Origin of the sequence: Pampinifervens navoyensis (assembly GCF_046159715.1) — a bacterium.
Taxonomy (GTDB): domain Bacteria; phylum Aquificota; class Aquificia; order Aquificales; family Aquificaceae; genus Pampinifervens.
In genome coordinates, this window is record NZ_JBJXCT010000010.1 from 1 (window position 1) to 51591 (window position 51591).

The window sequence follows — 51591 nt, forward strand, 5'->3', positions numbered from 1 at the left end:
CATCTTAATCCTCCCTATGGGTTTTCCATGGGGAGCTTTTTTTTACCATAATTTCTTATAACTTGCAACTCGGGTTATTATAATGCTATTTATGATATAATTTCCTATCTTAATATACTTGGAGGTCCTGACCATGAGTATCCTTCAGAAGGTTGAGGAAATATACCTTCCGAGGAAAGAATACCCGGTTTTTAAGGTGGGTGACACAGTAAAGGTTCACTACAAAATAGTGGAAGGTGAAAAGGAAAGAACTCAGCCCTTTGAGGGTGTGGTGATAAGGATAAGGGGTAGTGGTATTGGCAAGACTTTTACCGTGAGAAAAGAGTCTTACGGTGTTGGCATTGAGAGGACTTTCCCATACTACAGCCCCAACATTGAAAAGATTGAGCTGGTCAAATACGGAAAGGTTAGAAGGTCAAGGCTCTACTTCCTGCGTAAATACAGGGGTAAAGAGGCGGTTGGTAAGATAAGGGAGATAAAGCCCTGGGAGCTCAAAAAGAAGGCATGACATATCACGAAAGGCCCTACTGGGAAAGGGGCCTGCTGGTGGCCGGCGTAGATGAAGCTGGGAGAGGACCCCTTGCCGGACCTCTCGTAGCCTGTGCAGTGATACTTCCACCCTTTAGCGAGCCCCTTGTAGACAGGGACTCAAAGGCTATGAATCCTGGGGAAAGGGAGGAAGCTTATGAACTCATTAAATCAAAGGCCCTCGCCATAGGCACTGCGGTGGTGGATTCCACTCTCATAGACAGGATGGGAATTCTCAGGGCAAATCAGCTTGCCTTTAAAAGAGCTCTGGCAGACCTGAAACACAAATTTCATGTAGTCATAAGCGACTACCTGCCAGTGGAGGGCTATGAGTGTATAGCCCTGGTAAAGGGTGATGAGAAAAGCCTGAGCTGTGCCTGTGCCAGCGTTGTGGCAAAGGTTCTCAGAGACAGGATAATGGAGCACTATCATAAGCTTTTCCCCCAGTATAACTTTGCAAAACACAAGGGGTATGCCACAAAGGAGCATATAAAGGCTATAAGTGTATACAGGGAAAGTCCTATACACAGAAGGAGCTTCTCTCCCATAAGGCAGATGAGTCTCTTTGAAGATTGATGCATGTTCCCGTTCTTCTTGAGGAGTCTACAGACTTTCTTCTTGGCAACGGTGGAAGGCTATATGTGGACTGCACCCTGGGTCTCGGGGGGCATGCGAGGAGGATACTGGAGAAAAATCCACAGGCTTTTCTCATAGGTATAGACAGAGACCCTCATGCCCTTGAGCTTGCAGAGGAGAACCTGAGGGGTTTTGAAGGCAGGTTCAGCCTTTATCACGCCAACTTTTCAGACCTTGATGAGGTCTTGAGGATGGAGGGGCTCTCACAGGTGGACGGTTTCCTCTTTGACCTTGGTGTTTCCATGTTCCAGCTTAAAAGCCCCAGGGGATTTTCCTTTCAGAGAGATGAGCCTCTGGATATGAGGATGAACCCAGAGGACAGGCTTACTGCTCACTATGTGGTGAACCTTTATCCAGAGAAAGAGCTGGAGAGAATTTTTAGAGAATACGGAGAAGAGCCATACGCAAGAAGAGTTGCAAGGGCAATAGTTCTCGCAAGGTCAAAAAAGCCTATAGAAACCACTGGCGAGCTTGTAAAGGTGGTGACCTCGGTCCTGCCCTATAGAGGCGGGAGGATACATCCAGCCACAAGGGTCTTTCAGGCTATAAGGATGGAGGTAAATCAGGAGCTTAAAAGTCTTGAGACTGCCCTTTATAAAACTCTTGAATTTCTGAGGTCTGGTGGAAGGCTCGTGGTCATATCCTTCCATTCCCTTGAAGACAGGCTTGTAAAGAACTTTATAAAAGACCACCTTAAACCCTTGACAAAAAAACCGATAAGGCCTACTATGGAAGAGGTAAGGATAAACCCGGCGAGCAGAAGTGCAAAACTGAGAGCGGGGGAAAAGCCATGAAATATTTTCTCGCAGCCTCACTTCTCCTTTTGCTAAACTTTCTCTATTCCGCTTACAGCATAGATGTGGCAAGGGATTATGCCAGAAAGGTTTCTGAGTTGAAAAGAGAAAAGGAAAAGAGCCTTACGATTAAGGCAGAGATAGAAAAGTATGTGAATTACAGAACTGTAAAGAGCTATGCAGAATCTGCAGGCTTCAGCCCCGTTGACTGGAACAGGGTAAAGGTTGTCAGGTCTTCTGTTCAGGAATAATTCTGTAAAACCTTTTCTTGCCAGCCTGAAGCTTTAGCTCTCTGGATACCTCAATCTCCTGGTTTGGGTCTTCTATCTTCTGTCCGTCAAGCTTTAACCCACCACCTTCTATAAGCCTTCTTGCAGAGTTCTTTGAAGGCTCAATACCCAGCTCAAAGAGAAGTTCATAAGCCTTCTGGCGGTAGCCCGCAGGAACCTTTATAAGGGGTGCATCTTCTGGAAACTCCCTATGGGAGAAGGTCTTCTCAAAGAACTCAAGAGCCCTGTCTGCGGACTCCTCTGAGTGATAGCGGGAAACTATGTAGTAGGCAAGCTTTTTCTTGGCTTCCATGGGATGCAGGCTCTTTTTAAGCTCCTCTACCTGTTCCTGTGTGTAATCTGTAAGGAGAAGGTAGTAATCCCACATGAGCTGGTCGGAGATGGACATGAGCTTTCCAAATATCTGCTCAGGCTCTTCTGTTATGCCCACATAGTTGCGGTAAGACTTGGACATCTTTCTCACACCATCCAGTCCCACAAGGAGGGGAAGCGTGATACACACCTGAGGCTCCTGACCGTAGGCTCTCTGAAGGTCTCTGCCCACAAGCAGGTTGAACTTCTGGTCTGTCCCACCCAGCTCCACATCCGCTTTTAAAAAGACAGAATCGTAGCCCTGCAGCAGGGGATAGAGGAATTCATGAATGTATATGGGATTTCCCTCCCTGAACCTTTTTGAAAAGTCATCCCTTTCTAACATCCTTGCCACAGTATACTGACCTGCAAGCCTTATTATGCCCTCTGTTCCGAGGTTTGAGAGCCACGAGCTGTTGAAGACTATGCTGGTTTTTTCTGGTATGAGCACCTTAAAGACCTGATGCTCGTAGGTTTTTGCGTTTTCAAGCACCTCTTCCCTGCTCAGGGGTGGCCTTGTCTCGCTTCTGCCCGTGGGGTCTCCTATCATGGCGGTGAAATCCCCAATGACAAAATAGACCTCGTGCCCGAGCTGCTGAAACTGACGCATCTTCTGAAGAAGAACCGTGTGCCCAAGATGCAGGTCAGGTGCTGTGGGGTCAAAGCCTGCCTTCACGCGGAGTGGTCTGCCCTCTCTGAGTTTCTTAAGGAGTTCTTCTTCCTCAATTATCTCAACGGTTCCCTGCTTTATGAGCCTGAGCTGTTCTTCTGGGCTGAGCATGATGGGATTAAAATTATAACCTATGAGAACAGAGCTTTTACTTGGTGGAGAATGGGTTTCAAAAGAGGAGAAGATGCCGGTAGTCTATCCCTACACAGGTGAGACTGTGGCAGAGGTCTCAAGGGCTATGGAGGAAGATGTGCACAGGGCTGTAGAACTGGCAAAGGAGGGACACAGAAGACTCTCCTCCCTGACACCTTACGAGAGGTATGAAATACTTATGAGGGCAAGCCAGCTTCTGAGGGAAAGGTCTGAGGAGTTTGCAAGAACTCTGGTGCTTGAGGTGGGAAAAACCATAAGGGAGGCAAGGACGGAGGTCCAGCGTGCCATCCAGACCCTTATCTTCTCTGCAGAGGAGGCAAAAAGGGTAGGTGGTGAAGTAATTCCCATGGACGCACATCCCAACGGGAGGGGCAAAGTGGGTTTCTACATACGCCAGCCTGTGGGCGTAATCTGTGCCATAACGCCCTTCAACTTTCCCCTGAACCTTTCCATGCACAAGGTGGCACCAGCCCTTGCCTGTGGCAATGCGGTAATTCTCAAGCCCTCAGAAAGAACACCCCTCACGCCCCTCATGCTGGGAGAAGTTCTTCTTGAGGCAGGACTGCCACCACAGGCTCTTTCCATACTGCCCGGTTATGGCGATGTGGGAAGGGCTATGACTACCCATCCTGATGTGAGGGTTGTTTCCTTTACTGGAAGCAGAAAGGTAGGGGAGATAATAACAAGACAGGCAGGTATAAAGAAGGTGGTTCTTGAGCTGGGTTCTAACTCAGCCATAGTGCTTCATAAAGACGGAGACTTGAAAAAGGCTGTGCATAAAACAGTCCTTGGCGGCTACGCCATAGCGGGTCAGGTATGTATCTCTGTGCAGAGGGTTTTTGTTCATGAGGAGCTCTTTGACCATTTTCTTGAGGAGCTTCAGCATGCGGTAGAAAAGCTTAAAGTGGGAGACCCCATGCAGGAAGACACGGATGTGGGTCCCATGATAGGCCTCTCTGAAGTTCAGAGGGTGCAGGAGTGGATAGATGAGGCCCTTCAGGAGGGTGCAAGGCTTGTGACGGGTGGTGTATCCTGTGGAGACAGGGCTTTGACAGTTCTCTCCCCTACAATAGTCTCCCTTGTGCCGGCTCATGTGAAGCTTTTCAGGGAGGAAGCCTTTGCCCCAGTGGTGGTGGTAAATCCCTACAGGGAGGTGGAAGAAGCCATACGGATGGTCAACGACTCAGAATACGGTCTTCAGGTGGGTGTTTTTACGAGAGATATAGGAGTAGCATGGGAGTTCATAAGAAAAATCAATGCAGGAGGCGTGCTCATAAACGAAGGTCCCAACTTCAGGGCAGACCACATGCCCTATGGGGGAGTGAAGTATTCAGGCATAGGAAGAGAAGGACCGCGCTTTGCGGTGGAGGATTATACGGAGATAAAGATGGTGGTCTTTGATTTGAGCTAAAATATTCCCCATGAGTGTAAGGCATCAGGTAAGGGCATACGTGGAAAGGCTCTTTGAAGGTCTGAAAGATAGGGCTGTGGGTGAGCATACCGTATACTGCATATACTCACCCGTGTATGTGCAGAGAGAGGACCTGCCGGTCAATCAGATAGATGTGGAAGAATTTGAGTTTGTGGATATAAGAGTTAACATGAAAGACCCTGAAAGCGTAAAAAAGCTCCTTGACAGAGTCACCAGGGAAGCCCTTGAGAATGAGGTCAAAGGCTTCTATCTTCTCGCCATGGTGCTTGACATAGACGGGGAATACTTCTTTTCCTCTGAGAACCCCATAGTGGAGGAGCTGAGAGAGGAGTTAAAGGAAAGGATTGAAAGGCTCAAGGAAGAATGATAAGCCTTGTTCTTCTCTCTGCAGGGGAAGGAAGGCGTTTTGGCAGAAAAAAGCAGTTTGAAAGACTTCTCGGGAAGCCCCTTTTCATGCATTCCCTTGAGAGGCTTCTTGGCAGGTTTGATGAAACACTTCTTGTTCTGCCTTCTGAGGATATGGGCATAAGCGTCCCTGAGGGTGTAAGGAAGGTTCCCGGTGGAAGGGAGAGGCAGGATTCGGTCTTTAATGCGGTTCTTGAGGCTCAGGGGGAGGTGGTGGTCATACATGACTGTGCAAGACCCTTTGCAAGCCTTGAGCTTTTTTTGAAGGTTTCCCAACTGGGGGAATTTGAAGGTAAGGTGCCGGCAGTGCCCATAAGAGATACTGTAAAAAGAGTGGTTCATGGTATGGTGGTGGAGACTGTAGACAGGTCAAACCTGTGGCTTTCTCAGACTCCTCAGGCTTTTAGAAGAAGGGTTCTTCTTGACTGCCATTTCAGGGCAAGGGGAGAGGGCTTTTCTGTAACTGATGATGCCCAGCTTTTGGAAAGGTATGGCTACAGGGTGGGAGTTGTTCAGGGAGAAGTAACCAACGTAAAGGTCACCTATCCTGAGGATATGCTTCTTGCGGAGGCTATTGGGAGGCTTTTAGGATACGGTTGATTTCCTCAAGGGCATCTCTATCAACCCTCAGCCTTTCTCCATCCATCTCTTCAACCGCTGCGCACAGGACAAGAGAGTTCAACACAAAGAGGCTATCGCAACTTTTTAGGGCTGAAAGCTCCAGATACTCCTCTCTTACCTCCAGTCGCCTGCTCAGAAATTCAAGTGTAGTTCCCCAGAGAAGTCCACACTCCCTCGCAGGCGTGTATAACCTTGAGCCTTTTAAAAAAAGAAGGTTTGCGGTTGACGTTTCACATGTATGACCTCTCTCGTTCAATACAACACCATCCCAGTAACCTCTCCTTTTAGCCTCTCTTTTAACAAGAAGGTTAAAAAGGTAAGAGGTTGTCTTGTGTCTGCACACTGGGTCGGAAGAGTGTCTTCTGTAGGAAGAAAGACACAGTCTTACTTTGAGGGGTGCAGGCTTCAGACTTTTTGCAATTATAAGCGTGCCATGAGAGGATGGTCTGTCTGTCAGGAAGTCTCCGCCTTTTGAAATTAGCAAATACTTCAGATAAAGCCCATCCCTGCTCCCTGCCACCTGCAGAAGGTCTCTGATGAATTCCTCATAGGTGGGGCAGGGTATGCCAAGGTAGCCTGCAGAGGAGGAGAGCCTCTCATAGTGCAGCCTAAGTTTTTCTTCTGAAGGCCTCCATCTTATGGTTTCAAAAAGACCTTCGCCAAAGAGTAGGGTGCGGTTGGTCATTCTCTTATATTCAGGATAAGTTCCCAGTTCATAAACTCCGCCACATGGCGGAGCTCTCCAGAGCACTTGCCCACTGTGAGAGGTGTGCTTTTTGTGTGGCTTATGGAATAAGCCACCCGGTCTCTGAAGTCTGCAACTTGTTTTTCGTCCGCCATACAGAAGGTCTTTGCAGCATAGGACAGGAAATCAAGAGTCCGCCTGTTATCTCTGTAATCCCTTCTTGGCACTATCCACGCACTCATAAAGTGCACCCTGTGGTTATACTGCACTCTAAGGGTGACGTTTCTGTGGGCGTAGACCGCCTCCTCTACTGACTTTTTCTTCTTGAAGCGAAGTCCGTGCCTCTGAAGCAGATTTTCAAATTCAAGAAGCTGTCTATCCAGGTTTTCACCAAGGGCAAAGGCAAATATCAGAAGTATAGAAAACCAGAAGAACATGCTTGTATCAATTATAAAGGGTCCCGCTAGGGACCCAGTGTTTTTTTATTTTGCAGAAGGTTTTGGAGTTCTGTCTGTGGATGTTGGCAGAACTGGCAACTCAAGGGCATGCTTGGGTATCTGACCAGTAAGGGACTTTAAAAAGGCTACTATCTGGCGAGTCTCTTCATCGGTCAGTTTTCTTCCCAGCTGGGTTTCGGACATGATTTTCACTGCATCCTCAAGCCTCCATACACTTCCATCGTGGAAGTAAGGGTAAGTTTTTTCTATGTTCCTGAGGGAAGGCGACTTGAACACGAACATATCCTCTTCCTTATGGGTTACAGCAAACCTTCCGAGGTCAACGGGTATGGTAGGCTTATCAAGGGTCACGTATGGTGTGGTTGCTTTCCAGTAATCCACAAACTGGCCAAACTTAAAAAAGGCGTTTCCGCCCAGTGCCGGTCCCGAATGACAGGCAACGCATCCCACCTCCATGAAAAGTTTTAATCCCTTCTTTTCCTCTGCAGTGAGAGCTTTTGTGTTGCCCTTCAAAAACTCATCAAATCTTGAGGGTGTTACCAGCGTTCTTTCAAAGGCACCTATTGCCTTACCTATGTTTTCATACCTGAGGGGCTCCTTTTCGTTGGGGAAGGCCTTTTTGAACATCTCCACATATTCAGGTATGGACCTGAGTCTTTCCATTACTTCCTTTTCCGAAGGCATTGCCATCTCTATAGGGTTGAGTATGGGACCGAGAGCCTGCTCTTCCACATCCTTTGCCCTTCCGTCCCAGAACTGTGCAATGTGAAGGGCAGCGTTGTACACCGTGGGCGCATTCCTCGGACCTATTGCCCAACCATGTCCCACGGATGTGGGGAGATTATCTACACCATAGGTTGCCAGATTATGGCAGGTATTGCAGCTTATGAGACCGCTTTTTGAAAGTCTCGGGTCATGGTAGAGCATCTTACCAAGTTCCACCTTTTCTTTGGTTATAGGGTTTTGAGGATTGTCTACAACTGCGGGCAATGGCTGGAAGAACTGTCTTGCCTGCTCCAGAAGTTTGGAATCCTCGTCCTGCGGCTGTGGAACCTGAGCCTTCCCTTTGCTCTGGGCATAGACACCTGCGCCTGCAACAATACCCGCCATTACAGCGCTCAGAAGCAGCTTCTTCATTGCACCACCTCCTTATAAAATTCTTTTATCATGTAAAAAATGACTAAGGTCATTATTATAGATTATATCTCTAATGAGAAAACTTTGCAAGGGGTATTCGGGTTCAGTGGGATATGAACATCATAAAAGCAGACTTCTCAGCCTTACCGCATCTTCAAGAGTTAACTGCCCCGGTGCCACTGCAGCACCCACAAAGGCATAACTTATGACAGAGCCGAACACAAAACCTGCAGCCCTTGAAACTTTACCGTATTCACCCATGGCTATAAGGATTTTGTCTCCTTCCTCTTCCTTGCCAAGACAGAGAAGTCTTGCTGTATCGTCATAGGAGTTGGCTCTGACGGAGACTTTCACAATATCTGCACCCCACCTTCTTGCCTCTCTGAAAATTTCTTTCAGTATCCAGTTGGCAGGTGTGAGCTCAAAGTTGTGGTAGGAGATTATGAGTTTTTTACCTGCGGACTTTACCGTGTCTCTGACCTGAGATATCACTTCCTGAGAGGAAAGCTCTATGTCTGTGTAGTCGCTGTAAGGTGAGCATGCTTTGAATATATCAAGCCTGTTTTCAACTCTTGAGCCTCCTTCTCTTTCACTTCTGACTGTAAGTATGCTTTTAAGACCACCCCTATGAACCTTATTTATACAATCCAGCACAAACTGAGGGTCTTTCTTTTCAAAAAGGTCTACCCTCAGCTCCACTATGTCCGCACCTTTTTCTCTGCAAAGTTTCAGATTTTCTTCAAAGCCCCTGTCGGAGAGAGGGACAGCTATGAGCATCATTTCTTTCTTACTCTTCTTCCCAGCACCTTCAGAGGCAGACCAAAGACCTTTGTGAAGTTTGCACCGGCTCTGTGGTCAAAGGCGTCCTTTTCTGAGTAGGTGGCGAGGTCTTCCACATAGAGGCTGTTGGGTGAGCTTCTGCCCACAACGCGAAGGCTACCCTTGTAAAGCTTCAGCCTTACTCTGCCCGTTGCATACCTTGCGATTCTTTCTGTAAAGGCATCCAGTGCTTCCCTGAGGGGTGAAAACCAGAGCCCTTCGTATACTACCTTTGCATATTCGTGAGGCACGTGATTTAAAAAGTAATGGAAGGTAAAACGGTCAAGCACAAGGGAAAGAAGGTCTCTGTAAGCTTCGTAGAGAACTAACGCACCGGGAGCTTCGTAAACCTCTCTGCTTTTTATACCAACAAGCCTGTTTTCCACCATGTCTATGCGACCAACTCCGTGCCCCCCGGCGATTGCGTTAAGCCTGATTATCAGCTCACTTAGCCTTTCAAATCTCTCTCCATTTAGCCCGATGGGCACACCATTTTCAAAATCTATCTCCACATACTTCGGGTCCTGGGGAGCCTTTTCTGGAGATATGGTCCATTCAAAGGCATCCTCTGGAGGTTCTGTCCACGGGTCTTCCAGGGGTCCGCATTCTATGGAAATACCCCAGAGATTCTTGTCTATGGAGTAGGGTTTTTCCTTTGTAGCCTTTACCGGTATGTTGTGTTTGAGGGCATATTCTACCTCCTCTTCCCTTGAACGGAACTCCCATTCTCTAACCGGTGCAAGCACCTCAAGGTCCGGGTTCAGAGCCCAACTGGAGGCTTCAAACCTTACCTGGTCGTTCCCCTTACCAGTGGAGCCATGTGCCACATAGTCTGCCCCAAACTTTTCTGCATATTCCACCAGCTTTTTTGCTATTAGTGGTCTTGAAAGGCTTGCGGTAAGAGGATACTTTCCTTCGTAGAGGGCAAGTGCTCTGAGTGTTGGAAGACAGTATTCTCTTGCAAACTCTTCCTTGAGGTCTTCTACTATAGCTTCAACCGCCCCAGAGGCTTTTGCCTTGTGAGGTATTTCGGAAAGTTCCTCTCCCTGACCCACATCTGCAGTGTAAGTTATTACCTCGTAGCCTCTGTCCGTGAGCCAGCGAACTATTACAGAAGTGTCAAGTCCACCAGAGTAGGCGAGAATTACTCTTTTAGCCATATGCTTATTATAACATCTGGAAGACCTTATCAAAGTTGATATCTATCTCACACTTGCCAAATCTGAACCCTCTGTCAGACTTTTCTCCATACCTGCCTTCCATAAGCTCAAAAACCTTCACAGTTTTTTCATCGGGATAGACAAGCACAAAATACTTCACACCTCCCCTTTCATAGAGTTCAAACTTTAGCCCTTCGTCCATCTGCCTACTGGAAGGTGAAACTATTTCAACAACCATTTCTGGAGCTCTTTCCACTCTCTCAGGAATTTTCCCGCACAACAACATAAGGTCTGGTCTTATTGCTGTGTCATAAGATACATACCAGTCAAGCTCCACAGCAACAAAGCACTCTGAGCATTCCTTATCAAGCAGATTACCGAGCAGTTGCACAAGCCTTGAGAGTAGAACCTGATTAATCGGTCTTGGCGAAGCCATGGCGTAGGGGATGCCCTCAACAAGCTCCCAGTCTCCCTGCCAGCTTTTCCAGTCTTCTACTGTATATCTCACTGGATACTTTTCAGCCAGACCCATGCTTTAAATATAGGCATGGGGCTCCATATATGATACAGAGCATAAAGAAAAATTACCCACAAGGTATAAATTTTTAAAAAACCAAAGGAGGGCTCATCATGGGAACAAAGGAACTTCACTATAGAGCCTACAGACCAAGACCCTTCACAAAGGAAGAAAGGCCAAGAACCACCATACTCTTTGGTGGGCTTACATGGAAGCATGAAAGGCTCATTCAGGGTTCTCTTGAAAGGATGGGCTACAGGAGCATGCCCCTTCCCCAGATAGAGAGACAGGACCTGGACATAGGTAAGGAGTTTATAGATGTGGGTGCCTGCTGCCCAACAACCTTTACCGCGGGTAATCTGGCAAGGACGCTCATGACACTGAAGGAGAAGGAGGGCGAGGAGGCTTTAAAGAACAACTACCTTTTTGTGACCATTGGAGCCTGCGGACCCTGCAGATTTGGCCAGTATCATGAATCCTACGAGAGAGTTCTTGAAGGCATGAATCTTAAAGATTTCAGGCTTTTCCTCCTTGACCTCCTCCAGATGGAGCAGTCAGCACCCGGTGGTGGTCTTGAGATAAGCATGCCACTTACTTTCGGGCTTGTCTATTCCATGTTCTACGGAGACCTTATAACTGACATGGAGCACGCAACGAGGCCCTATGAGGTGGTTGAGGGGTCTACTGATGCCGTTGTGAAAGACAGTGTGGAACTGCTGTATGAGAAACTCAGGAACAGACCAATAAAGGGGAAGAAAATCGACTCTCTCCTGTGGCATGTCTTTACAGGGTATTTCGTGGATGCCCTGAAAGAAGTGAGAAGGCTATGGGATGAGGTTGAAGTGGACAGGCTGAGAGTAAAGCCAAGGGTGAAGATAACAGGTGAATTCTGGCTGCAGACCCACGAAGGGGATGGCAACTATAACATGAAAAGATGGCTTGAAAAGGAAGGGGCGGAGGTCATACCTCCACCTGTGGCAGTATGGATGGACTATCTGATAAACATGGAACTTTTCAAACTGGAAGACGCAAAGGGCTTTGTGAAAAAGTATTATCTTAAAAAGTTTGCAGTAGAAAGCATAGCAAGGCTTTACAGAATGGTCTACAACAAGCTCAGAAAAGCCCTGAACAACATACCGAACCCCATGCCAGACCAGAGAAAGCTCAAAGACCTTGCAAGGCCTTACTTCCACTACAGACTCACAGGTGGTGAGGGTCACATGCTTATCGGCAAAGCCCTTTATGCTTACAAAAATAAACAGGCGCACATGATATGTGAGCTTTCCCCTTACGGATGTCTTCCCAACACCATGTCTGTTGGCGCAATGGCAAAGGTGCTCGGAGATTATCCGGACCTTCTTTATGCACCCATTGAAGTAAAGGGTGATGCAGAGGTGCATGCCTACTCAAGGTGTCAGATGATACTCACCGAGGCAAAGAGAAGGGCAAAGGAGGAATTTGAACAGGTGCTGGAAAAGACTGGTCTGACAGTAGAGGAAATAAGGAATTTTGAGGAAGACCATCCGGAGCTAAGGAAAGCAACCTACAGAGTGCCCCACTACGGCTATGCAGGCACTGCCAGCAACTACGCGATGCATGTGGCAAAGCTGATGGGAAAGATATAGTTCTAAGGAGGTAAGGCATGCTTTTGCTTGGAATAGATGTGGGTAGCACCACTTGCAAGTATGTGCTGACTGACAAAGAAGGCAACATACTTGACAGAGCCTATGAGAGGCACAACACAAAGCAGGCTGAAAAGGTTCTTGAGTTCCTGCTCAGACTTGAGGGGAGTTTTGGTTTAAAACCCGGGAGGGACAGGGTCTATATTACCGGTTCAGGTGGTGGCTTTTTAGGAGAGCTCATGGGTGCCCGCTTTGTGCAGGAGGTGGTTGCGGTTGCCACCGCGGTGGAAAGGCTCCATCCTGATGTGAGGTTTGTAAGCGAGATAGGTGGGGAGGATATGAAGACCATATTCATAAAGGAACAGGAGGGAAAGAAGAACAGACAGGTTTACATGCAGAATGTGTGTGCGGGTGGAACGGGAACTTTTGTAGAAAAGTCTGCCAGAAAGCTGGGCATTCAGCCTGAAGTCCTATCACAGATGGGCTACGAGGGTTATACCCTTCACAGGATAAGCTCCAAGTGCGGCATATTTGCGGAGGCGGATGTGAACTCTCTCGTCAAGGCAGGCGTTCCCACAGAAGAGATAATAGCCTCCCTTTTTGAAGCAGTTGTTTACCAGAATCTTTCCCAGCTTACCAAGGGGAACACACCTCTTCCAAAGGTTCTTCTGCTGGGAGGTCCAAACCTATTTTTCAGAGGTCTTCAGGAGGCATGGAGGGTGCATCTTCAAAAGCTGTGGAAGGAAAGAGGTGTGGGAGACTTCAGCAGGGAGGAGATGGAAGAGCTTGTTTTTGTGCCCGAAAATTCCCTCTATTATGCTGCTCTGGGATGTATTTTTACAGCTCTTGAGGAGGAAGGAGAAGTTTATAGAGGCAAGGAAAAACTTCTCTGGTGGGTAGAAGAGGGCCAGTATGAACAAAAGCTCAAGGAGGGCAAAGGAGGGCTTGCCTCCTCTGCAGAGGAGCTTCTCGAGTTCAAGAAAAAATATTCCTATGTGGTGGAGAACAAGATTGTGCCAAAGCGGGTGGAGGAAGTCATAATAGGCTGTGACTTTGGCTCTACCACTGCAAAGGCGGTCTGTATCACACCTGAGAAGGAGATAGTCTTTTCCTGCTATAGCCTGAGTAAAGGAAACCCCATAGAGGATGCAAAGGAGATATTCAGACAGATAAAGGAATATCTTGGTAGTGGCAGGGTGCTTGCCCTTGGACTTACGGGATACGGTAAAGACCTTTTAAAGGATGTGCTGGGTGCGGATGTGGCAGTGGTGGAGACGGTTGCACATGCCACTGCAGGGCTTCACTTCTTCCCAGATGCAGACTGCATATGCGATGTGGGTGGGGTTGATGTGAAAATCATGCTCCTGCGTAATGGTTCTGTTGTGGATTTCAGGCTCAACTCCCAGTGCTCTTCTGGAAACGGTGCCTTCCTGCAGGGCGTGGCGGAGAGGTTCAGCATTCCCCTTTCAGAGATAGCGGACAGGGCCTTTTCTGCAAAGGCCATGCCTGGCTTTACCATGGGATGCGGTGTATTCCTTCAGAGCGATATAGTAAATCAGCAGAGGAAGGGTTGGAAGGCGGAGGAAATTCTGGCAGGACTCTGTTATGTGCTTCCCCTGAACGTGTGGGTCTACGCGGGCAACATAAACAATCTGGCGCATGTTGGTAGAAAGTTTATCCTTCAGGGCGGCACACACAGAAACCTTGCAGTGGTAAAATCCCAGATAGACTTTATAAAGTCAAAGGTGCCAGAAGCGGAAGTCTATGTGCATCCCTACTCCGGTGAGGCGGGAGCCATAGGCGCAGCCCTTGTTGCCCTTGAATATTACCAGAAACATGGAAATACCTCCTTCAGAGGCTTTGACAAGGTAGAAAAACTCACATACAGGGCAAGCACATCAAAGGAGACAGTTTGCAACTGGTGTCCTGTTAACTGCCAGAGGAGCTTTATAGATGTCTACATCGGTGAGGGTGAGGGAAGACCATGGAGCAAAGTGCCACTTCAGCCCGGCTGGGTAAGGCTCATAGTCAACAACGCTTGCCCCAAAGGGCTAGTGGAGGACGAAAGAGAGCTCAAAGTAGTAAAGGAAAAAATGGAGAGGGTAAAAAATGAGTTTCCTAACATCGCTGACCTTGTTAAGAAGGAGGCCTTCAGGGTTCCGAGAGGACAGAAAGTCCATTAAGGTGGGTATTCCCAGATTTCTCAATGTCTGGGGAACCCATCAGTTCTGGGTGGGCTTTTTCAACGCCTTAGGTGTGGGTAAGATAGTTTTCAGCTCTGAAACCTCAGAGGAACAATACAGGGAATACGGCAAGGGCAGGATAACCATGGACTCCTGCTACCCGGTGAAAGCTCTGGCTGGACATATGGGCGAGCTTCTTCACAGGGACATAAACCTTCTCTTTGTCCCCATGATTTACTCTCTGCCTTCCTTTCTAAAGGGCCATGTGGTTGATACTCTATCCTGCACGCGCGTTATGATGAGCGTGGAGAACCTCAAGGCTGGTTTTCTGAGGGAAAAGGATGAGTTTTCCCAGAGAGGTATAAAGTTTGTCTCACCCTTTGTTCCCTTTGCGGAGCCTGAAATTCTTCCCAAGTATCTCTGGGAATCCCTCAAAGAATATATACCAGGGCTGTCCCTCGAAGAGACGGCAAAGGCTGTGAAAGAGGGTTTTAAAGCTCTCGATACCTTTGAGGGAAAAATGAGGGAGAAGAGCCTTGAGATAATGAAATGGTGCGTGAAAAACAAAAGGCCTGCTCTTCTTGTGCTTGCCAGACCATATCACATGGACCCTGGAATAGGGCATGAAATAGACGGAGAGTTCCAGCCCTACGGATATCCAGTGCTTTGGTACAACTACCTCCCCCTCCATGACTGGCTTCTTGACTGGCTTTTTGGAGACGAGATAAGGGCAGGCATTATAAAAAGCCCCTTTGACATCTCTGACGTATGGACATCCTCATACAGCTCCAACACCAACGAGATAATATGGGGTGCCAAGTTTGCCGCCAGGTTTCCCTGGATTACCGGGGTTATAAGACTCTCAAGCTACGAGTGCGGTATGGACCAGCCCACTTTCACACCCGTTCAGAAAATAGTGGAAAGTTCTGGAACCCTCTTTTTCAAGTTTGGTGAGCTGGACGAGACCAAACCAGCAGGTAGCGTAAAGATAAGGGTGGAGACAATAGTTTACTATCTGGAGAAGTATTCTCAGGAGATAGTAAGGAAAAAGCTTATCAGGCTTAAGCCTGTCCCCTCAGAACTTCTGACCTAAAATAAATATAGGATGCCCTCTCTTTTAACCAGCACCTACTTTGAATTTGCCTTCATCCTTCTTCTGGCTGTCGTCCTGGGTATTCATGGTCTGATACTTCGCCAGCCACTTATCATTACCTACATTGTCCTCGGTATTCTTCTCGGTCCTTCTGGTCTTGGACTTGTCAGGGCGCAGGATACGGTGGACATACTGGCTCAGGTGGGCGTGGCTGTGCTTCTTTTTCTCGTGGGGCTTGAGCTGAACCCACAGTATGTAAAAAGGCTCGGAGGTGTGGCAGTAGCTACGGGCTTAGGGCAGATAGTATTTACAAGCGTTTTAGGGTTTTTTATTATACTCCTTCTTGGTAAAGACTGGGTAACATCACTTTACCTTGCCATAGCCCTTACCTTTTCTTCTACCGTCATAATCGTCAAGCTACTTTCTGACAAAAAAGAAGTAGATACTCTTCACGGCAGAATAGCCATAGGCTTCCTTATAGTTCAGGACATAGCAGTCATAATAGCTCTTGTTGTTATGAGTGCCTTTGGCACTGGCTCGGGAGATGAGAGTATAACAGGCATATTGCTTATGGTAATTCTAAAGCTTTCTGGTCTTGCCCTTTTTGTGTATGTTTTCATGAAATACATAGCAGATAGACTTCTCAGACTCATGGCGGGCTCGCTGGAGCTACTGCTTCTTTTTGCCATCGCATGGTCTGTGAGCCTTGCAGCAGTTGGAGAGTATTTAGAACTTTCCAAGGAACTGGGAGCTTTTCTTGCGGGTTTTTCCCTGTCTGCAACCCACTTCAGGGATGCAATAAGTGCAAGACTTACCCCCATAAGGGATTTTCTACTCCTCTTCTTCTTCATAGACCTTGGCACCAAGTTTGACCTTTCTGTTATACGCGCAGACTGGCACATAGCTCTTATCCTTTCCCTCTTTGTCCTCCTAGGAAACCCCCTTATAGTTATGGTCATCATGGGGCTTATGGGATACAGAAAAAAGACGGGCTTTCTGGCAGGGCTCACGGTTGCACAGTTAAGCGTGTTTTCTATAATCTTTGTAGCCATGGGTATGTCTCTCGGGCACGTGGGCATGGATGCCCTCAGTATAACCACCATGGTGGGACTAATCACCATTGCCCTCTCCACATACATGATACTCTATTCTCAAAGGCTCTATAGGTGGCTTGAGCCCTTTCTTCATGTTTTTGAGAAGAGAACACCTCATGGGGAGCTCAGGTTTGAAAAGCTATTTTCTGAGGAGAGACCTGTGGATGTTATCATATTTGGTCTTGGAAGACTGGGGGCGGAGCTTCTGGAACACTGCAGAAACATGGGCATAAAGCGCTATTGGTCTGGACTATAATCCATCAAGGGTAGCAGAGCTCAGAGAAAAGGGGCTTCCTGCCTACTTTGGGTCTGCAGAGGATAGAGAGGCGGTGGCAGAACTTCCTATCCACAGAGCGGCTCTGGTAGTCATAACTGTGCCTTCCTTGGAAGACATAAAAGCTCTTGTCAGTATTCTCCGGGAGATAGGATACGATGCCAAGATAATGGCAGTGGCTCGTTCACAGAAGGATGCTGTGGAGCTAGAAAGGCTTGGCATATACCGTGTTATAAATCCTTATTATTTTGCCTTTGAGGAAATAGTAAAAGAGTTTGTAAGCCATGCTGGTGCTAAAGGGTAAACTGCCCTCTGCAAAGGATGCACGCATTTACATGTCTATAGAAAGAACATATCTGGGATACATGAGGCTTGCCCTTTATACACTCTCCTTTGGCGTTGTGCTCAGAAAACTGGAAACGATTGCGCTTTTCACGCAGAAAATACACGTTTCCGTGCTACTTGATTGGGTAGCTATAGTATCAGCAGTTGCGGGTGTGCTCCTTATAGTTGCAGGTATGCTGAGCTTCTACTTCGACATAGAATACATAGAAGGAGGTATTTCTGTGCATCCAAAAGAGGTTACGGACCCGAGAATCTACATGGCGGCTGAGAGGACCTTTCTTGCATGGGTAAGAACAGCCATAGCTCTTATCGTCTTTGGCTTCGTTATAGAAAAGTTTGAGTTCTTTCTGCTTCAGCTTGAAAAGGTATTCAATATCCACCTTGCACAGGAGCATCACAGTCTGGTGGGCATAGGTGTTTTCGTTATTGTTGTAGGTCTGCTAACCCTTATACTGGGAACTCTAAACTTCTACAGAACCATAAGGCAGGTTGACAGGGGCTTTTACAGAACTCACACATGGCTTTACAAAGCCTATGGACTGGTTATATTTATAGCCTGTCTTGTGCTCACCTTCTATGTGCTGAGGATAATATAGGTTAAAATTTAAAGCCATGAGAAGCTACCATGTTGTTGTTGTTGGTGCAGGCGGAGCCGGGCTTCGCACTGCCATAGAGTGTGCAAGAGACCCCTCCATAAGGGTTGCTGTAGTCTCCAAGGTCTACCCCACGCGCTCCCATACGGGCGCAGCACAGGGAGGGCTGAACGCAGCTCTTGGCAATGCAATCCCTCAGGACAGTCCGGAAGCCCACGCCTTTGACACTATAAAGGGCTCAGACTTCCTCGCAGACCAGGATGCTGTCTACTTTATGTGCAGAAATGCCCCGGATGTGGTCTACGAGCTTGACCGCTGGGGTGTTCCCTTTTCAAGGATGGAGGATGGCAGGATTGCCCAGAGACCCTTCGGTGGAGCTTCCTTTCCCAGAACTGTATACTCTGCAGACAGAACTGGGCATGTGCTTCTGCATACCCTCTTTGAACAGGCTCTTGCAAGGGAGAACATAGACTTCTTTAATGAGTTTTTCCTTCTTGACCTTATCCACAACGGGCAGAGGGTAAAGGGTGTTTCCCTTTATGATATAAAGAACGGAGAGGTGGTGAACTTAAGAGCCAAGGCTGTGGTCCTTGCCACAGGAGGCTTTGCACGCATATACTGGCAGAGGAGCACCAACGCCATAGGCAACACGGGAGATGGTGTGGCGGTTGCCCTGCTCAACGGTATGCCGCTAAAGGACATAGAGTTTATCCAGTTCCACCCCACAGGTCTTGCAAAAACTGGCATACTTCTTTCAGAGGCCTGTAGAGGAGAGGGTGGATATCTCATAAACAAACTGGGTGAACGCTTTATGGCAAGGTATGCTCCGGAAAAGATGGAGCTTGCTCCAAGGGATATGGTCTCGAGGGCGATTGAGTATGAGATAAAGGAGGGAAGAGGTTTTGGAGAAGGCACCTCTGCCTATGTGCTCCTTGACCTGAGGCACCTCGGAGAGGAAAAGATTAAGGAGAGGCTTCCTCAGGTGCGTCAGCTTGCCATAGACTTTGAGGGTGTGGACCCAGTTTACGACCCTGTGCCCATAAGACCTACCGCCCACTACTGCATGGGTGGAATTCACGTGGAGAACTACATGACCTCTTCTACACCCCTTGAGGGGCTATATGCAGTGGGTGAATGCGCCTGTGTGTCAGTGCACGGTGCCAACAGGCTGGGCGGCAATTCCCTTATAGAGCTTCTTGTCTTTGGCAAGTTCTGCGGAATATCCGCAAGAGAGTACGCAAGGCAGGTAGATTTCCCTGAACTATCGCCCGGTGAAGAGTCAAAGGGCAGGGAGTTCATAGAAAACCTTATGAAAAGGGAGGGCTATGAGAGGCTTGCGGATGTGAGAAAAAGGATGGGTGAGGTTACCTGGGGGAAGATGGGTATATTCAGGGATGAGAAGTCTCTGACCTCTGCCTACGAGGAGCTTTCCGAGCTTCTTGAACGCTGGGAAAGGATTCCAGTGGTTGATAAAAGCAAAGTTTTCAACACAAATCTTATAGAACTCCTTGAACTCAGAAACATGCTTCACCTCGGGAGGGCAGTTGCCTATTGTGCCCTTCAAAGAAGAGAGTCACGGGGCGGGCACTACAGAGAGGACTATCCTGAAAGGGACGATGAGAACTTTCTAAAGCACACCCTTGTGTGGCAGGAGGGCGATGAGCTGAAGATAGACTACATGGAAGTAAAAATAACCCACCACCAGCCAGCGGAGAGGAAGTATTGATGGACTTACAGACTGCAGTGGTGGCTCTGCCAGCACTTATGATGGCGGTTATACTCCATGAATACGCTCATGGTTGGGTTGCCTACAGGATGGGGGACCCAACCGCCAAGGAGTTTGGCAGGCTTACCCTTAACCCCATACCTCATATAGACCTTCTTGGCACCATAATCCTCCCCGGCATGCTCATGCTCATAGGCTCGCCCATACTCTTCGGCTGGGCAAAGCCAGTTCCCATAAACCCCCTCAGGTTCAGAGACCTGAGAGTGGGAACCTTCTTTGTCTCCATAGCGGGCATTGTGATGAACATCTGGCTGGCTCTTGTCTTTGCCCTTCTCTACAGGTTGATAAGGGATGGTTATCTAAACTTTATGGGTGATGCGGTTCTTATTCCCCTTGCCCTTTTCTCCGCTCATGCGGTCCTCATAAACCTTGTGCTTGCCTTTTTTAACGCCATACCCATACCACCTCTTGATGGGAGCAGGGCAGTTATGAGCTTTTTCTCCGTAAGATACTGGGAGCTCTTTTACAGGTTTGAAATGTATGGCTTTCTTATAATAACTCTTCTTCTCTTCACGGGCGTGCTGGGAAGGGTCATATTTCCTCCCATTCTTTTCCTCTGGAACTATCTTTTAGGTAGAATATGAGGTCATGGGTTTACTACATAGAGCTTACTGGATACTACCGGGAAGGGAGCAGGGAAAGTGTATCTGCGGTCTATGTGGTGGCTCTGCCAGAAGATAAACCCCTGAACCCGGTTGATATGGAATGCTACGCTTCTGAGTATGCACCTGCAAAGCTGGCAATAGAGCATGGTATGGCTTATGCTGTGGGCTTTGATGAAAGAATAGAAAACCTTCAGACCTACGACCTCATGGGCTACCGGGAGGATATGGAGCTTTACATCTTTAGAGAAGGTCTGAGCTTTCAGGAGGGTCTTGAAAGGGTCTACAGGCTGTTATACGAAAACCTGAAGAAGGATGGGCTTGTAGGTGTGGAGCCCATCGTAGACGTGGGAAGCCCCCCAAGAGAGCTCATGGTAGAGTGTCTGAAGAGAGCTATCTCAGCTTAGCCCCTTCTCAAAGTCTTCGGGTTTTATGTTCTCAAGCCATTCTTTGAGTTTTTCCTTTTCCTCTTCCTCCTCAGGCTTTGGCACTTTGGATTTTTCCAGCACTTCCTCCTCCACAAACAATGGAGCATCAAACCTGAGGGCAAGGTTTATGGCGTCGCTTGGCCTTGAGTCTATAACTATTAGGTTGTTACCCTGTATGAGATGAAGCTCTGCGTAGTATGTGCTGTCTTTCAGGTCGTTTATTACCACCTTTTCCAGCCTTGCTCCCATGTTCTCAATTATATTCTTGGTAAGCTCGTAAGTCATTGGCCTTGGAGGTTCCACATTCTGAAGCTGACGCACTATGCTGTCCGCCTCAAATATACCAATCCATATGGGAAGCAAAACCTCCTCGTTATCTTTTGCCTTCAGCACCACTATGGGCATCTGAGATACAGGGTCAAGGGTAACTCCATGCACCACCATCTCAATCATGGCAGACCTCCATTTATAAATTTATTCTTCACGCCTCTCTACAGCAACCTCAGTTAGTTCAGTTTTCCACATCCACTTTAGCCTTTGTGCCTTATTTCCTTCCTCAGGTCTCTTGTCATCGTCTCCTCATAAGTGTAAGGGCCTTTTTCAGGAATAATAGCTATGAGGTCATCTCTATCTATGTCCCTTAGCCATATTCCTATTCTGTCCACCGCATCTTTCCATGCAATTGACAAGTATTCGGGCAATTTCTTCTTCAGGCTCGGGTATCTCCTGAAGAGACTGTTTATCTCTGCTCTGGCTTCCTCTAAGCTTCTTATCCAGCTCAGCCCACCCTTTTCTTCACCAGCCTGAGTATATCTTCGGAGATTGTCCCATTTATACATGTATTCCAGAGTCCTTGCAAGCTGGCTTATGCAGGCGTTGAGGTCTGACCTTGCCATACCTTGTGCCTATCCTATTACCTCCACAGGCTCACATTCCATGCTGAAGGGCCTTGAACTTATGACTCTGACCTTTACGGTCTTTCCGAGAATCTCCTCAGAACCCGGTAGAGTAGCCCACCTGTTGGTTCTTGTTCTCCCTGTTAGTCTGCCATCCTCGTAGCCTTCAATAAGCACTTCCTGCTCTGTCCCCTCATAGGATTTTGCAATATCAGAAAGTATCCTTTTCTGAAGCTCCAGAAGCCTTGACATCCTCTGAGTTTTTATCTCATCGGATACCTGTCCTTTCATGGAGTATGCTGGAGTGTCAGGCCTTGGAGAGTATTTGAAGGAGAAAACCTGTTCAAACCTTACCTTTTCCAGCACATCAAGGGTCTCTTCAAAGTCCTCTTCAGTTTCTGTGGGAAATCCCACTATGATATCGGTGGAAAAGGTTATACCCTTTACATAATGCTTGAGCATGTCAATTTTTTCAAGGTATTCTTCCTTCGTGTAGCCTCTGTCCATGAGCTTGAGAATCCTTGTGGAGCCCGCCTGCACAGGCAGGTGTATGTGCTCGCACACCTGTGGGATTTCTCCCATGGCTCTTGCTATGTTTTCTTTCAGGTCTTTTGGATGTCCAGTGGTAAACCTTATTCTTTCAACGCCCGGCACCTCTGCCACCCTGTAGAGGAGCTCCTCAAAGGGAACTCCAAGGTCTTGACCCCAGGCGGTCACGTTCTGACCAAGAAGGTGAATTTCTTTCACTCCATCTTTCACCAAGGAGCTGACTTCTAAAAGAATGCTATCCAGACTCCTTGACCTCTGTCTTCCTCTTGTCTTTGGCACAACGCAGTAGGTGCAGTTCTTATCGCACCCCTTCATCACAGTCACATATGCACAGAACTGGTTATCTCTGACTGTATCATATTCCCAGAGCCTGTCCTCGTCCTCTGGGGGATTTTCCAGAATAGCTATGGCTCTGTATCCAGCCTGTGCCTGCTGGATGAGCTCTGGTAGCTGATGCATGTTGAAGCTGGAGAACATCAAGTCCACCACAGGAGCCTTCTGCACTAGCTCCTCCCCCATCCTCTGGGCAAGGCATCCGCACACGCCTATAAGAGCTTTTGGGTTTTTCTCCTTTATCTTCCTGTATTCTCCGAGGTGAGAGTAGACCTTCTGGTCTGGCTTTTCCCTTATGGTGCACGTGTTTATAAGGATTATGTCCGCATCTTCCCAGCTCAGGGCCGGCTCGTAGCCCATAGTCTGCAGGATACCTCTGAGCCTTTCCGAGTCGTTGAAGTTCATCTGGCATCCAAAGGTTTTTATAAAGTATTTCATGGTGTTAAAATTTAGTCCAATGGAAGAAAGAAAGCCAGAGGTGGTGGAAGAAAGCATCTGGGTTGCAGGTGAGGCTGTAAAGAAAGCTCCCAAGCTCTATGGAGTGCCCACGGGCGTTGAGGGGCTTGATGAGCTTTTCTTCACCTCAGAACTTCATGATGGAAAGCCTGTGAAGAAGCCCCTTGGGGGCATACCTGCCTACTCGGTCACCAACATAACAGGAGTCTCCGATACGGGAAAGAGCCTGATGGCAGAACAGTATACGGTAATGCAGGCAAGCAGAGGAGAGCCGGTAGCCTTCATAACTGTGGAGGCACCAGCGCATTTCACCATCGCTGGTATAAATGAAAGGGCAAAAGCCATGGGTATTGATTTTGAGCGGGTAGAAGACCGCATAATCCTCATAGATGCAGCAAGTCACAGCAGGCTCAGAGAAAACATTCCCGACCTTCTTGCCACACTTGCCCATGTGATAAAAACTTACAGGGTAAAGCATACGGTTATAGATTCTGTGACAGGACTTTATGAAGCCAGAGAGATGCAGGCAAGGGTTGTGGTGCGTCAGCTATTTAACTTTATGAAAAAGTGGTATCAGACTGCCCTCTTTATTTCTCAGAAAAGGAGCGGGCATGAGGAGCTTACCGCTGAGGCAGCTGGGGGCTACGCCATAAGCCACATAGTGGATTGCTCCATGGTGCTTTCCAAGGACATAGTCCTCTCGCAGGCACAGTCAAAACTTTACAGAAAGCCTATAGGAGAGATAGTCAGGTTCTTCCGCATAGATGGATGCAGGCTGTGTGGACACGATACCAGAACCCACTTTATGGAGATAACTGAGCTGGGGCTTGTCAAAATTGGACCCCCACTCAGTGGATGAGGCTAAAGGTCTGCTATTTTACACACAGGGGATACAGGTCCAAAAACGAAGATGCCCTGCTCATTGATGGGCTTGTCCTTCAGGAAGAGCTTATGGAAGAGGTTGAATGCATTTCTTTTTTTGGTGGTGGACTCTTTGCCGTGGCTGACGGACTTGGTGGACACAGAGGTGGGGAGTTGGCAAGTAAAATGCTTCTTGAAAGGCTTGCGGAAAGGAAACCGCAGAGCAGGGGCGAGCTTTTTGACACCCTGAGAACTGCGAGGGACAGGCTTGAAGACTTTGCAAGGGGGAGCCCTATCTACTATGGACTCGGCGCTGCAGTGGCCGGGCTAATAATTCTTGAAGAGAAGGCTCTTGTCTTCAACGTGGGGGACTGCAGAGTTTACGGTATTGAGGTGGACAGAGTCATCAGGCTCACACAGGACCATACAGAGGCAGAGGAGCTCGTCAAAGCTGGCTTCCTTGACCCTCGGAGAGCAAAGCACGACCCCAGAAGGAACTTTCTCACATCTGCTATAATAGGAAGCCCAGACTTTAAAGATTTTGAGGTTTTTACGAAGGAGGTGTATGATTACAGACACTATCTCATATGCTCAGATGGTGTCTGGGAGCCTCTGGAAGAAGAAGAGCTCCTGTTGCCACCAGACAACATGGTAGAAGCGCTTCTGCAGAAGGGTGGCGATGACAACATGAGCTTTATAAACATACGAGTGGAGGTATAAAATGGACTACCATGTGAAGGACCTGAGCCTTGCTGAGCTCGGGAAAAACAGGATTGAATGGGCGGAGAAAGATATGCCCGTTCTCAGGAGCATAAGGGAGAGCTTTTCAGAGGAAAAGCCCTTTAGGGGTGTCCGCATATCTGCCTGCCTTCATGTGACCACAGAGACCGCCAACCTCCTCATAACCCTCAGGGAAGGTGGAGCGGAAGTATATCTGACTGCCTCAAACCCACTTTCCACCCAGGATGATGTGGCCGCAGCTCTCGTGAAATTTTTTGACATCCCCGTCTTTGCCATAAAGGGGGAAGACACAGAAACCTATTACATGCACCTTCGGGAGGTTATAAGTAGAGAGCCTCACATAGTTATAGATGACGGTGCAGACCTTATATCCACCCTTCACAGAGAGTTTCCAGAGCTTTCAAAGAAGGTCTACGGAGGCATGGAGGAGACTACAACTGGTGTAATAAGGCTAAGAGCCATGGCTCAGCAGGGAGTGCTTGAGTTTCCCATAATAGCGGTAAACGATGCCTACACAAAGCACATGTTTGACAACCGCTATGGTACAGGACAGTCCACCATAGACGCCATAATGAGGGCAACCAACAGGCTGATCGCAGGTTCTTACTTTGTGGTGGCAGGCTACGGCTGGTGTGGGAAGGGGGTAGCCCAGAGGGCGAGGGGCATGGGTGCAACGGTCATAGTCTGCGAGGTGGACCCCATAAAAGCCCTTGAGGCAAAGATGGATGGCTTTCTGGTGATGCCCATGTCTGAAGCCTGCAGGCTGGGAGACTTTTTTGTAACTGTGACGGGCAACACCTCTGTAATAAGAGAAGAACACTTTGAAAAGATGAAGGACGGAGCCATAGTTTCCAACGCCGGACACTTTAACGTGGAAATAGACATACAGGCTCTGGAGGAGCTGAGCATGGGCAAGAGGGAAATAAGACCCTTTGTGGAAGAATACACTCTCAAGGACGGTAGAAGGGTATACCTTCTTGCCCAGGGCAGGCTTGTAAACCTTGCCAGTGCAGAGGGACATCCGGCGTCGGTCATGGACATGAGCTTTGCCAATCAGGCACTTTCTGCGGAGTATATCCTTAAAAACCACCAGAACCTTAACAGAGACGTTTACAGAGTCCCCGAAGAAATAGATAGAAAGGTGGCAGAGCTCAAGCTCAGGAGTATGGGCGTTGAGATAGACAGGCTGACAGAGGAGCAGGTCAGATACCTGTCCTCCTGGGAATTTGGCACTTAGTTTATAATATTGTCCTTTCAAAGGAGGTTTACTATGGCAAGCTGTTATGTTTGCGGAAAAACCACAAAGTTTGGTAAGAGTGTGACCTTCTCTGCGGAGCAGAACTCAAGAACCTTCAAGCCAAACCTTCAGAGGGTAAGAGTGGTGCTCCCGGATGGCTCTGTGAAGAGAGTCTACGTATGCGCCAAGTGCCTTAAGGCAGGTAAGGTCGTCAAAGCAGTTGTCGTCAGAGGCTGATGCCCATTAGATTTCTGACTGCAGGTGAATCACACGGTAGGGGGTTAGTCTGCATTCTTGAGGGCATCCCTGCCAATCTTTCCCTTTCTTCTGAATACATAAACAGAGAGCTTCAGAGAAGGCAGAGAGGCTATGGCAGGGGTGGGAGGATGAAGATAGAAAGCGACAGAGTTGAGTTTCTTTCAGGTCTGCGCTTTGGCAAAACTCTGGGAAGCCCAATATCTATGGTCATATGGAACAGGGACTGGGAAAACTGGTCTGAAAAGATGGCATACGAGGGTGAGCCTCCGGAGAGCGTGGTTCCTTTCACCAGACCCAGACCGGGGCATGCAGACCTTGTGGGGGGTATAAAATACAACCAGAGGGACCTCAGAAACATACTGGAAAGAGCCTCCGCAAGGGAAACTGCAGCAAGGGTTGCGGTGGGAGCGGTATGCAAGAGGTTTCTTGAGGAATTTGGCATAAAGATAGGAAGCTATGTGGTGTGCGTAGGGGGGCTAAAGCCGGAGATTAAAGAAGAAGAGCTTCTGAAGAGGCATGAGCTTGCGGAGAGCTCTGAGGTGCGTTTTCCAGACCCATCAAAGGATGAGGATTTCAGAAGGTTGATTGATAAGGCAAGAGAAAGGGGGGAGAGCCTCGGAGGCATCTTTGAGGTCTTTGCGGTGGGTGTGCCACCTGGCCTTGGAAGCCACGTACAGTGGGACAAGAGGCTTGACGGCAGAATAGCACAGGCTATGATGAGCATACAGGCTATAAAGGGTGTGGAAATAGGTGGTGGTTTTGAGCTGGCGGAGAGGTTTGGCTCTGAGGTTCACGATGAGATTGGTTGGTCAGAGGACAGAGGATACTTCCGGTATACCAACAACCTCGGCGGGACAGAAGGGGGAATAACGAACGGCATGCCCCTTGTGGTTCGCTGTGCCATGAAGCCCATACCAACCCTCACAAAACCTCTCAGGAGCGTGGACATAGGGACAAAGGAGGGGGTAAAGGCTGGAAAGGAAAGAAGCGACGTGGTGGCAGTTCCTGCCGCCTCCGTGGTGGGAGAAGCCATGCTTGCCATAGTGCTGGCGGATGCTCTCCTTGAAAAACTGGGTGGTGACTTCATGGAAGAGCTGAAGGAGAGGTTTGAGAGGTATCTCCAGCATGTCAAAAGTTTTTGAAGAGGTGGGAAGGGCTACGCTTCTTACCCTCTGGGGGCTGTACTTTATCTTCAGAAAACCTCCAAGGCTTAGACACTTCATAAAACAGCTTGCTTACCTTGCCTCTGAGACTGTGCCAGTAGTTGTTATAACTTCTCTCTTCTCTGGCGGCGTCATAGCCCTTCAGACCTACAGCACCTTTCATCGCTTTAACGCAGAGTTCCTAATAGGTGCGGTGGTTGCCATATCCATGGGAAGAGAGCTGGGACCTGTGCTCGCCTCTCTGATGGTGGTGGCAAGGGTGGGTTCTGCAATGACCGCCAACATAGGCACCATGAGAATTACCGAACAGATAGACGCCCTTGAGGTGATGGGTATAAACCCAAGGAGCTATCTTATCTCCCCGAGGCTCTTTGCCGGCATTGTGGGAGTTCCCATGCTGGTGGTAATTGCGGACCTTTCGGGTATATTCGGGGGGTGGTTTGTGGCGGTAAAGCTCTTTGGAGTGAACGAGTATCTCTTCTGGGAGAAGATGAAGGACCTGGCAGAGCTCTATGACTTTATAGGCGGTCTCTACAAGGCGGTCTTTTTTGGTTTTATCATCTCTGCAGTCAGTTGCTACTTTGGCTACTACACAAAGGGTGGCACAGAAGGTGTTGGAAGGGCAACCACAAACAGTGTGGTAACCTCTTCTATGCTGATACTTGTATCTGACTATTTTCTGACTGCCCTTATATTCTGAAGCCTGCAGATAGGGAGAGGCAGGTTTGCACTCACATAACCTTAAGAAGGGAAACACACTGAGAAGGGATTATTACGAGAGCAACTATTTTTCTCTACTCCTGTCAATCAGTAAATTCACCAGCATATTCATAAGTGTGTCAAACCTCTGGTTCAGGTGTCTTATTTCTGCCTTTAGCTCCTCGTAGTGTCTTTCTTCCTTCTCCTCAATCCTGTGGATTTGCGAAAGCAACTCGTCCCTTACGCTTATTATCAGAGTGAAAAGCTCCTGCTTGTCCTTTTCCTGCTTCTCCTCAAGGCGGAAAATGTGGCCAAGAAGCTCCTGCTTGTCCTTTTCCTGCTTCTCCAGTATTGCAGAAGTTCTTTCATCCACTATGTTGTAAATAAGTTCAAGAGTTATCTTCTTTACGGTGCTTTTTATCCACTCCATTGCTTATTCACCTCTTATAATTTTATTCCGTAAAGCTTGAGATGAAAAGCCTTGCTCTTTGGAAAGCAAACATAGAAAGCAGACTCAGAGAGCTTCTCAGACCCTTTGAACCTCTGATTTTTTACGAAGCCATGTCCTATTACCTCTTTCAGGAAGGGAAACGCATAAGACCCCTCTTCCTGTGTGCAGTCTGCGACGCACTCGGAGGAAACATAGAAGATGCCATTACCGTGGGCTGTGCTGTAGAGATGGTTCACAACTACTCCCTTATCCACGACGACCTTCCCGCTCTTGACAACGACAGCGTAAGAAGGGGTAAACCTACCTGTCATGTGGTTTTCGGTGAGGACCTTGCCATTCTGGCAGGAGATGCCCTTCTTACCCTTGCCTTTGAGGTGTTATCCAGAAAGGAAAATTTCTACAGCCTTGGGGAAGGTGAGCTTTTGCTCCTGGTCAGAGAGCTTGCAAAGGATTCGGGCTTTGAAGGTATGGTGGGCGGGCAGGTGATGGATATAAGAAAACTTTCCTCTCAGGAAGAGATAAGCCTCAAAAAAACTGCAAGACTCTTTTCTTTCTCTTTCAAGGCTGGTGGTGTAGTGGCAAAAAGGTCAGACCTTCTCCAGAAACTCCATGAGCTGGGGCTAAAGGTGGGATTGCTCTTTCAGATGGTGGATGACTGGAAGGATAAGGACGGTTTTTACTACCTGCACGGGGAAGCTCTGTGGGAAAGGATAGAGCTTCTGGGAGAGCAGTGCATACGTGTGGCTGAGCATGTGGGCGTGGAGACTGGAGAGTTTCTGAAACTCTTAGAGCTTGTTCTTGGCGGAGGGGGAGGGATTCGAACCCCCGGTGGGCTGTGAACCCACTGGTGATTTCAAATCACCCGCCTTCGTCCACTCGGCCACCCCTCCTGAAGGGATAAATATTATAGCTTTATCTTTCCTTCCTTCAACTCCCTTCTTAGCTGTCTCTCAAGGTCTCTCTGTCGGAGTTCCTCTCTCCTGTCGTAAGACTTTTTACCTCTGGCGAGGGCTATCTCCACCTTTGCCTTCCCATTCTTGAAGTAAATCCTGAGCGGTATAAGAGTATAGCCCTTTTCCTTTACCTTTCCCATAAGCCTGAGTATTTCCCTTTTGTGAAGCAGGAGTTTTCTGTTTCTCAGTGGGTCAGGGGGCTTTATGGTAGCGTAGCGATAAGGGGCTATGTAAAGGTTGTAGAGCCAGGCTTCTCCATCCTGAATCCTCACAAAACTGTCTTTAAAGGATACAGTCTGCCTGTTTCTCAGAGCCTTTACCTCAGGACCTTCAAGAACTATGCCGGCTTCGTAGGTTTCCAGTATTTCATACTCTGCCTTTGCCTCCTTATTATAGGCCACTGTAAGCTCTCCCCTTTGCTTTGCCATACTATCAGTTTAACATAGCCAGTATCTGGTGTCTGAGCACATGGGCTGGTCTGTAGTCTGGTGCTACCCTTACTGCGTTTTCCGCCTCCAGCAGGGCATCCTTAAACTGTCCCTTCATCAGATAAATCCTTGCAAGGTTCATATGGGGATACTGCCTTGGCTCATACCTTGGTGCGATTATGGCTCTTCTGAGCCACGGGATTGCCTCATCCAGCCTTCCCATAGCCATAAGGTATGAACCTATGTCGTTGTATGGATTTCCAAACTCCGGGTCTATCTCTATAGCCTTCAGGCACAGGTCTATGGCAGTCTCAAGTTCTCCAAGCATGCTGTAGGCCCAGCCCATGTAGGTGTATGCTTCTGCAGTAGGCTGAATATCTATGGACTGCTGATATAACTCGATTGCCTGCTGTATATTCCCGGCCATATGCTCCTGAAGAGCCTTCTCTAAAAGCTCCTTTGCGTCCCTGCTTATTTCCCTCATGGTAGAATTAAATATAGGCCTGTTAAAAAATTTGACAAGACAGGACTAAAATCACTCCCATTCCCTTTCTCTCAGAGAACTCTGGAGGTTTCTGGGTATCTCTACCCTCAGACCAAAGAGCAGTTTGAGCTGAAGGGCATTGAGCACCGCCTGAGCCCTTACTGTGTTGTTGAAGAAGATATAGGTGTCCCTTTCCCCCAGTTTTTTAACCTTTTCCTTTATCTTCTTAAGCTCATCAAGGGAATAGGTGTAGTCGTATAGATGTTCAGGGTCTCTCCCGTGAAGTCTCACGTAGTTTATGGCACCCACACCAACCCATGGACCCACCAGAAACCTGCCTCCCTTCGGTGCGTCAGAGTTAACCAGAGAAAATCCAAGCTCTTCAACAAGTTGGTAAAAGTCCGCTTTTCTAAAGCTCCTGTTTCTGACCTCAAGGACCTTCTGCACACCTCTGAAATCTTCCGAAAGCCTTCTCAGGTAATGAAGATTCTCCTCTCTATAGCCAAAGCTTTCTGGGAACTGAAAGAGAATGGCTATGAACCTGTCTTCTTCAAAGATAGGCTCTATGGCGTGGAGAAACTTCTTAACGTCATCCTGAGTGTAGTTTTTAAAATGGGTAAAGCTTCTGTGGGCCTTGAAGGCAAACCTGAGGCTTGATGTTCTTGAAAGCATACTTCTTACCGTTCCCCTGCTGGGGAAGGCATAGAAGGATGAGTTTATCTCAACCACTTCAAAATACTGGGCGTAAAACCTTATGTAATCCTCCCTTTTTAAAAGGGGAGGGTAGAACCCTCCCACCCAGTCTCTGTAAAAAAAGCCACTACAGCCTATGTATACCCTCAAGGAATGAACTTGGACTTGAAGTCCTTAAGGGCTTCCTCTATTTTTGCCTTGAGCTGGTCATCAAGAGCTTTCTTTTCCCTTATCTCCTTGAGAAGCTCTGCTCTCTCTCTGTCAAGGTAGGTGTATAGCTCCTTTTCAAACTTTCTTACAGATTCGACCGGAAGGTCATCAAGGTATCCGTTGGTGCCTGCGTATATGGCTATTATCTGCTTTTCTACGGGTATGGGGCTGTAGGGCTCCTGTTTGAGAAGCTCCACAAGCCTGAGACCTCTGTTTATGGTCTGCTGGGTTGCCTTGTCAAGCTCTGAGGCGAATTGAACGAAAGCCTCAAGCTCTCTAAACTGAGCGAGGTCAAGTCTGAGTGTTCCGGCCACCTGCTTCATCGCCTTTATCTGAGCTGCACCTCCAACCCTTGAAACAGAAAGACCCACGTTTATGGCAGGTCTTATGCCCTTGTTAAAGAGGTCTGGCTCAAGGTAAATCTGACCGTCTGTTATGGATATGACGTTGGTGGGAATGTATGCTGCCACGTCGCCAGCCTTTGTCTCTATAACTGGAAGGGCAGTAAGAGAACCAGCACCCATCTCGTCGTTGAGCTTGGCAGCACGCTCTAAAAGCCTTGAATGCAGGTAGAAGACGTCTCCCGGATATGCCTCCCTTCCAGGTGGCCTTCTCATCAGGAGAGAGAGCTGTCTGTATGCCTCTGCGTGCTTGGAAAGGTCATCGTAGATGATTAGGGCATGCTTGCCGTTGTCCCTGAAATACTCCCCAATGGTGCATCCCACAAAGGGAGCAAGGTATTGAAGTGAAGCTGGGTCTGTGGCGGATGCCACTACCACGCATGTGTATTCCATGGCACCACTTCTCTCAAGAAGCTCTATGATTCTTGCTGTAGTTGACCTTTTCTGACCAATTGCCACATATATGCAGTAGACGTCCGTGTCCTTCTGGTTAAGTATGGTGTCTATACATATGGTTGTTCTTCCCGTTGACCTGTCGCCAATGATGAGCTCCCTCTGACCCCTTCCTATGGGTATCATGGCGTCTATTGCCTTTATGCCCGTCTGGAGTGGCTCATGAACGGACTTTCTCTTTACAACTCCCGGGGCTATCTTCTCCACAGGAGAGCGGTATTCATACTTTATAGGTCCCTTACCATCAAGGGGATTTCCTAGAGGGTCAATAACTCTACCTATGAGCCCCTCGCCCACCGGAGCATCAAGTATCCTCCCCGTTCTTCTAACTATAGAACCTTCCCTTATACCGCTCTCGCTACCAAGGACTATGATACCCACGTTGTCCTCTTCAAGGTTAAAGGCCAGGCCCATGGTTCCGCCTTCAAACTCCACAAGCTCGTTAGCCATAACATTGTCAAGTCCGTAAGCCCTCGCCACACCATCACCCACGTAGTAAACAACACCAACCTCTTCCATCTTTGCCGATGCTTCAAAACCCTTTATCTGTTCCTTCAGGAGCCCAAGAGCTTCTTCGTAGGTTATGGTTGCCATAACAAACCTCCTTATGGTTTTGGAAGTATTTTACTACAATTTTCACAGAAAAACCTGCTCTTAGCGTCAACCTCCCACAGACTATTGGAAAAGCTCATGACACATTTCCTGTCCTTACAGTGCATCAGACCAAAGGTATGACCGAGCTCGTGGTTTACCTCTTTAAAGACCCTATCAAAGAAGAGTCTTTCTTCCTTGCTCTGAAGTCTAAAGGTGTTCACCAGAGCACAACTTCCTCCCAGCTGGGCAAGGCCAAATATAAAGTTCAGTCCCTCTTCATACACGTCAAAGGGGATAAGGGCTATAAGCTTTAGCATATCACGATAATAAACCCTTGATAAAAAACCCAGAAGTGTGCCACCGTGATACTGTCCCCTCTGAGGATTGTAGCCAAGCCTCGGTGGGATTGTAAGGTGAGAAAAGCGGACTTCGAAGCCGAACACTTCTCTTATGTTCTTCGCAACTGCCAGTATGAGCCTCTTTTCAACGCCGAAGCCGGCAAGATATATATACCTACCTCCTTGCACTTCTGTATTCCCTCACTCTTCTGTTGTGTTCCTGAAGGGTTCTGCTGAAATGGTGTCCACCCAAGCCGTCGGCCACAAAGTATAGGTAATCAACCCTTTCGGGTTCAAGAGCAGCCTTCAGAGATTCAAGCCCGGGGTTGCATATGGGTGAGGGCGGAAGACCAAAGTAAACATAGGTGTTGTAAGCATCTTCAATCTTCAGGTCCTTCAGCGTCAGACGCCCGTTCCAGAGGTTTCTCCTTTTGAGTGCATAAATTACGGTAGGGTCTATCTGTAGCTTCATGCCTTTTTTCAGTCTGTTGTGTATTACTGCAGATACGAGGGGTCTCTCCTCTGGTTTTGCGGTTTCCTTCTCTATCATGGAGGCTATTGCCACCCACTCTTCAAGTGTTAAACCTCTTTCTGAGAGCCTTTCCCTCAATCCTTCTGTTTTCTTAAGAAAGTTTTTATGCATAACTTCTATTACCCTGAGCGGGTGTGTATTTTTTGAGAAAAAATAGGTATCAGGAAATAAAAAACCCTCCATGGTGCCAGCCTTTAATCCATATTTTCTTGCAACCTCCTCAGACATGGCGTATTTTAAGAAGTCTTCTGAGGCGCATATGCGGTTTTCTTCAAGAAGCTCTGCTATGTCGTAGAGGTCAGACCCTTCTGGCACAGTTATCCTGTAGACCTTTTTAAGACCTTTGCTGAGCTTCTCGTATATATCCCATGGAAAGACAAGCCCCCTAAACTCGTATTCCCCAGCTTCAAGCCTTTTTTTGTAGATACCGTGCAAAAGAAGGAAAGACAGGGGGTTTCTCAAAAGACCCTCTCTGTAGAACTGAAGGGCTATGTCCGTTGTTGAAGTGCCGTAGGCTATCTCCACGGTCTTTTCCTCCGTCTTCACTGGCAGAAGGGAGTAAAGGACAAAAAGGGCCACCATAAGGACCGGGAAGAAAAATTTCAGGTATCTCATAGGCTTTCCATATACTCTAAAAGTATGACGTAAGCAGACAGACTGTCTTTTATTTTCTTTTTCTTTTCAGGCCTGAAGCCCTCCATCATCCTGTAAGCCTCTTTTGTGGTGTATCTTTCGTCCCAGAGTATCACCTCCACACCTGCCGGTAGCAGGCTTTTCAATTTCTCTGAGAATTCTCTTGCCTCCCCCGCTCTCTGTCCTTCCTTTCCCAGAGGTGTGAGGGGAAGGCCTACGAGAATAAGATATACGCCGTGTTCCTTTACCTTGCTGACAATTGACTGAAGGGTTTTTTCACCTTTGTTTTCTATGCTCTCTAAGGGTAAGGCTATACCCAGCCCTGTATCACCAAGAGCAAGACCTATTCTTTTACTGCCATAATCTATGGCAAGAACCTTCAACCTGTCTTTATGCCCACCACCCTGTAAAGGGGGCAGAAGCCTATGACAGAAGTTCCTATGAACACTATCCCCAGTATACCCAGTATCCACCAGGCGCCACCCTTAGTAAAGGCAAGATACAGAAACACAAGCCCCAGCACTATCCTAATGGCCCTATCCCATGTTGCCATGTTCTTTTCCATGGTTTGCACCTCCTTGGCTGTATATTTTAACCCAATCAGTAAAATAATAGGCTATGAAGGGTCCTGTGGCAATGCTGACGGACTTTGGCCTTAAAGATGGCTTTGTGGGAGCCATGAAGGGGGTAATATTGAGTATAAACCCCGAGGTTCAGCTCGTTGACCTGAGCCATCAGGTAGAGCCTTTTAACATACTCCACGGTGCCCTGCTTCTGAAAGCTCACTTTTCCTACTTTCCGGCTGGGACGATTTTTCTGTGTGTTGTAGACCCGGGCGTCGGCTCTGAGAGGCTTCCCCTTGTGGTTGTGTCTGGGAGCTATACCTTTGTTGGACCATACAACGGGCTTTTTGACCTGGCCCTCAGAAGCATAGGGGAAACACCAAGGGCTTTCAGGATTGAGAAGTTCACCCTTCCAAGGATAAACGAGACCTTTCACGGTAGAGATGTGTTTGCACCAGTGGCTGCTTGGCTAAGCAGAGGCGTAGCTCCAGAAGAGGTGGGAAGCCCTACAGATTACAGGTTTAAACTGCAGTGGCAAGAACCCGAGGACAGAGGGGATGAAATCCTCGGAAGTATAGTTTATTTTGACAGCTTTGGCAACGCTATAACCAACATTCCCTGCGGCAGGTATGTGGAGGGCTACTTCAGGGGCGAGAGGTTAAGGGTGGTTTCTTACTTCCTTGAGGCTGAGATGGGAAAACCCGCCTTAGTATGCGGTAGCTTTCGCCTCATGGAGATATTCTTGCCTATGGATAATCTCAGGGAAAGGCTTGGGGTTCACACTGGTGAGGAGGTAATGTTGAAAAAACTCTGAATTTTTCCGATAATATACTCATGATTGACAGGGTAGAGATTCAGAGAATACTTGGCAATGTAACGGAGCTTGAGGAGAGGAAAAAGAGGCAGGTTCAGGAGAAAGAGGAAAACAATCAGGGCATCAGCGTTGAAATATCTCAGAGGCTTACTGGTGGTGAAGCGGTGAACTACGAAGACCTGAGCAAAAAAGTGGAAAGTATAAGGTCTCAGCTGCAGAAGAATGCCTACGAAGTCTCTCCAGAAAAGATACTGCAGGGTCTTGAAAAGTTCCTTTCCTCTAAATAGCCCTCAGGAGCTCCATTGTATATGGATGTTTTGGATTGTCAAAGATGTTCCAGACATCTCCTTCCTCCACCACAACACCGTCCTTTAACACCATAACCCTGTCTGCCACTTCTGCCACAACGCCAAAATCGTGAGTTACCAGTATTACACTCCTGCCCTCCTCCTTCATATCCCTGAAAAGCCTGAGTATTCTGCTCTGCACTGAAACATCAAGGGCAGTGGTTGGCTCATCAGCAAGCACAAGCTCGGGGTTGCAAAGGGTGGCTATGGCTATGCACACCCTCTGCTTTAGCCCTCCAGAGAGATGATGTGGATAGCTCTGGTATACTCTTTCTGCATCTTTTATACCAGCCTTTCTGAGGGCTTCAAGGGCTTTCTCTTTTGCACCCCACTTTCCAAAGTGGGCTACATAGGCCTCCTCCACCTGAAGCCCCACCTTAAAGAGTGGGTCAAGGTAAACGGAGGGCTCCTGAAAGACTATGGATATGTGTCTTCCTCTTATCCTTCTGTATTCCCTCTCGGACAGTCCTAGGAGCTCCTTTCCTCTGAATTTTATTGAACCCTGGAGCCTGGCCCCCTCTGGTAGAAGTCCCATTATAGAATAGAGTATGGTGGTTTTCCCAGACCCAGATTCACCTACAATACACAGCACTTCCCCCTCCTTAACTTCAAAGCTGATACCCTTCAGAACATGATTCTCCCCATACCACAGGTTCAGATTTTTTACTTCAAGCATTTATCAGCCTTTCAAAGACGGGTTTTATCCTGTCGTAGAGCTCGTAAAGGTCCTGAGATATAACCTTTACTCCACCCACAGAAGCCATAAAGTTGGTATCACCGCTCCATCTGGGAACTATGTGCAGGTGTATGTGAGTTTCCAGCCCTGCGCCTCCAGCCCTTCCCAGATTGTAGCCTACGTTAAAGCCCTGAGGCTTTATCACCTCCCTGAGTGCCATAAGGCATACTCTGGTAAGCCTGTGAATCTCAAGAGATGTATCCTCATCGAGAAGCAGGTAATCACCTATATGCTCAATAGGTGCTATCATGAGATGCCCCGCGTTATAGGGATACTTGTTGAATATAACAAAGGACCGGGTGCCCCTATATAGCACAAGGTAGTCTCTCAGCTTTTCTTCCTTCTGTGAGGCTGCCTGACATAGGAAGCATCCCTCCTGCTCATCCACCTTTTCCACATAGTGGCTTCTCCAGGGAGCCCAGAGTATTTTCATAGCCTCAGAAGTCTCCTTATTGCCCTTTCCACATCCTCTTCCTCTGGAGTGTAGTCGTGCCTATCCAGCTCCATGGTGTCCCTGAAGTAGAGAACTGCAGGAAAGCTGAAGACGCCAAGGTCTTCCGCGCTTGTGTGCTTGCTCACGTCAAGCCAGTAAAAGTTTATCTTATCCCCGTAAAGCTTCTGAAACTTTAAAAGTCTTTCGTAAAAGGCCTGATTCTGCGGATTATCTGGCACTGTAAGAAGCACCACCGCAGGTTTTTCTCCCGCCATTGCCTTTTCATAGAAATCTCTGTCTGTGAGCTCCTCAAAGCCTTCAAACATGTCAACCTCCTGATAGGTTTATTATAGACCATATAACTTTCCCGGTCCTGGGATGCTAATATTATTCTATGAAGGTTATGGACTTTCTCAGGCAGAAGAACATATCCATAGGGGACAACTTCCAGCTACTTCTGGATGCACTGGGATTGCGTAGAGAGGACTATGTGAAGGCTGTGGAGCAGGAGATTGGAGAGCCTGCCAAGATGTCCAAGTCAAAGGGAAATACCGTTGACCCGGAGGAGGCAGTGCAGAAATACGGAGCAGACACGGTGAGGCTCTACATACTCTTCGCTGGACCCGTGGAAAAGGACTTTGAATGGACGGAGGAGGGAGTGCAGGGTGCCTACAGGTTTCTGAGAAGGCTCTGGAACCTCTTTCACCAGCACCTTGAAGGTATGAGAGAAGCTGGGTATAGCAGAGAGGACTTTGTGAGCCTTGCGGGAAAAAGTAAGGATATAAGACACAGGACCCACCAGACTCTCAAGAAATACCTTTCAAGCATGGAAGACCTTTCCTTCAACACATCCATAGCCAGCATAATGGAGCTTCTGAATGTGCTTCAGGACTTTCAACCCTCTGAAGGTCTGGACTACAAGGTGCTCAGAGAGTCCTTTGAGATTATCCTTTTCATGCTATATCCCATAACTCCTCACATATGCGAGGAGCTATGGCAGAGGCTAGGCTACGACAGGCTCATGGCCTTTTACCCCTTTCCACAGCCAGACGAGAAGGCCCTTATACTTGAAGAAATAGAGATTCCGGTGCAGGTAAACGGAAAGTTGAGGGCAGTGGTAAGGGTGCCGTTAAACGCAGAAGAGTCGGCAGTGAAAGAGCTTGCTCTCAGAGACCCGAGAGTGAGCCAGTGGCTCGATGGTAAAGAGGTCAAAAAGGTGATATACATAAAGAACAAACTTCTCAATCTGGTGGTCTGACATGGAAAACCTGATAAACCTGTTCCTTTTCTTGGGGAAGCTCCTGCTCCTGATGCTCCTTGTAGGTCTACCCCTTCTCCTTATAATAATCTTCATAGCGGACAGAGTTTACAGGAAAGTTGGTCCAAAATATGAAGAACTCAGAGATAAAAGGATAAGAGAGCTGGAAGAGAAAGAGAAGGAGCGTGGAGATGAGGGGAGGAGGAAAAAGCTATGATTATTATCATATAAATTCCCCTTGACAGCTTTTAAGCTCATGCTAATTTTTTGATAACCCATTCATAAGGAGGTAAGGCATGCCGATGGAAGTTTTGCCAGGACCCGCTGGCTATATACCAACCCCTGCAGCCTTTGAAGGTGTCGAACTTCCACCACCAGGAAAAGCACTGCTCTACGGAAAGATAGTGGATGAAGAGACTGCCATGAGAGAGGCTGCAAAGGCAATGCTCACAAGGAGAAACCCCACCATATTCCCTGGCCCTCTGGTTCTCTGGGGCTGGAACGCCGGAGCCATGGAAAAGGCAAAGGCTGTTCTTGAGCTATCTATGGAAATACCCAACTGCAGGATAATACCCATGCCCGACTATAGACCAAAGTATCCCAAGATAGACCCCGAGGCCGAGATAAACCCCAACCATCCAAACCTAACCATACTTCACAACAAGATAGAAGCCTGTATATTTGTAGGCGTCCACTGCCATTACGCAAACCTTTCTCTCAGGATGATAAGGGCTGGGACAAACTGCTTTACCATAGCCCTGTGTGCAGAGATGGGGCATGAGGATGCCATGGTTTCTCTCAGGGACCAGCATGCAGATGAAATAAGGCGATTCAGAGATGTGCTTGTTAAGGTAAGAGAAGAGCTTGGTATAAAGTGGGAGCCAAAGCTCCCTCCAGAAAACCCCTCACTTCCAAAGGAAGAATACCAAACCCTTTCCGTTCTGGATTATGGAGAGTATTCTTACCTTTTAATCCCCAGAAGGGGAGAGCATGTGACAGAAAGCGAATAAAAACGGAGGTAGTGTCATGCCAGAACAGAGAGTTGTAGATGCAGATTACCTTCTTTTAGAGGCACCGAGAGAAAGAAAGTTCATCACCGGTGCCCAGGCGATGGCTGAGGCAGTCAAGCGTGCCAACGTGGATGTTGCCATAGCATACCCAATCACCCCCCAGTCTGAGGTCATGCACCTTGTGGGTGATATATGGGCACAGGGATACATAAAGGACTACTACAGGGCTGAGGAAGAATACGGTGCCATGTCCGCCATAGCGGGTGCAGTGAGGGGTGGTGCAAGGGCATTTTCCGCCACATCCGGTCCCGGACTTCTCAGGGGTCTTGAAGCCATAGCTTCCTGGCCCGGTCACAGGATACCTGCGGTGCTTGGTGTTCTTACAAGGGTTGTAAACGCTCCTCTTTCCATACAGCCTGACAATGTGGAGATTTCTTACCTTCTCAACTGCGGTATGGTTGTCCTGCACGCAGAAAATCAGCAGGATGTTTTTGATTTCACCCTTGCCAGCTTTATCATATCTGAGATGGTTGATGTTTACATACCTATAGCCGTCTGCACCGAGGGCTTCTTTGTCACCCACGCCAAAGGCTACGTGAACATGACCCCCGAGGACATGAAACTGCCCCCCAGAGACCCCTACAAGGCACCAGTGCCTCCCACAGACTGTGAGATACCACCAGCAAGGATACAGAGGGATGCTCCAGTCCAGAAGTCCAACTTCATGAGCTATCTTATACATGCGGTCTGGCAGCAGGAGATATGGGCTTCCAACATAAGGGCTATGAAATATATATACAAATACCTTGGAGGACCCATAGAGGTGATAAACCCGGACGCAGAGGTCTTTGTGGTTGCCTCCGGTTGTGCTGCCGCTCAGGGAAGGGAAGCGGTGCGTTATGCCCAGCTTGAGGGTCTCAATGTGGGTCTTGTAAAGGTCAAGTCCATAAGACCCTTCCCGGAGAAGGAGATAAGACAGGTGCTTTCAAAGGCAAAGGCTATAATAGTGCCAGAGCACAACATAGTGGGATGGCTTGCCAAGGAGGTAAAGGCTGCCATTCCCAACAGTGACAGCGTGATAGGCGGACCAAGGGTCTACGGTGGTATGACGCTGCCGGTGGAGCTCATAATGGAAAAGATCTATCAGGCCCTTGGTATAAAGAAGGAAAAGAAGGTTGTTGTATAAAAACTTCAAGGAGGTGTAAAGATGGGTCTGGAGTATGTAAGAATTTCACCAGGCTTTGAGAAATATATGCCCAAAGACTACGTGGACCTGGTCCAGTACGGGCAGTTTGGAAAAGAGATAGACGTCCAGCAGCTGGGACAGTTCAAGGAGTTGGTGGAAGAGCACCCCATGTGTGCAGGGTGCTTCATGGCTTACTTCATAAGGGTCTTCTATGCAGCACTTCCAAAGCCAGAGGACACCATAGTCATAGGCACCGCCGGATGCGCAAGGCTTTCCCTCTCTCAGGCGGCGGTCCCCTTCATATACGGAAACTACGGAGACACCAATGCGGTTGCCTCAGGTCTCAAGAGGGCCCTCAGTATAAGGTTCCCCGACAAGGAAAAGGATGTGGTGGTCATAGCTGGTGATGGAGGACTGATTGACATAGGCTTTGGTATGACCATGCACTCCTGGTTCAGAAGGGAGAAGTTTACCACCATTATGGTGGACAACGAGGTCTATGGAAACACGGGAGGTCAGGAGAGTGGTATGTCTCCAAAGGGCGTTCAGCTCAAGATGGCTCCAAAAGGAAAGCAGTTTGACAAGATAAACGCAGTGGAGCTTGCCAAGACCGCAGGCTGTGTCTATGTGGCAAAGCTTTCTCCCACAAATCCCAAGAGAATCGCAAAAACCGTGAGGAGGGCAATCCTCGCCGCAAGGCACTTTGGGCCTACCTTCATACATGCCTACACTTCCTGCAACATAGAGTATTCCATACCCACTGAGAAGGTTCTTGAGGATGCCAGGAAGAGGGAAAAGCAGGACTTTGGCTTTTATGAATGGATGACGGAGGAGGTTAAGGAGTTCTTTGAAGAGATTGAAAGGAAGCCCGAGGAGGTTAAAGCATGAAAAGGTATAACATACGCATAGCAGGCGTCGGTGGGCAGGGGGTGGTTACCTCCGCCCACATACTTGGTAATGCCATGTCTGCGGCTGGCAAATATGCCACCCTTGTTCCCTTCTTTGGCTCTGAAAAGAGAATGGCACCTGTGGAAGCCTACGTGAGGGTCTCCGACCAGCCCATCTATGAGGTGGGTGAGGTGGTCTATCCCAATGTTATAATGATTTATCATCCCCAGGTCATAACCCATGGAAAGTCCTACACCATGCCCTTCTATTCAGGACTTAAGGAAAATGGCCTTGCCATAATAAACACAGATGTGGATATAATACCTGAAGAAGACTGGAAGATACTGAGCGACCTGAACACAAGGGTCTACATGTTCCCCGCAACAAAGATAGCTCTGGACATAGCCGGCACAGAACTTGCCACTAATATGGCAATGATAGGTCTCTTTTTCGGAATAACCCGAATCGTGGGCTTTGAACATATTGAGCAGGCAGTAAGAGAAAGGTTCCTCGGAAATACCTTTGTGGCTTCTGGTGGAACCACCGCCCTTGACAGCGCCATAGAGAAGAAGTTCAAGAAAAAGATGGAGCTTCTTGAAAAGAACATGCAGGTCATAAGGGAAGCCTTCAAGATAGCGGAGGAAAGGGGCTGGGTGGAAGAAGAAGCTCTTACGGGTTAAATTAATCTATAAGGAGGCAAGGCAGGTATGTACTATGTGGCAGATGTAAAGGAAGCGGACTGTGCTAAGTATAACTGCAAACAGTGCGTGCTCTTCTGTCCAGAACCCAACACTCTCATGTATCATGACTCCAAGCATGTGGCATGGGTAAACTACTCAAGATGTAAGGGATGTGCCATATGCGTTTATGTGTGTTCCGACCTTCTTAAGAGAAACTGCATAGAAATGGTCATGGTAACCGCCGGAGATTGAGGAGGTGGAGTATGAACTTAGAGGACAAGTTTAACCTTCTTGCGGAAGAAGTTAAGAAGAGTATGGCAAACCCCGACCTTGACATTGAGCTGTGCTTTCCCAATGAAGTGGACCAGGGCTGTGAGGTCAAGAGCTATCCCTACCTCAGGGTGAAGTATGTGGTAGAGGGGCACGATGTGTATGAAAAGGAGATAGACATTGACCCCATGTATTGGGAGAAGGATGTAAAAGACCTTGCAGGTCTTGTTACCTTTCAGATACAGCAGTTCATGGAGGAGATAGACTCTGTGGAATACGGCGGAGAGTAAAATGCTCCCTGCCTTTGTAATAACCGGATTTCTTGGAAGTGGTAAGACTACCCTTCTTGTCAATTCAGCGAGGGAGCATTTTCAGGGAAAAAGGGTGGCGGTCATAGTTAACGAACTGGGTGAGGTGGGTGTGGACGGTAAGGTCCTCAAAAATGCATACTCTGAGGTGCTTGAGCTTCCAGAGGGCTGCATATGCTGTTCCCTTCATTCTGAGTTTGAGAAGGCAATTAAGGAAATAAGAGAAAAGTATGACCCCCAGCTGCTTTTGGTGGAGACCTCTGGTGGGGCGGTGCCCTTTCCCATAATCCTGAGCCTTCAGGCACTGGGTTGCAGCGTGGATGGAGTTATTTGCCTTGTAGACTGCTGGAGCTTTGAAAAGTACAGGGAAGATAGCACTGCAAGGTATCAGATAGGCGGTTCAAACGTGATAGTGCTGAACAAAACAGACCTGGTGGAAGAAAAAAGAGTATTGGAGATAGAAAGGGAAGTGCTGGATATCTGGAGGCTTTACAGACCGGTTAACTCTTTTACGGGAGAACCCTTCTACACAAGGGTGAGACTCTATAGAGCAGTATACGGCAGGCTTCCTGAGGAAGTATTCTCAGGTGCATATACGATTCCTGAGCTCAAGAACATAGCCACAGAACATGGGCACAGTCACCACCATAGAGTTATAAACCTGATTGAACCCGTGGATTACGAAGAGCTTGAAAAGAGATTAAAAAGCCTGCCTGAGAACATAATAAGGGCAAAGGGAATAGTTAGGCTAAAGCACTATCCTTTCCCCGTTGCGGTAAACTATTCCTTTGGATACATAGATAACCCGATAGAAGTCAAAGGCTACGACGGGCCCTCCTTTCTGGTGCTTATAGAAAACTAATTTTCTGGAGGGTAAAAGATGGGTTTTGAACTGCTTTTGCAGAACATACTCAATCCGCCTGTTCTCATGTTCCTCCTCGGGCTTGGTGCCATCCTCCTCAGGACAGAGCTTGAAGTGCCACAGCCTCTACCAAAGCTCTTTTCCCTTTATCTTCTTATAGCAATAGGTCTTCATGGTGGCTACGAACTTTCCAAGAGCGGCATAACCTTTGAAGTGCTCAAAGTGCTCCTGCTTGCCATGTTCATGGCGGTTGCAGTGCCCGTATACGCCTTTTTCATTCTCAGGCTAAGGCTTGATGTTTACAACGCCGTTGCCATAGCGGCCACTTACGGCTCCATAAGTGCGGTTACCTTCATTACCGCTGGTTCTTTTCTAAACAGCCTCGGGCAGAGCTATGGTGGCTACATGGTGGCCGCCATGACCCTTATGGAGTCCCCCGCCATAGTCATAGGACTTGTGCTTCTTACTCTCTTTGCCAGAAGAAACAGCAACACGGGGGTAAACTGGGGTGAGGTTCTGAGAGAAGCCTTTCTCAACCCCTCTGTCTACATACTCATGGGAACCCTTCTTATAGGCTTTCTCACAGGTGAAAAGGGCTGGAAAGCCATGGATCCGCTGTTTGGAGTCCTGTTTAAGGGCATGCTTGCCTTTTTCTTGCTTGATATGGGTATAGTGGCCGGTCGCAGGATTGGTGAGATTAGAAAAGTTGGGCTTTTCCTCATAGCCTTTGGTGTGCTTCTTCCTGTGTTCAACGCCCTTGTGGGAATATTTCTTGCGAAAACCTTTGGTCTGGCAAAGGGGGATGCCTTTATGTTTTCCATCCTGTGTGCAAGTGCTTCTTACATAGCAGTTCCCGCCGCCATGAGGCTATCGGTGCCCGAGGCAAACCCCAGCCTTTATGTTACCATGTCCCTTGCCATAACTTTCCCCTTTAACATAGCAGTAGGCATACCACTATATTACTTTCTAATAAACCATCTATGGGGGTAAGAAGATGAAGCCTATGAAAAAGGTTGAGGTGGTGATTGACAGCATATACCTTAGCAGGGTGCTTGATGTGCTGGAGAAGGCAGGAGTTTCCGGTTATACGGTTATAAAGGATGCCCTGGGAAAGGGAGAAAGGGGTATAATGGCAGGCGATGAGCTTACAGACGTGTTCAAAAACAGCTATGTGTTTACAGTATGCTCCGAAGAGGTGGCACAGAAGATAGCGGAGAGTCTGAGACCGCTACTGAAAAAGGTTGGAGGAGCATGCCTCATATCTGATGTGCTCTGGCTCACGCACTGATATAAGGAAAACTTATAATCTTTATCATAATTACTAATGGCATACACTCTATGCGAGACTTATAATATGAGGATAATCTTACACAGGAGGTGTTTAAAATGGCAACCATAACACCAGATAAGACCCTTGACGCATCTGGTCTTAACTGTCCTCTTCCAGTTCTCAAAACAAAAAAGGCTATTGAGGAGCTTCAATCTGGACAGATACTTGAAGTTATAACCACAGACCCGGGGGCAAAGGCTGACATACCAGCCTTCTGCAACAGAACGGGACATCAGCTTCTTGAAACGGTGGAAGAGGGAGGAAAGATAATCTTCTACCTCAAGAAGAAATAAGGAGGGAAACATATGGTTACAGAAAGACTTGCCATAATAGCCACAAAGGGCACCCTCGACATGGCATACCCACCCCTTATCCTTGCCTCAACCGCAGCCTCCCTTGGCATAGAGACGGCAATATTCTTTACCTTTTACGGTCTAAACATCATACACAGGAAGAAGATGCACGAACTCAAGATTGCACCCATAGGGAACCCCGCCATGCCAATGGCTTTCCCTCCCTCCATGCAGAACCCCGTAACAAATGCCATATCTTCCATATTTCCAGGACCTCCTCAGATTATGGGCGTAATTCCTGGAATGACAGACCTCATGAGTTTTATGATGAAAAAGACCATAAAAGAGCACGGTGTGGCGGACATACCTGAGCTTGTAGAGGTCTGCAAGGAAGCGGAGGTAAAGCTCATACCCTGTCAGATGACCATGGAGCTTTTTGGATATAAATATGAAGACCTCATAGAAGGTCTTGAGCCACCCGCAGGCGCTGCCACCTTCATGAACTACGTGCTTGAGGCAGACAAGCCCATGATAATCTTCGTCTAAGGAGGATAGATATGGCATACGAGAAAGTGCTCTTCTACATCCTGACGGTGCCCTTCTTTGAAAGGGCAGAGCCGACCACCGGCGAGCTTATAAACCCACAGGCGGGTGCTCCCTTCTTCCTTGCCACCGCCGCCACCACCATGGACTACGAGGTTGAGATGGTTATAACCTCAGAAGCTGGCTTTCTGCTTATGAGAGACAATGCCAAAAAGGTAAAGGTTCGTCCAGGGGTGGAACAGACCATCTATGACTTCATAAAGATGGCAAAGGATGCTGGTGTGAAGATATACCTTTGCGTGCCATCCCTTGACCTGACGGAAATATACAAAAAAGAAGATGTGAACCCGGAACTCTGCGATGGCATAATAGGTGGTGCAGCCTTTCTTGACAAGCTCATGAGCGGCGAGTATGCAGTTCTCACCCTTTAATTCTGTTTCCACCTCCCCCTTTTTTGAGTATGCACTCATAAGTTTATCCTTATATATACATAAGCAAAATTTAATTGACTTTTATCATGTGCATAATACCTTTATAGAAGGAAGAAACCTTAAGGAGGTTTACCATGGATGGACATATTTATGGATATAACCTCCCCATATCGGAGAAAACCAAGGCAGTGCCTTGGGAGGAAAAGGTCCGTATAGTGGAGGAGGTAAAGTCTGACTTTCGTTTTAAGGAATACATCTTTGGCTGTCTTAACTGTGGCGTATGCACCGCATCCTGTCCTTCCAACAGGTTCTTTGATTACTCTCCCAGAGAAATAGTGCAGAGGTTTCTGGAAGAGGATGTGGAAGTCCTGTATGATATGATGCACGAATACATCTGGGCATGCTCTCAGTGCTTTACCTGCTGGATAAGGTGCCCCTTTGTGAACAACCCAGGTGGTCTTGTAGCAATAATGAGAGAAGTGGCGGTGCGTAACGCTTTTGAGGCAACCAAAGACCTCCTCAAGCCCTACGGAAGGGTGCTTCTCAAAGTCATGACCACAGGAAACCAGCTCTCTGCAGACATGCTCCAGCCCGACTTCTTCCCCGACTGGGGTCCAAAGATGGCAGACAACATGGAAAACCTCAGAGCCAAAAGGCTTGCCATACCCTTTGATGTGGGTAAGTCTGTAAAGACCGCATGGGAAGTATCCCTTGAGACGGCAGTGGAGATGTATACCATATGGAGAGAGACGGGTATATTTGAAATGCTGGAAAAGCTCGACCCCAACCTCTACAACGTCATAATGGACATTGTGGAGGAAAACGAGGAAAGGTATGAGGAGCTTTATGAGGAAGAAGAGTAAGCTAATCAAAGGGGTTGATGCCCCGAAAAAACCTAAGGAGGTGTAATCATGGCAAAACATGGCTTTGGACATAACAGCCCGGGAGGTCTTCTGAGATATCCAGAACAGCCCCCCTTCCCACTCAAAGAATACAGCGCCCACTACGACCACATCTTTGAGATGATGGAAGAGCTTGAGGCAAAGGGCGAAATACTCATACACAGGATAACCGAAGAGCACCAGCCCATAGAGGTCTTCACAAGGACAGGAAGGATAAAAACCATCCCTACCAATAAGCTCTGGCATCACAAGTCCTGTGGTCAGTGCGGAAACATACCCGGATATCCTGCCTCTGTTTTTTGGTTCATGAACAAGTTCGGACTTGACTACCTGAATGAACCTCACCAGACCTCATGCACCGCATGGAACTATCACGGCTCTGGCACTTCCAACCCTGTTGCCCTTGCGGCGGTATGGCTCAGAAATATGCACCAGGCATGGAAGACCGGATACTATCCCCTCATTCATTGCGGAACCTCTTTTGGTTCATACAAGGAAACGAGAGAACAGCTTATAATGAACAAGGAGCTCAGAGACGCCGTAAAGCCAATCCTGAAAAAGCTCGGAAGGCTCACAGAGGATGGGAGAATAGTTATACCCCAGGAGGTGGTCCACTACTCCGAATGGGTTCACGCCATGAGATACAAGATTGCAGACCTCTACCAGAAGGAGGGTAAGCCAAAGGGCATAGATGTTTCCAACGTAAGGGTTGCCATCCACAACGCCTGCCACACCTACAAGATGATTGCTGACGACTACCCCTATGACCCGGAGGTTTACAACGGACAGAGGCCTGCAGCATCTGCGGCGGTTGTCAAAGCCCTTGGTGCGCAGGTGGTGGACTATTCCACATGGTATGACTGCTGTGGCTTTGGCTTCAGGCACATACTGACCGAGAGGGAGTTTACCAGGTCCTTTGCCATACAGAGGAAGCTCAAAGTTATCGCAGAGGAGATAAAGGCAGACCTCATAGTGACCCATGACACGGGTTGCACCACCACCTTTGAGAAGAACCAGTGGATAGGAAAGGCCCATGGCATGTATCACCCTGTGGCAGTCATGTCTGACGTTATGTTTGCAGCCCTCGCCTGCGGTGCACATCCCTTCAAGATAGTCCAGCTATACTGGAACTGCTCCGATTACGAGAGACTCCTTGAGAAAATGGGAATAACCAACTGGAGAGAGCTCAGGAAAGAGTGGGAAGACACCGTCAAATACATAGCAGACCTGGAAAAGGCCGGTAAATACGACGAGCTCATGGAATTCTTCAAGGAATACGACCTTTATGAGCCTTACAGCAGGACTTCCACAGGTAAGCCAAAGGCTTCTGCAACTGCAAACATGCCACTTTTCAAGTCCTAAGCTTTCTCTGGGGGCTCTGCCCCCATAAGAACAACTAAAGGAGGTTTAACATGGCTAAGAGCGTGCTGGTAGTTGGAGGTGGTCCTGCAGGACTCGCGGCGGCCAGAACTCTGGGAAGGCTCGGAGTATCCACTATCTTGGTGGAAAAGGACAGTCAGCTGGGTGGGAATCCTATCAAAAACCACTACCACACCTTAATCCCCAGAAAGCTAAAACCCTCCCAGGTGATAGGTCCTTACATAAAGGATGTGGAGCAAAACCCCAATGTGAAGGTTCTTCTCAACACGGAGCTGACCGCCTGCGAAGGCGAGCCCGGAGAATACAGGGTGACCCTCTCCAACGGAGAAAAGCATGAGGTGGGTGCCATAGTGGTTGCCACCGGCTTTGAGCACTTTGACCCAAGAAGGAAAGGTGAGCTCGGCTACGGGCTGTATCCAGATGTTATAACGAACCTTGAGCTTGAAAGGATGTTCTCTCAGGAAGGCAAGCTCTACAGACCCTCCAACGGACAGCTTCCAAGAAGGGTTGCTTTTGTTTTCTGTGTGGGCTCAAGGGACAGACAGCTGGGTGTGACCAACGTTCACTGCTGCAGGTATGGTTGTGCACTGTCTGGTCTTCAGGGTATGGAAATAAGGGAGCACTACCCTGATGTGGACGTTTTCTGTTATTACATGGACGTGAGAACCTACGGCACATGGGAATACCCCTTCTACTGGGCTCCTCAGGAGCAGTTTGGTGTCAGGTATGTGAGGGGAAGGATTGCGGAAATCACATACAGCCCTGCAGACGGAAGGCTCAGGGTAAAGCATGAGGACACCATAGTTCAGAGACCTGCAGAGGTTCCCATGGACCTTGTGGTGCTTGTGCTTGGAATGGAGCCATCCCCCGGAACCAAGAAGGTCGCCAAGATTCTGGGGCTTGCCCAGGACCCTGATAGCCAGTTCCTCATACCCTCTGAAGAGTCTGGCTCCAACATCATATCCAACAAGCCAGGCATTTTCATAGCAGGTGCCTGTAAGGGTCCCATAGACATAGAGTCTTCCTTCTCCGAAGGTGAGGCAGCAGCTGCGGAGGCGGCAGCATTCCTGGGTGCAAAGGTGATGGTATGAAGAAGCCTGTCATTCTTGATGACTTTCTTGTCAGGGACTACCTGATAAAGATACTGGGAGAAGGCGAGGACTTCGTTCAGGAATTTTACAAGGACCTCCTCGCCAAATCCCTCCTCTTCCAGCAGGCTTTCAGCAAGGAGAGGCTCCCATCCCTTACAGAGGAGGACATTGACCTAATTCTGGAAAAGATATTCCCCGCAAGAAGAAAAAGGCAGAAGATAATCCAAGAAACGGGCATTGACAGGCTCAAAAGAGCCATAAGCGACCTCCTCTACGGAAAGGCTCAGAGCTGGGAAGAGAGGGTGGAGAAGTTTGTAAAAGAGATAAGGGGTGTGGACAGGAAGTCTGCAAGGGATATAGCCAGTGAGATACTTCACTTTACCTTTCCTGAGCAGTATGTGCTGTGGACAAGCTGGATATGGGACCCAGAGAGCGAGAGTGGTGCGGTGGTCTTTCTAAAGGAAGAGCCCCCAAAGAGGAGCATGTATGGGGAAACTTACGAGGAGTTTGAGCTCATATACAAGCAGGTTCAGGAAAAGCTTCTGGACTTTGGTATAAAGGTAAAGGGGTATCTCTTTGTGGACATATTCCTTGCCATGATATACGCCACCTATGTGGACTACATGACCCTGTCCACCATGCACAGTGCCAAGGGCTTCTTCCCCCCTGCCGGGGTTATGGCAAGAAGACTGCTTGGTGTTATAAGAAATGAAGACCTTCTGGAGGTATAACCATGGCAATACACGAGCGTAGCCTTGTAGAGCCGGAGAGAATTTTGAGGAAAGAAAGGCTTGTTATTGACGGCGTTGATGTCTCTGGGGACTGGAACCTGATAATCCTCCCCAGGGTGATAAACGATTATGACCTTGACTTTGCCAAGGATGTTATGAATTCTCCCGATGGCAAAACCATAACCCAGTGCTACCAGTGCTCCTACTGCACTGCCTCTTGCCCCGTCCACAACTACTGGGATGAGAGATACAATCCAAGACACTTCATATACCTTGCAAGGCTGGGTATGATAGATGAGCTTCAGAAGCGTGCGGATGTTATGTGGAGGTGTGTCTCCTGCCACAAATGCACGCACAGATGTCCAAAGGGTGTGCTCGTTGAGGAGGTGCTCAAGGCAATACTCAGAGCGATGGCGAAGAAGGGGCTTGTGGAGGAATATCCCTCCAAGAAGTTTGACAAGTTCTTCACCGAGTCCGTTCTTGAATATGGAAGGATAGAGGATGGAGAGTTGCTCTTTGGATGGATAGAAAAGCAGGGATACAGGGTTTTCAAAGACCCCATACTCAAAAAGCCCATACCCTTCATAGGTGAAACTCCAGAGTGGCTAAAGCAGTTAACTGTAAAGCCCCTCAAATCCATGAACATAGGCTTCCTGGTCCTGAACGCCAAGCACATGCTCTTCCATCCAAGAACAAAGAACTGGAGCAAGTTCAAGCAGGTCCTGCGCAAAGTGATGCAGGAAGAAGGTGCATTACACTAAGGAGGTTTAACATGGGTGTGATAGGTAAAAGAGTTGCATACTATCCTGGCTGTTCCCTTGAAGGTGCAGCAAGGTCTTATGATGTATCTACAAGAATAGTGGCAAAGGAGCTCGGCCTTGAGCTTGACTACCTTGAAGACTACAACTGCTGTGGTGCCATGGAGTCCAAGAACGTGACCTTTATGGGCACCATGCTCCTGAATGCCAGAAACATGTCTCTTGCAAGAAGACAGGGCCACAATGTAATAGTGGCTCCCTGCAACGGATGCTCCTTTTCCCTTCAGAGGGCAGAATACTTTCTTGAAACGGATAGAGCTGTCTATGACAGGGTCAATGCCCTTCTGAGAGAGGGTGGTGTGGACCCCCTTGACCAGATACCCCAGACCTACCACATACTGGAGTGGTTCTACCACGAAGCGGGGCCACAGAAGGTGAAGGAGAGGACAAGAAAGCCCCTCAGGGGCCTTAAGGTTGCCAACTACTACGGATGTCTCTACACAAGGCCTCACTTCTACGCAAGAACCTATGCCCACGCAGGCGGTCAGGATGAGGAGGCAAGACCAAGGAAAAGGGAGACGGCAGATGACGACGAACATCCATATTACATGAATGCCCTTCTCGAAGCCGCAGGTGCCACAAGCGTAGAGTTTGAGCCCATGCACACGCAGTGCTGTGGAGGACCTCACTCCCTCTCTGATGAATTGGTCTCAGAGAAGTTCGTGATGATGATACTAC

Annotated in this window: 67 protein-coding genes and 1 tRNA gene (1 of these 68 only partly in view); 45 read left to right on the forward strand and 23 right to left on the reverse strand. The window is 48.2% G+C overall.

The window, feature by feature from the left end:
- Positions 1-133: 133 nt before the first annotated feature.
- Genes rplS through ACKRDP_RS07750 form a run of 4 tightly spaced genes read left to right on the forward strand, consistent with a single transcriptional unit; the run spans position 134 to position 2209 of the window.
- Positions 134-508, forward strand: coding sequence for a 50S ribosomal protein L19 (rplS, locus tag ACKRDP_RS07735; RefSeq protein ID WP_409154187.1), 375 nt, complete (start codon positions 134-136; stop codon positions 506-508).
- Entirely contained in the window at positions 505-1104 is a 600-nt protein-coding gene (gene rnhB / locus ACKRDP_RS07740; RefSeq protein WP_409154188.1) for a ribonuclease HII, read from the forward strand. The genes rplS and rnhB overlap by 4 nt, the downstream gene beginning before the upstream one ends.
- On the forward strand, positions 1104-1958 hold the full coding sequence (rsmH, locus tag ACKRDP_RS07745; RefSeq protein ID WP_409154189.1) for a 16S rRNA (cytosine(1402)-N(4))-methyltransferase RsmH: 855 nt from the start codon (positions 1104-1106) through the stop codon (positions 1956-1958). Before rnhB ends, rsmH begins: the two co-directional genes overlap by 1 nt.
- The gene (locus tag ACKRDP_RS07750; protein WP_409154190.1) at positions 1955-2209 is read left to right on the forward strand and encodes a hypothetical protein; all 255 of its coding nucleotides are present in this window, start codon (positions 1955-1957) and stop codon (positions 2207-2209) included. The genes rsmH and ACKRDP_RS07750 overlap by 4 nt, the downstream gene beginning before the upstream one ends.
- Here ACKRDP_RS07750 and tyrS read toward each other — a convergent pair.
- Complete coding sequence (gene tyrS, locus ACKRDP_RS07755; protein WP_409154191.1) at positions 2187-3380, reverse strand: tyrosine--tRNA ligase; 1194 nt, start codon at positions 3378-3380, stop codon at positions 2187-2189. The genes ACKRDP_RS07750 and tyrS overlap by 23 nt on opposite strands.
- Before the next feature lie 22 nt (positions 3381-3402).
- Between tyrS and ACKRDP_RS07760 the strand changes: the two genes are divergently transcribed.
- From ACKRDP_RS07760 to ispD, 3 genes are read left to right on the forward strand one after another with little or no spacing between them, the layout of a single operon-like run.
- Positions 3403-4833, forward strand: coding sequence for an aldehyde dehydrogenase family protein (locus ACKRDP_RS07760; protein ID WP_409154192.1), 1431 nt, complete (start codon positions 3403-3405; stop codon positions 4831-4833).
- Positions 4834-4843: 10 nt separating this feature from the next.
- Positions 4844-5221: a hypothetical protein gene (locus ACKRDP_RS07765; RefSeq protein WP_409154193.1), complete on the forward strand. Its 378-nt coding sequence runs from the start codon at positions 4844-4846 to the stop codon at positions 5219-5221.
- Positions 5218-5859 (forward strand): 2-C-methyl-D-erythritol 4-phosphate cytidylyltransferase, encoded by a 642-nt coding sequence (ispD, locus tag ACKRDP_RS07770; RefSeq protein WP_409154194.1) that lies wholly within the window; start codon positions 5218-5220, stop codon positions 5857-5859. The genes ACKRDP_RS07765 and ispD overlap by 4 nt, the downstream gene beginning before the upstream one ends.
- Here the strand turns inward: ispD and ACKRDP_RS07775 are convergent.
- From ACKRDP_RS07775 to ACKRDP_RS07800, 6 genes are all read right to left on the reverse strand, one after another.
- Positions 5831-6565, reverse strand: a complete 735-nt coding sequence (locus ACKRDP_RS07775) for an aminotransferase class IV (protein WP_409154195.1) — start codon at positions 6563-6565, stop codon at positions 5831-5833. The genes ispD and ACKRDP_RS07775 overlap by 29 nt on opposite strands.
- The gene (locus tag ACKRDP_RS07780; RefSeq protein WP_409154196.1) at positions 6562-7002 is read right to left on the reverse strand and encodes a hypothetical protein; all 441 of its coding nucleotides are present in this window, start codon (positions 7000-7002) and stop codon (positions 6562-6564) included. The genes ACKRDP_RS07775 and ACKRDP_RS07780 overlap by 4 nt, the downstream gene beginning before the upstream one ends.
- A gap of 45 nt (positions 7003-7047) precedes the next feature.
- Positions 7048-8160, reverse strand: coding sequence for a cytochrome-c peroxidase (locus ACKRDP_RS07785; protein ID WP_409154197.1), 1113 nt, complete (start codon positions 8158-8160; stop codon positions 7048-7050).
- Between the two features lie 120 nt (positions 8161-8280).
- Entirely contained in the window at positions 8281-8937 is a 657-nt protein-coding gene (gene aroD / locus ACKRDP_RS07790) for a type I 3-dehydroquinate dehydratase (protein ID WP_409154264.1), read from the reverse strand.
- The gene (locus ACKRDP_RS07795) at positions 8937-10139 is read right to left on the reverse strand and encodes an argininosuccinate synthase (protein ID WP_409154198.1); all 1203 of its coding nucleotides are present in this window, start codon (positions 10137-10139) and stop codon (positions 8937-8939) included. Before ACKRDP_RS07795 ends, aroD begins: the two co-directional genes overlap by 1 nt.
- A 7-nt stretch (positions 10140-10146) precedes the next feature.
- Positions 10147-10671, reverse strand: coding sequence for a Uma2 family endonuclease (locus tag ACKRDP_RS07800; RefSeq protein ID WP_409154199.1), 525 nt, complete (start codon positions 10669-10671; stop codon positions 10147-10149).
- Positions 10672-10769: 98 nt separating this feature from the next.
- Here ACKRDP_RS07800 and ACKRDP_RS07805 point away from each other — a divergent pair, with 98 nt between their 5' ends.
- The 9 genes from ACKRDP_RS07805 to ACKRDP_RS07845 are packed head-to-tail and all read left to right on the forward strand — an operon-like array spanning position 10770 to position 20655.
- Positions 10770-12281, forward strand: coding sequence for a hypothetical protein (locus tag ACKRDP_RS07805; protein WP_409154200.1), 1512 nt, complete (start codon positions 10770-10772; stop codon positions 12279-12281).
- Between the two features lie 17 nt (positions 12282-12298).
- Positions 12299-14461: a BadF/BadG/BcrA/BcrD ATPase family protein gene (locus ACKRDP_RS07810; protein WP_409154201.1), complete on the forward strand. Its 2163-nt coding sequence runs from the start codon at positions 12299-12301 to the stop codon at positions 14459-14461.
- A 1-nt stretch (position 14462) separates the two neighbouring features.
- The gene (locus ACKRDP_RS07815) at positions 14463-15554 is read left to right on the forward strand and encodes an acyl-CoA dehydratase activase-related protein (RefSeq protein WP_409154202.1); all 1092 of its coding nucleotides are present in this window, start codon (positions 14463-14465) and stop codon (positions 15552-15554) included.
- Positions 15555-15566: 12 nt separating this feature from the next.
- Positions 15567-16904 carry a cation:proton antiporter gene (locus tag ACKRDP_RS07820; RefSeq protein WP_409154203.1) on the forward strand — a complete coding sequence of 446 codons (1338 nt, stop codon included), beginning with the start codon at positions 15567-15569 and terminating at the stop codon, positions 16902-16904.
- A complete protein-coding gene (locus ACKRDP_RS07825; RefSeq protein WP_409154265.1) occupies positions 16894-17226 on the forward strand; it encodes an NAD-binding protein in 333 nt (110 codons plus the stop codon). The genes ACKRDP_RS07820 and ACKRDP_RS07825 overlap by 11 nt, the downstream gene beginning before the upstream one ends.
- Positions 17207-17863: a DUF202 domain-containing protein gene (locus ACKRDP_RS07830; protein ID WP_409154204.1), complete on the forward strand. Its 657-nt coding sequence runs from the start codon at positions 17207-17209 to the stop codon at positions 17861-17863. The genes ACKRDP_RS07825 and ACKRDP_RS07830 overlap by 20 nt, the downstream gene beginning before the upstream one ends.
- Positions 17864-17879: 16 nt before the next feature.
- Positions 17880-19586, forward strand: coding sequence for an FAD-dependent oxidoreductase (locus ACKRDP_RS07835; protein ID WP_409154205.1), 1707 nt, complete (start codon positions 17880-17882; stop codon positions 19584-19586).
- Positions 19586-20230: a site-2 protease family protein gene (locus ACKRDP_RS07840; protein WP_409154206.1), complete on the forward strand. Its 645-nt coding sequence runs from the start codon at positions 19586-19588 to the stop codon at positions 20228-20230. The genes ACKRDP_RS07835 and ACKRDP_RS07840 overlap by 1 nt, the downstream gene beginning before the upstream one ends.
- Positions 20227-20655, forward strand: a complete 429-nt coding sequence (locus tag ACKRDP_RS07845) for a hypothetical protein (protein WP_409154207.1) — start codon at positions 20227-20229, stop codon at positions 20653-20655. Before ACKRDP_RS07840 ends, ACKRDP_RS07845 begins: the two co-directional genes overlap by 4 nt.
- On the opposite strand, the gene ACKRDP_RS07850 is transcribed toward ACKRDP_RS07845, so the two are convergent.
- The 3 genes from ACKRDP_RS07850 to miaB all read right to left on the reverse strand — a co-directional run bounded on the left by ACKRDP_RS07850 (position 20647) and on the right by miaB (position 22892).
- Complete coding sequence (locus ACKRDP_RS07850) at positions 20647-21129, reverse strand: bifunctional nuclease family protein (protein ID WP_409154208.1); 483 nt, start codon at positions 21127-21129, stop codon at positions 20647-20649. The genes ACKRDP_RS07845 and ACKRDP_RS07850 overlap by 9 nt on opposite strands.
- A 77-nt stretch (positions 21130-21206) precedes the next feature.
- On the reverse strand, positions 21207-21572 hold the full coding sequence (locus ACKRDP_RS07855; RefSeq protein WP_409154209.1) for a DUF29 family protein: 366 nt from the start codon (positions 21570-21572) through the stop codon (positions 21207-21209).
- 9 nt (positions 21573-21581) lie between these two features.
- A complete protein-coding gene (miaB, locus tag ACKRDP_RS07860; RefSeq protein WP_409154210.1) occupies positions 21582-22892 on the reverse strand; it encodes a tRNA (N6-isopentenyl adenosine(37)-C2)-methylthiotransferase MiaB in 1311 nt (436 codons plus the stop codon).
- 19 nt (positions 22893-22911) lie between these two features.
- On the opposite strand from miaB, the gene ACKRDP_RS07865 reads away from it, so the two are divergent.
- The 6 genes from ACKRDP_RS07865 to ACKRDP_RS07890 are packed head-to-tail and all read left to right on the forward strand — an operon-like array spanning position 22912 to position 27870.
- Positions 22912-23769 carry a KaiC domain-containing protein gene (locus ACKRDP_RS07865; RefSeq protein ID WP_409154211.1) on the forward strand — a complete coding sequence of 286 codons (858 nt, stop codon included), beginning with the start codon at positions 22912-22914 and terminating at the stop codon, positions 23767-23769.
- Positions 23766-24491 carry a PP2C family protein-serine/threonine phosphatase gene (locus ACKRDP_RS07870; RefSeq protein WP_409154212.1) on the forward strand — a complete coding sequence of 242 codons (726 nt, stop codon included), beginning with the start codon at positions 23766-23768 and terminating at the stop codon, positions 24489-24491. The genes ACKRDP_RS07865 and ACKRDP_RS07870 overlap by 4 nt, the downstream gene beginning before the upstream one ends.
- A gap of 1 nt (position 24492) precedes the next feature.
- Positions 24493-25749 (forward strand): adenosylhomocysteinase, encoded by a 1257-nt coding sequence (ahcY, locus tag ACKRDP_RS07875; protein WP_409154213.1) that lies wholly within the window; start codon positions 24493-24495, stop codon positions 25747-25749.
- A 33-nt stretch (positions 25750-25782) separates the two neighbouring features.
- Complete coding sequence (rpmB, locus tag ACKRDP_RS07880) at positions 25783-25986, forward strand: 50S ribosomal protein L28 (RefSeq protein ID WP_409154214.1); 204 nt, start codon at positions 25783-25785, stop codon at positions 25984-25986.
- Positions 25986-27149: a chorismate synthase gene (aroC, locus tag ACKRDP_RS07885; RefSeq protein ID WP_409154215.1), complete on the forward strand. Its 1164-nt coding sequence runs from the start codon at positions 25986-25988 to the stop codon at positions 27147-27149. Before rpmB ends, aroC begins: the two co-directional genes overlap by 1 nt.
- Positions 27133-27870, forward strand: coding sequence for an MlaE family lipid ABC transporter permease subunit (locus tag ACKRDP_RS07890; protein ID WP_409154216.1), 738 nt, complete (start codon positions 27133-27135; stop codon positions 27868-27870). The genes aroC and ACKRDP_RS07890 overlap by 17 nt, the downstream gene beginning before the upstream one ends.
- Positions 27871-27954: 84 nt before the next feature.
- Here ACKRDP_RS07890 and ACKRDP_RS07895 read toward each other — a convergent pair whose 3' ends face one another.
- Entirely contained in the window at positions 27955-28299 is a 345-nt protein-coding gene (locus tag ACKRDP_RS07895; RefSeq protein ID WP_409154217.1) for a hypothetical protein, read from the reverse strand.
- Positions 28300-28340: 41 nt separating this feature from the next.
- Here ACKRDP_RS07895 and ACKRDP_RS07900 point away from each other — a divergent pair, with 41 nt between their 5' ends.
- On the forward strand, positions 28341-29159 hold the full coding sequence (locus ACKRDP_RS07900; RefSeq protein ID WP_409154218.1) for a polyprenyl synthetase family protein: 819 nt from the start codon (positions 28341-28343) through the stop codon (positions 29157-29159).
- Here the strand turns inward: ACKRDP_RS07900 and ACKRDP_RS07905 are convergent.
- From ACKRDP_RS07905 to ACKRDP_RS07945, 9 genes are all read right to left on the reverse strand, one after another.
- Positions 29120-29210, reverse strand: a tRNA-Ser gene (locus ACKRDP_RS07905). The genes ACKRDP_RS07900 and ACKRDP_RS07905 overlap by 40 nt on opposite strands.
- Positions 29211-29224: 14 nt before the next feature.
- Positions 29225-29701: an SsrA-binding protein SmpB gene (gene smpB, locus ACKRDP_RS07910; RefSeq protein ID WP_409154219.1), complete on the reverse strand. Its 477-nt coding sequence runs from the start codon at positions 29699-29701 to the stop codon at positions 29225-29227.
- A 4-nt stretch (positions 29702-29705) separates the two neighbouring features.
- A complete protein-coding gene (locus ACKRDP_RS07915; protein WP_409154220.1) occupies positions 29706-30185 on the reverse strand; it encodes a tetratricopeptide repeat protein in 480 nt (159 codons plus the stop codon).
- 51 nt (positions 30186-30236) lie between these two features.
- The gene (locus tag ACKRDP_RS07920; RefSeq protein WP_409154221.1) at positions 30237-31028 is read right to left on the reverse strand and encodes a DUF72 domain-containing protein; all 792 of its coding nucleotides are present in this window, start codon (positions 31026-31028) and stop codon (positions 30237-30239) included.
- A complete protein-coding gene (gene atpA / locus ACKRDP_RS07925; RefSeq protein ID WP_409154222.1) occupies positions 31025-32536 on the reverse strand; it encodes a F0F1 ATP synthase subunit alpha in 1512 nt (503 codons plus the stop codon). Before atpA ends, ACKRDP_RS07920 begins: the two co-directional genes overlap by 4 nt.
- Positions 32537-32547: 11 nt before the next feature.
- Positions 32548-33063 carry an archaemetzincin family Zn-dependent metalloprotease gene (locus ACKRDP_RS07930; protein WP_409154223.1) on the reverse strand — a complete coding sequence of 172 codons (516 nt, stop codon included), beginning with the start codon at positions 33061-33063 and terminating at the stop codon, positions 32548-32550.
- Positions 33050-34021 (reverse strand): endolytic transglycosylase MltG, encoded by a 972-nt coding sequence (mltG, locus tag ACKRDP_RS07935; protein ID WP_409154224.1) that lies wholly within the window; start codon positions 34019-34021, stop codon positions 33050-33052. The genes ACKRDP_RS07930 and mltG overlap by 14 nt, the downstream gene beginning before the upstream one ends.
- Positions 34018-34422 (reverse strand): Holliday junction resolvase RuvX, encoded by a 405-nt coding sequence (ruvX, locus tag ACKRDP_RS07940; RefSeq protein ID WP_409154225.1) that lies wholly within the window; start codon positions 34420-34422, stop codon positions 34018-34020. Before ruvX ends, mltG begins: the two co-directional genes overlap by 4 nt.
- A complete protein-coding gene (locus tag ACKRDP_RS07945) occupies positions 34419-34604 on the reverse strand; it encodes a YgaP family membrane protein (protein WP_409154226.1) in 186 nt (61 codons plus the stop codon). The genes ruvX and ACKRDP_RS07945 overlap by 4 nt, the downstream gene beginning before the upstream one ends.
- Before the next feature lie 71 nt (positions 34605-34675).
- Here ACKRDP_RS07945 and ACKRDP_RS07950 point away from each other — a divergent pair, with 71 nt between their 5' ends.
- Positions 34676-35416 carry an SAM hydrolase/SAM-dependent halogenase family protein gene (locus ACKRDP_RS07950; protein WP_409154266.1) on the forward strand — a complete coding sequence of 247 codons (741 nt, stop codon included), beginning with the start codon at positions 34676-34678 and terminating at the stop codon, positions 35414-35416.
- A gap of 20 nt (positions 35417-35436) precedes the next feature.
- The gene (locus tag ACKRDP_RS07955) at positions 35437-35703 is read left to right on the forward strand and encodes a hypothetical protein (RefSeq protein ID WP_409154227.1); all 267 of its coding nucleotides are present in this window, start codon (positions 35437-35439) and stop codon (positions 35701-35703) included.
- On the opposite strand, the gene ACKRDP_RS07960 is transcribed toward ACKRDP_RS07955, so the two are convergent.
- Genes ACKRDP_RS07960 through ACKRDP_RS07970 form a run of 3 tightly spaced genes read right to left on the reverse strand, consistent with a single transcriptional unit; the run spans position 35696 to position 37258 of the window.
- Complete coding sequence (locus ACKRDP_RS07960; RefSeq protein ID WP_409154228.1) at positions 35696-36439, reverse strand: ABC transporter ATP-binding protein; 744 nt, start codon at positions 36437-36439, stop codon at positions 35696-35698. The genes ACKRDP_RS07955 and ACKRDP_RS07960 overlap by 8 nt on opposite strands.
- Positions 36432-36932 carry an HIT family protein gene (locus ACKRDP_RS07965; RefSeq protein WP_409154229.1) on the reverse strand — a complete coding sequence of 167 codons (501 nt, stop codon included), beginning with the start codon at positions 36930-36932 and terminating at the stop codon, positions 36432-36434. The genes ACKRDP_RS07960 and ACKRDP_RS07965 overlap by 8 nt, the downstream gene beginning before the upstream one ends.
- On the reverse strand, positions 36929-37258 hold the full coding sequence (locus ACKRDP_RS07970; RefSeq protein ID WP_409154230.1) for a thioredoxin domain-containing protein: 330 nt from the start codon (positions 37256-37258) through the stop codon (positions 36929-36931). The genes ACKRDP_RS07965 and ACKRDP_RS07970 overlap by 4 nt, the downstream gene beginning before the upstream one ends.
- A 68-nt stretch (positions 37259-37326) precedes the next feature.
- Here ACKRDP_RS07970 and ACKRDP_RS07975 point away from each other — a divergent pair, with 68 nt between their 5' ends.
- The 20 genes from ACKRDP_RS07975 to ACKRDP_RS08070 all read left to right on the forward strand — a co-directional run.
- Positions 37327-38190: a class I tRNA ligase family protein gene (locus ACKRDP_RS07975; protein ID WP_409154231.1), complete on the forward strand. Its 864-nt coding sequence runs from the start codon at positions 37327-37329 to the stop codon at positions 38188-38190.
- A gap of 1 nt (position 38191) precedes the next feature.
- Complete coding sequence (locus ACKRDP_RS07980; protein WP_409154232.1) at positions 38192-38407, forward strand: hypothetical protein; 216 nt, start codon at positions 38192-38194, stop codon at positions 38405-38407.
- A 79-nt stretch (positions 38408-38486) separates the two neighbouring features.
- The gene (locus tag ACKRDP_RS07985; RefSeq protein WP_409154233.1) at positions 38487-39200 is read left to right on the forward strand and encodes a carbon monoxide dehydrogenase beta subunit family protein; all 714 of its coding nucleotides are present in this window, start codon (positions 38487-38489) and stop codon (positions 39198-39200) included.
- A gap of 16 nt (positions 39201-39216) precedes the next feature.
- The gene (locus ACKRDP_RS07990; RefSeq protein WP_409154234.1) at positions 39217-40386 is read left to right on the forward strand and encodes a transketolase C-terminal domain-containing protein; all 1170 of its coding nucleotides are present in this window, start codon (positions 39217-39219) and stop codon (positions 40384-40386) included.
- Between the two features lie 21 nt (positions 40387-40407).
- The gene (locus ACKRDP_RS07995) at positions 40408-41274 is read left to right on the forward strand and encodes a thiamine pyrophosphate-dependent enzyme (RefSeq protein WP_409154235.1); all 867 of its coding nucleotides are present in this window, start codon (positions 40408-40410) and stop codon (positions 41272-41274) included.
- Entirely contained in the window at positions 41271-41954 is a 684-nt protein-coding gene (locus tag ACKRDP_RS08000; protein WP_409154236.1) for a 2-oxoacid:ferredoxin oxidoreductase subunit gamma family protein, read from the forward strand. Before ACKRDP_RS07995 ends, ACKRDP_RS08000 begins: the two co-directional genes overlap by 4 nt.
- Positions 41955-41981: 27 nt before the next feature.
- Positions 41982-42206: a ferredoxin oxidoreductase gene (locus ACKRDP_RS08005; protein ID WP_173833670.1), complete on the forward strand. Its 225-nt coding sequence runs from the start codon at positions 41982-41984 to the stop codon at positions 42204-42206.
- Positions 42207-42217: 11 nt separating this feature from the next.
- Positions 42218-42514 carry a hypothetical protein gene (locus tag ACKRDP_RS08010; RefSeq protein ID WP_409154237.1) on the forward strand — a complete coding sequence of 99 codons (297 nt, stop codon included), beginning with the start codon at positions 42218-42220 and terminating at the stop codon, positions 42512-42514.
- Between the two features lies 1 nt (position 42515).
- A complete protein-coding gene (locus tag ACKRDP_RS08015) occupies positions 42516-43394 on the forward strand; it encodes a CobW family GTP-binding protein (protein WP_409154238.1) in 879 nt (292 codons plus the stop codon).
- A gap of 18 nt (positions 43395-43412) precedes the next feature.
- Positions 43413-44384 carry a sodium-dependent bicarbonate transport family permease gene (locus tag ACKRDP_RS08020; protein ID WP_409154239.1) on the forward strand — a complete coding sequence of 324 codons (972 nt, stop codon included), beginning with the start codon at positions 43413-43415 and terminating at the stop codon, positions 44382-44384.
- Between the two features lie 13 nt (positions 44385-44397).
- Positions 44398-44682: a P-II family nitrogen regulator gene (locus ACKRDP_RS08025; protein ID WP_409154240.1), complete on the forward strand. Its 285-nt coding sequence runs from the start codon at positions 44398-44400 to the stop codon at positions 44680-44682.
- Between the two features lie 98 nt (positions 44683-44780).
- On the forward strand, positions 44781-45017 hold the full coding sequence (locus ACKRDP_RS08030) for a sulfurtransferase TusA family protein (RefSeq protein ID WP_173833675.1): 237 nt from the start codon (positions 44781-44783) through the stop codon (positions 45015-45017).
- 12 nt (positions 45018-45029) lie between these two features.
- Complete coding sequence (locus tag ACKRDP_RS08035; protein WP_409154241.1) at positions 45030-45563, forward strand: DsrE/DsrF/DrsH-like family protein; 534 nt, start codon at positions 45030-45032, stop codon at positions 45561-45563.
- Between the two features lie 11 nt (positions 45564-45574).
- A complete protein-coding gene (locus tag ACKRDP_RS08040) occupies positions 45575-45991 on the forward strand; it encodes a DsrE family protein (RefSeq protein ID WP_173833677.1) in 417 nt (138 codons plus the stop codon).
- Between the two features lie 134 nt (positions 45992-46125).
- Positions 46126-46854, forward strand: a complete 729-nt coding sequence (locus ACKRDP_RS08045; protein WP_409154242.1) for a 4Fe-4S dicluster domain-containing protein — start codon at positions 46126-46128, stop codon at positions 46852-46854.
- A gap of 48 nt (positions 46855-46902) precedes the next feature.
- Positions 46903-48255 carry a heterodisulfide reductase-related iron-sulfur binding cluster gene (locus tag ACKRDP_RS08050; RefSeq protein WP_409154243.1) on the forward strand — a complete coding sequence of 451 codons (1353 nt, stop codon included), beginning with the start codon at positions 46903-46905 and terminating at the stop codon, positions 48253-48255.
- A gap of 50 nt (positions 48256-48305) precedes the next feature.
- Positions 48306-49364, forward strand: a complete 1059-nt coding sequence (locus ACKRDP_RS08055; RefSeq protein WP_409154244.1) for an FAD-dependent oxidoreductase — start codon at positions 48306-48308, stop codon at positions 49362-49364.
- The gene (locus tag ACKRDP_RS08060; protein ID WP_409154245.1) at positions 49361-50095 is read left to right on the forward strand and encodes a hypothetical protein; all 735 of its coding nucleotides are present in this window, start codon (positions 49361-49363) and stop codon (positions 50093-50095) included. The genes ACKRDP_RS08055 and ACKRDP_RS08060 overlap by 4 nt, the downstream gene beginning before the upstream one ends.
- 2 nt (positions 50096-50097) lie before the next feature.
- Positions 50098-50856, forward strand: a complete 759-nt coding sequence (locus tag ACKRDP_RS08065; RefSeq protein WP_409154246.1) for a 4Fe-4S dicluster domain-containing protein — start codon at positions 50098-50100, stop codon at positions 50854-50856.
- Between the two features lie 11 nt (positions 50857-50867).
- Positions 50868-51591, forward strand: the 5' portion of a protein-coding gene (locus ACKRDP_RS08070) for a CoB--CoM heterodisulfide reductase iron-sulfur subunit B family protein (RefSeq protein ID WP_409154247.1). Its footprint extends 236 nt past the window's final position; only the first 724 of its 960 coding nucleotides appear in the window; its start codon is at positions 50868-50870; its stop codon lies off the right edge, out of view.

Excerpts from the sequence above, each read along its gene's own strand:
- ACKRDP_RS08060 (WP_409154245.1), top strand. The coding sequence starts at position 49,361 with ATGAAGAAGCCTGTCATTCTTGATGACTTTCTTGTCAGGGACTACCTG.
- ACKRDP_RS07945 (WP_409154226.1), bottom strand. The coding sequence starts at position 34,604 with ATGGAAAAGAACATGGCAACATGGGATAGGGCCATTAGGATAGTGCTG.
- ACKRDP_RS07975 (WP_409154231.1), top strand. The coding sequence starts at position 37,327 with ATGAAGGTTATGGACTTTCTCAGGCAGAAGAACATATCCATAGGGGAC.
- miaB (WP_409154210.1), bottom strand. The coding sequence starts at position 22,892 with ATGAAATACTTTATAAAAACCTTTGGATGCCAGATGAACTTCAACGAC.
- ispD (WP_409154194.1), top strand. The coding sequence starts at position 5,218 with ATGATAAGCCTTGTTCTTCTCTCTGCAGGGGAAGGAAGGCGTTTTGGC.
- ACKRDP_RS07980 (WP_409154232.1), top strand. The coding sequence starts at position 38,192 with ATGGAAAACCTGATAAACCTGTTCCTTTTCTTGGGGAAGCTCCTGCTC.
- ACKRDP_RS07795 (WP_409154198.1), bottom strand. The coding sequence starts at position 10,139 with ATGGCTAAAAGAGTAATTCTCGCCTACTCTGGTGGACTTGACACTTCT.
- ACKRDP_RS07915 (WP_409154220.1), bottom strand. The coding sequence starts at position 30,185 with ATGAGGGAAATAAGCAGGGACGCAAAGGAGCTTTTAGAGAAGGCTCTT.
- ACKRDP_RS08010 (WP_409154237.1), top strand. The coding sequence starts at position 42,218 with ATGAACTTAGAGGACAAGTTTAACCTTCTTGCGGAAGAAGTTAAGAAG.
- ACKRDP_RS07780 (WP_409154196.1), bottom strand. The coding sequence starts at position 7,002 with ATGTTCTTCTGGTTTTCTATACTTCTGATATTTGCCTTTGCCCTTGGT.
- ACKRDP_RS08000 (WP_409154236.1), top strand. The coding sequence starts at position 41,271 with ATGAAAAGGTATAACATACGCATAGCAGGCGTCGGTGGGCAGGGGGTG.
- ACKRDP_RS07865 (WP_409154211.1), top strand. The coding sequence starts at position 22,912 with ATGGAAGAAAGAAAGCCAGAGGTGGTGGAAGAAAGCATCTGGGTTGCA.
- ACKRDP_RS07960 (WP_409154228.1), bottom strand. The coding sequence starts at position 36,439 with ATGCTTGAAGTAAAAAATCTGAACCTGTGGTATGGGGAGAATCATGTT.
- ACKRDP_RS07955 (WP_409154227.1), top strand. The coding sequence starts at position 35,437 with ATGATTGACAGGGTAGAGATTCAGAGAATACTTGGCAATGTAACGGAG.
- ACKRDP_RS08005 (WP_173833670.1), top strand. The coding sequence starts at position 41,982 with ATGTACTATGTGGCAGATGTAAAGGAAGCGGACTGTGCTAAGTATAAC.
- ACKRDP_RS08065 (WP_409154246.1), top strand. The coding sequence starts at position 50,098 with ATGGCAATACACGAGCGTAGCCTTGTAGAGCCGGAGAGAATTTTGAGG.
- ACKRDP_RS08035 (WP_409154241.1), top strand. The coding sequence starts at position 45,030 with ATGGTTACAGAAAGACTTGCCATAATAGCCACAAAGGGCACCCTCGAC.
- ACKRDP_RS07835 (WP_409154205.1), top strand. The coding sequence starts at position 17,880 with ATGAGAAGCTACCATGTTGTTGTTGTTGGTGCAGGCGGAGCCGGGCTT.
- ACKRDP_RS08015 (WP_409154238.1), top strand. The coding sequence starts at position 42,516 with ATGCTCCCTGCCTTTGTAATAACCGGATTTCTTGGAAGTGGTAAGACT.
- ACKRDP_RS07995 (WP_409154235.1), top strand. The coding sequence starts at position 40,408 with ATGGGTCTGGAGTATGTAAGAATTTCACCAGGCTTTGAGAAATATATG.
- ACKRDP_RS07890 (WP_409154216.1), top strand. The coding sequence starts at position 27,133 with ATGTCAAAAGTTTTTGAAGAGGTGGGAAGGGCTACGCTTCTTACCCTC.
- ACKRDP_RS08020 (WP_409154239.1), top strand. The coding sequence starts at position 43,413 with ATGGGTTTTGAACTGCTTTTGCAGAACATACTCAATCCGCCTGTTCTC.
- ACKRDP_RS07950 (WP_409154266.1), top strand. The coding sequence starts at position 34,676 with ATGCTGACGGACTTTGGCCTTAAAGATGGCTTTGTGGGAGCCATGAAG.
- ACKRDP_RS08025 (WP_409154240.1), top strand. The coding sequence starts at position 44,398 with ATGAAAAAGGTTGAGGTGGTGATTGACAGCATATACCTTAGCAGGGTG.
- ACKRDP_RS07775 (WP_409154195.1), bottom strand. The coding sequence starts at position 6,565 with ATGACCAACCGCACCCTACTCTTTGGCGAAGGTCTTTTTGAAACCATA.
- rpmB (WP_409154214.1), top strand. The coding sequence starts at position 25,783 with ATGGCAAGCTGTTATGTTTGCGGAAAAACCACAAAGTTTGGTAAGAGT.
- rnhB (WP_409154188.1), top strand. The coding sequence starts at position 505 with ATGACATATCACGAAAGGCCCTACTGGGAAAGGGGCCTGCTGGTGGCC.
- ACKRDP_RS07900 (WP_409154218.1), top strand. The coding sequence starts at position 28,341 with ATGAAAAGCCTTGCTCTTTGGAAAGCAAACATAGAAAGCAGACTCAGA.
- ACKRDP_RS07800 (WP_409154199.1), bottom strand. The coding sequence starts at position 10,671 with ATGGGTCTGGCTGAAAAGTATCCAGTGAGATATACAGTAGAAGACTGG.
- ACKRDP_RS07830 (WP_409154204.1), top strand. The coding sequence starts at position 17,207 with ATGCTGGTGCTAAAGGGTAAACTGCCCTCTGCAAAGGATGCACGCATT.
- ACKRDP_RS07750 (WP_409154190.1), top strand. The coding sequence starts at position 1,955 with ATGAAATATTTTCTCGCAGCCTCACTTCTCCTTTTGCTAAACTTTCTC.
- ACKRDP_RS07785 (WP_409154197.1), bottom strand. The coding sequence starts at position 8,160 with ATGAAGAAGCTGCTTCTGAGCGCTGTAATGGCGGGTATTGTTGCAGGC.
- atpA (WP_409154222.1), bottom strand. The coding sequence starts at position 32,536 with ATGGCAACCATAACCTACGAAGAAGCTCTTGGGCTCCTGAAGGAACAG.
- ACKRDP_RS08030 (WP_173833675.1), top strand. The coding sequence starts at position 44,781 with ATGGCAACCATAACACCAGATAAGACCCTTGACGCATCTGGTCTTAAC.
- ACKRDP_RS07855 (WP_409154209.1), bottom strand. The coding sequence starts at position 21,572 with ATGGCAAGGTCAGACCTCAACGCCTGCATAAGCCAGCTTGCAAGGACT.
- ACKRDP_RS08045 (WP_409154242.1), top strand. The coding sequence starts at position 46,126 with ATGGATGGACATATTTATGGATATAACCTCCCCATATCGGAGAAAACC.
- smpB (WP_409154219.1), bottom strand. The coding sequence starts at position 29,701 with ATGGCAAAGCAAAGGGGAGAGCTTACAGTGGCCTATAATAAGGAGGCA.
- aroC (WP_409154215.1), top strand. The coding sequence starts at position 25,986 with ATGCCCATTAGATTTCTGACTGCAGGTGAATCACACGGTAGGGGGTTA.
- ahcY (WP_409154213.1), top strand. The coding sequence starts at position 24,493 with ATGGACTACCATGTGAAGGACCTGAGCCTTGCTGAGCTCGGGAAAAAC.
- rsmH (WP_409154189.1), top strand. The coding sequence starts at position 1,104 with ATGCATGTTCCCGTTCTTCTTGAGGAGTCTACAGACTTTCTTCTTGGC.
- ACKRDP_RS07985 (WP_409154233.1), top strand. The coding sequence starts at position 38,487 with ATGCCGATGGAAGTTTTGCCAGGACCCGCTGGCTATATACCAACCCCT.
- rplS (WP_409154187.1), top strand. The coding sequence starts at position 134 with ATGAGTATCCTTCAGAAGGTTGAGGAAATATACCTTCCGAGGAAAGAA.
- tyrS (WP_409154191.1), bottom strand. The coding sequence starts at position 3,380 with ATGCTCAGCCCAGAAGAACAGCTCAGGCTCATAAAGCAGGGAACCGTT.
- ACKRDP_RS07870 (WP_409154212.1), top strand. The coding sequence starts at position 23,766 with ATGAGGCTAAAGGTCTGCTATTTTACACACAGGGGATACAGGTCCAAA.
- ACKRDP_RS08055 (WP_409154244.1), top strand. The coding sequence starts at position 48,306 with ATGGCTAAGAGCGTGCTGGTAGTTGGAGGTGGTCCTGCAGGACTCGCG.
- aroD (WP_409154264.1), bottom strand. The coding sequence starts at position 8,937 with ATGCTCATAGCTGTCCCTCTCTCCGACAGGGGCTTTGAAGAAAATCTG.
- ACKRDP_RS07840 (WP_409154206.1), top strand. The coding sequence starts at position 19,586 with ATGGACTTACAGACTGCAGTGGTGGCTCTGCCAGCACTTATGATGGCG.
- ACKRDP_RS07810 (WP_409154201.1), top strand. The coding sequence starts at position 12,299 with ATGCTTTTGCTTGGAATAGATGTGGGTAGCACCACTTGCAAGTATGTG.
- ACKRDP_RS07765 (WP_409154193.1), top strand. The coding sequence starts at position 4,844 with ATGAGTGTAAGGCATCAGGTAAGGGCATACGTGGAAAGGCTCTTTGAA.
- ACKRDP_RS07990 (WP_409154234.1), top strand. The coding sequence starts at position 39,217 with ATGCCAGAACAGAGAGTTGTAGATGCAGATTACCTTCTTTTAGAGGCA.
- mltG (WP_409154224.1), bottom strand. The coding sequence starts at position 34,021 with ATGAGATACCTGAAATTTTTCTTCCCGGTCCTTATGGTGGCCCTTTTT.
- ACKRDP_RS08050 (WP_409154243.1), top strand. The coding sequence starts at position 46,903 with ATGGCAAAACATGGCTTTGGACATAACAGCCCGGGAGGTCTTCTGAGA.
- ACKRDP_RS07820 (WP_409154203.1), top strand. The coding sequence starts at position 15,567 with ATGCCCTCTCTTTTAACCAGCACCTACTTTGAATTTGCCTTCATCCTT.
- ACKRDP_RS08040 (WP_173833677.1), top strand. The coding sequence starts at position 45,575 with ATGGCATACGAGAAAGTGCTCTTCTACATCCTGACGGTGCCCTTCTTT.
- ACKRDP_RS07850 (WP_409154208.1), bottom strand. The coding sequence starts at position 21,129 with ATGATTGAGATGGTGGTGCATGGAGTTACCCTTGACCCTGTATCTCAG.
- ACKRDP_RS07965 (WP_409154229.1), bottom strand. The coding sequence starts at position 36,932 with ATGAAAATACTCTGGGCTCCCTGGAGAAGCCACTATGTGGAAAAGGTG.
- ACKRDP_RS07895 (WP_409154217.1), bottom strand. The coding sequence starts at position 28,299 with ATGGAGTGGATAAAAAGCACCGTAAAGAAGATAACTCTTGAACTTATT.
- ACKRDP_RS07845 (WP_409154207.1), top strand. The coding sequence starts at position 20,227 with ATGAGGTCATGGGTTTACTACATAGAGCTTACTGGATACTACCGGGAA.
- ACKRDP_RS07760 (WP_409154192.1), top strand. The coding sequence starts at position 3,403 with ATGAGAACAGAGCTTTTACTTGGTGGAGAATGGGTTTCAAAAGAGGAG.
- ACKRDP_RS07970 (WP_409154230.1), bottom strand. The coding sequence starts at position 37,258 with ATGTTTGAAGGCTTTGAGGAGCTCACAGACAGAGATTTCTATGAAAAG.
- ACKRDP_RS07805 (WP_409154200.1), top strand. The coding sequence starts at position 10,770 with ATGGGAACAAAGGAACTTCACTATAGAGCCTACAGACCAAGACCCTTC.